Source organism: Pseudoalteromonas sp. S16_S37 (assembly GCF_014694405.1).
Lineage (GTDB): Bacteria > Pseudomonadota > Gammaproteobacteria > Enterobacterales > Alteromonadaceae > Pseudoalteromonas.
The window spans coordinates 1-57,671 of sequence record NZ_JAAUWV010000015.1 but is presented as its reverse complement, the minus strand read 5'-3'; the positions used below and the strand labels follow the sequence as shown (position 1 = coordinate 57,671).

General features: G+C 42.4%; 53 protein-coding genes and 8 tRNA genes (1 of these 61 running past the window's edge). 16 read left to right on the top strand and 45 right to left on the bottom strand.

The window, feature by feature from the left end; translation table 11 throughout:
• From HC733_RS09385 to HC733_RS09340, 10 genes are all read right to left on the bottom strand, one after another.
• Positions 1-73, bottom strand: partial view of a hypothetical protein gene (locus tag HC733_RS09385; RefSeq protein WP_190364782.1) — the 5' portion only. Its footprint begins 806 nt before the window's first position; the window shows 73 of its 879 coding nt (coding positions 1-73); the start codon lies at positions 71-73; the stop codon falls past the left edge of the window.
• A gap of 82 nt (positions 74-155) precedes the next feature.
• Positions 156-467 carry a hypothetical protein gene (locus tag HC733_RS09380; RefSeq protein ID WP_190364781.1) on the bottom strand — a complete coding sequence of 104 codons (312 nt, stop codon included), beginning with the start codon at positions 465-467 and terminating at the stop codon, positions 156-158.
• 35 nt (positions 468-502) lie between these two features.
• Complete coding sequence (locus HC733_RS09375) at positions 503-1,027, bottom strand: phage tail-collar fiber domain-containing protein (protein WP_190364780.1); 525 nt, start codon at positions 1,025-1,027, stop codon at positions 503-505.
• 126 nt (positions 1,028-1,153) lie between these two features.
• A complete protein-coding gene (locus HC733_RS09370; protein WP_190364779.1) occupies positions 1,154-2,053 on the bottom strand; it encodes a phage tail protein I in 900 nt (299 codons plus the stop codon).
• Positions 2,054-2,062: 9 nt separating this feature from the next.
• Positions 2,063-2,887, bottom strand: coding sequence for a baseplate J/gp47 family protein (locus tag HC733_RS09365; RefSeq protein WP_190364778.1), 825 nt, complete (start codon positions 2,885-2,887; stop codon positions 2,063-2,065).
• Between the two features lie 100 nt (positions 2,888-2,987).
• A complete protein-coding gene (locus tag HC733_RS09360) occupies positions 2,988-3,236 on the bottom strand; it encodes a hypothetical protein (protein WP_171624602.1) in 249 nt (82 codons plus the stop codon).
• Complete coding sequence (locus HC733_RS09355) at positions 3,233-3,631, bottom strand: 3TM-type holin (protein WP_171624906.1); 399 nt, start codon at positions 3,629-3,631, stop codon at positions 3,233-3,235. The genes HC733_RS09360 and HC733_RS09355 overlap by 4 nt, the downstream gene beginning before the upstream one ends.
• Entirely contained in the window at positions 3,631-4,047 is a 417-nt protein-coding gene (locus HC733_RS09350) for a glycoside hydrolase family protein (RefSeq protein WP_190364777.1), read from the bottom strand. The genes HC733_RS09355 and HC733_RS09350 overlap by 1 nt, the downstream gene beginning before the upstream one ends.
• A gap of 9 nt (positions 4,048-4,056) precedes the next feature.
• Positions 4,057-4,428, bottom strand: a complete 372-nt coding sequence (locus HC733_RS09345; protein WP_190364776.1) for a hypothetical protein — start codon at positions 4,426-4,428, stop codon at positions 4,057-4,059.
• A complete protein-coding gene (locus HC733_RS09340; RefSeq protein ID WP_238937505.1) occupies positions 4,406-4,681 on the bottom strand; it encodes a helix-turn-helix domain-containing protein in 276 nt (91 codons plus the stop codon). The genes HC733_RS09345 and HC733_RS09340 overlap by 23 nt, the downstream gene beginning before the upstream one ends.
• A 537-nt stretch (positions 4,682-5,218) precedes the next feature.
• On the opposite strand from HC733_RS09340, the gene ettA reads away from it, so the two are divergent.
• From ettA to HC733_RS09320, 4 genes are all read left to right on the top strand, one after another.
• Positions 5,219-6,883: an energy-dependent translational throttle protein EttA gene (ettA, locus tag HC733_RS09335; RefSeq protein ID WP_190364775.1), complete on the top strand. Its 1,665-nt coding sequence runs from the start codon at positions 5,219-5,221 to the stop codon at positions 6,881-6,883.
• Positions 6,884-6,986: 103 nt separating this feature from the next.
• Positions 6,987-7,355 (top strand): PilZ domain-containing protein, encoded by a 369-nt coding sequence (locus HC733_RS09330; RefSeq protein WP_190364774.1) that lies wholly within the window; start codon positions 6,987-6,989, stop codon positions 7,353-7,355.
• A 166-nt stretch (positions 7,356-7,521) separates the two neighbouring features.
• Positions 7,522-7,935: a hypothetical protein gene (locus tag HC733_RS09325; protein WP_190364773.1), complete on the top strand. Its 414-nt coding sequence runs from the start codon at positions 7,522-7,524 to the stop codon at positions 7,933-7,935.
• 59 nt (positions 7,936-7,994) lie between these two features.
• Positions 7,995-8,909, top strand: a complete 915-nt coding sequence (locus HC733_RS09320) for a M14 family metallopeptidase (RefSeq protein WP_190364772.1) — start codon at positions 7,995-7,997, stop codon at positions 8,907-8,909.
• 86 nt (positions 8,910-8,995) lie between these two features.
• Here HC733_RS09320 and HC733_RS09315 read toward each other — a convergent pair whose 3' ends face one another.
• Positions 8,996-9,586, bottom strand: a complete 591-nt coding sequence (locus tag HC733_RS09315; RefSeq protein ID WP_190364771.1) for a CBS domain-containing protein — start codon at positions 9,584-9,586, stop codon at positions 8,996-8,998.
• 352 nt (positions 9,587-9,938) lie between these two features.
• Between HC733_RS09315 and HC733_RS09310 the strand changes: the two genes are divergently transcribed.
• Positions 9,939-10,895: an FHA domain-containing protein gene (locus tag HC733_RS09310; protein ID WP_190364770.1), complete on the top strand. Its 957-nt coding sequence runs from the start codon at positions 9,939-9,941 to the stop codon at positions 10,893-10,895.
• Between the two features lie 34 nt (positions 10,896-10,929).
• On the opposite strand, the gene HC733_RS09305 is transcribed toward HC733_RS09310, so the two are convergent.
• On the bottom strand, positions 10,930-11,445 hold the full coding sequence (locus tag HC733_RS09305) for an Mpo1 family 2-hydroxy fatty acid dioxygenase (protein ID WP_190364769.1): 516 nt from the start codon (positions 11,443-11,445) through the stop codon (positions 10,930-10,932).
• A gap of 188 nt (positions 11,446-11,633) precedes the next feature.
• Here HC733_RS09305 and HC733_RS09300 point away from each other — a divergent pair, with 188 nt between their 5' ends.
• Positions 11,634-12,881, top strand: a complete 1,248-nt coding sequence (locus HC733_RS09300; RefSeq protein WP_238937509.1) for an amidohydrolase — start codon at positions 11,634-11,636, stop codon at positions 12,879-12,881.
• A gap of 161 nt (positions 12,882-13,042) precedes the next feature.
• Here the strand turns inward: HC733_RS09300 and recD are convergent, their stop codons facing one another.
• From recD to HC733_RS09275, 5 genes are all read right to left on the bottom strand, one after another.
• Positions 13,043-14,938 (bottom strand): exodeoxyribonuclease V subunit alpha, encoded by a 1,896-nt coding sequence (recD, locus tag HC733_RS09295; RefSeq protein ID WP_190364767.1) that lies wholly within the window; start codon positions 14,936-14,938, stop codon positions 13,043-13,045.
• Positions 14,935-18,486, bottom strand: a complete 3,552-nt coding sequence (gene recB, locus HC733_RS09290) for an exodeoxyribonuclease V subunit beta (RefSeq protein WP_190364766.1) — start codon at positions 18,484-18,486, stop codon at positions 14,935-14,937. Before recB ends, recD begins: the two co-directional genes overlap by 4 nt.
• Positions 18,473-21,796, bottom strand: a complete 3,324-nt coding sequence (gene recC, locus HC733_RS09285; protein WP_190364765.1) for an exodeoxyribonuclease V subunit gamma — start codon at positions 21,794-21,796, stop codon at positions 18,473-18,475. The genes recB and recC overlap by 14 nt, the downstream gene beginning before the upstream one ends.
• A 107-nt stretch (positions 21,797-21,903) precedes the next feature.
• Positions 21,904-22,926: a GGDEF domain-containing protein gene (locus tag HC733_RS09280; RefSeq protein ID WP_190364764.1), complete on the bottom strand. Its 1,023-nt coding sequence runs from the start codon at positions 22,924-22,926 to the stop codon at positions 21,904-21,906.
• Positions 22,927-23,161: 235 nt separating this feature from the next.
• A complete protein-coding gene (locus HC733_RS09275) occupies positions 23,162-24,205 on the bottom strand; it encodes an alkene reductase (protein ID WP_190364763.1) in 1,044 nt (347 codons plus the stop codon).
• A gap of 144 nt (positions 24,206-24,349) precedes the next feature.
• Here HC733_RS09275 and HC733_RS09270 point away from each other — a divergent pair, with 144 nt between their 5' ends.
• The gene (locus HC733_RS09270) at positions 24,350-24,931 is read left to right on the top strand and encodes a TetR/AcrR family transcriptional regulator (protein WP_190364762.1); all 582 of its coding nucleotides are present in this window, start codon (positions 24,350-24,352) and stop codon (positions 24,929-24,931) included.
• 85 nt (positions 24,932-25,016) lie between these two features.
• Here the strand turns inward: HC733_RS09270 and HC733_RS09265 are convergent.
• The 21 genes from HC733_RS09265 to aspS all read right to left on the bottom strand — a co-directional run bounded on the left by HC733_RS09265 (position 25,017) and on the right by aspS (position 38,147).
• Positions 25,017-25,106 (bottom strand) — tRNA-Ser (locus tag HC733_RS09265).
• 95 nt (positions 25,107-25,201) lie between these two features.
• Positions 25,202-26,242, bottom strand: coding sequence for a quinolinate synthase NadA (gene nadA, locus HC733_RS09260; protein WP_190364761.1), 1,041 nt, complete (start codon positions 26,240-26,242; stop codon positions 25,202-25,204).
• Between the two features lie 134 nt (positions 26,243-26,376).
• A tRNA-Lys gene (locus tag HC733_RS09255) sits at positions 26,377-26,452 on the bottom strand.
• 25 nt (positions 26,453-26,477) lie between these two features.
• Positions 26,478-26,553 (bottom strand) — tRNA-Lys (locus HC733_RS09250).
• Between the two features lie 27 nt (positions 26,554-26,580).
• Positions 26,581-26,656, bottom strand: a tRNA-Lys gene (locus HC733_RS09245).
• 165 nt (positions 26,657-26,821) lie between these two features.
• Positions 26,822-26,897: transfer RNA gene (locus HC733_RS09240), tRNA-Lys, on the bottom strand.
• A gap of 28 nt (positions 26,898-26,925) precedes the next feature.
• Positions 26,926-27,001 (bottom strand) — tRNA-Lys (locus HC733_RS09235).
• Between the two features lie 20 nt (positions 27,002-27,021).
• Positions 27,022-27,097 (bottom strand) — tRNA-Lys (locus HC733_RS09230).
• A 25-nt stretch (positions 27,098-27,122) separates the two neighbouring features.
• A tRNA-Lys gene (locus HC733_RS09225) sits at positions 27,123-27,198 on the bottom strand.
• Between the two features lie 152 nt (positions 27,199-27,350).
• The gene (gene ybgF / locus HC733_RS09220; RefSeq protein WP_190364760.1) at positions 27,351-28,109 is read right to left on the bottom strand and encodes a tol-pal system protein YbgF; all 759 of its coding nucleotides are present in this window, start codon (positions 28,107-28,109) and stop codon (positions 27,351-27,353) included.
• 17 nt (positions 28,110-28,126) lie between these two features.
• Complete coding sequence (gene pal / locus HC733_RS09215) at positions 28,127-28,663, bottom strand: peptidoglycan-associated lipoprotein Pal (RefSeq protein ID WP_190364759.1); 537 nt, start codon at positions 28,661-28,663, stop codon at positions 28,127-28,129.
• A gap of 41 nt (positions 28,664-28,704) precedes the next feature.
• A complete protein-coding gene (gene tolB, locus HC733_RS09210) occupies positions 28,705-30,060 on the bottom strand; it encodes a Tol-Pal system beta propeller repeat protein TolB (RefSeq protein WP_190364758.1) in 1,356 nt (451 codons plus the stop codon).
• A gap of 9 nt (positions 30,061-30,069) precedes the next feature.
• Entirely contained in the window at positions 30,070-31,008 is a 939-nt protein-coding gene (gene tolA, locus HC733_RS09205) for a cell envelope integrity protein TolA (protein WP_190364757.1), read from the bottom strand.
• Positions 31,009-31,010: 2 nt separating this feature from the next.
• A complete protein-coding gene (tolR, locus tag HC733_RS09200; RefSeq protein ID WP_190364756.1) occupies positions 31,011-31,436 on the bottom strand; it encodes a protein TolR in 426 nt (141 codons plus the stop codon).
• A gap of 1 nt (position 31,437) precedes the next feature.
• Positions 31,438-32,127, bottom strand: a complete 690-nt coding sequence (gene tolQ / locus HC733_RS09195) for a protein TolQ (RefSeq protein ID WP_190364755.1) — start codon at positions 32,125-32,127, stop codon at positions 31,438-31,440.
• A 785-nt stretch (positions 32,128-32,912) separates the two neighbouring features.
• A complete protein-coding gene (ruvB, locus tag HC733_RS09190; protein WP_190364754.1) occupies positions 32,913-33,920 on the bottom strand; it encodes a Holliday junction branch migration DNA helicase RuvB in 1,008 nt (335 codons plus the stop codon).
• 4 nt (positions 33,921-33,924) lie between these two features.
• Positions 33,925-34,542, bottom strand: coding sequence for a Holliday junction branch migration protein RuvA (ruvA, locus tag HC733_RS09185; protein WP_190364753.1), 618 nt, complete (start codon positions 34,540-34,542; stop codon positions 33,925-33,927).
• 8 nt (positions 34,543-34,550) lie between these two features.
• Entirely contained in the window at positions 34,551-35,072 is a 522-nt protein-coding gene (ruvC, locus tag HC733_RS09180; RefSeq protein WP_190364802.1) for a crossover junction endodeoxyribonuclease RuvC, read from the bottom strand.
• Positions 35,073-35,194: 122 nt separating this feature from the next.
• Positions 35,195-35,476, bottom strand: coding sequence for a TfoX/Sxy family protein (locus tag HC733_RS09175; protein WP_190364752.1), 282 nt, complete (start codon positions 35,474-35,476; stop codon positions 35,195-35,197).
• Between the two features lie 42 nt (positions 35,477-35,518).
• The gene (locus HC733_RS09170) at positions 35,519-36,238 is read right to left on the bottom strand and encodes a carbon-nitrogen hydrolase family protein (RefSeq protein WP_190364751.1); all 720 of its coding nucleotides are present in this window, start codon (positions 36,236-36,238) and stop codon (positions 35,519-35,521) included.
• A 133-nt stretch (positions 36,239-36,371) separates the two neighbouring features.
• Positions 36,372-38,147, bottom strand: coding sequence for an aspartate--tRNA ligase (aspS, locus tag HC733_RS09165; RefSeq protein WP_190364750.1), 1,776 nt, complete (start codon positions 38,145-38,147; stop codon positions 36,372-36,374).
• A gap of 169 nt (positions 38,148-38,316) precedes the next feature.
• Between aspS and HC733_RS09160 the strand changes: the two genes are divergently transcribed.
• Entirely contained in the window at positions 38,317-39,165 is an 849-nt protein-coding gene (locus HC733_RS09160) for a DUF72 domain-containing protein (protein ID WP_190364749.1), read from the top strand.
• A 384-nt stretch (positions 39,166-39,549) separates the two neighbouring features.
• Here the strand turns inward: HC733_RS09160 and HC733_RS09155 are convergent, their stop codons facing one another.
• Positions 39,550-39,960, bottom strand: coding sequence for a GFA family protein (locus tag HC733_RS09155; RefSeq protein WP_190364748.1), 411 nt, complete (start codon positions 39,958-39,960; stop codon positions 39,550-39,552).
• A gap of 79 nt (positions 39,961-40,039) precedes the next feature.
• Between HC733_RS09155 and HC733_RS09150 the strand changes: the two genes are divergently transcribed.
• Positions 40,040-40,543 carry a M48 metallopeptidase family protein gene (locus HC733_RS09150; protein ID WP_190364747.1) on the top strand — a complete coding sequence of 168 codons (504 nt, stop codon included), beginning with the start codon at positions 40,040-40,042 and terminating at the stop codon, positions 40,541-40,543.
• Here HC733_RS09150 and HC733_RS09145 read toward each other — a convergent pair.
• On the bottom strand, positions 40,523-41,794 hold the full coding sequence (locus tag HC733_RS09145; RefSeq protein WP_190364746.1) for an oligosaccharide flippase family protein: 1,272 nt from the start codon (positions 41,792-41,794) through the stop codon (positions 40,523-40,525). The two genes, HC733_RS09150 and HC733_RS09145, sit on opposite strands and share 21 nt — an antisense overlap.
• A gap of 13 nt (positions 41,795-41,807) precedes the next feature.
• Positions 41,808-42,497 (bottom strand): DUF3334 family protein, encoded by a 690-nt coding sequence (locus HC733_RS09140; protein ID WP_190364745.1) that lies wholly within the window; start codon positions 42,495-42,497, stop codon positions 41,808-41,810.
• 117 nt (positions 42,498-42,614) lie between these two features.
• On the opposite strand from HC733_RS09140, the gene cmoA reads away from it, so the two are divergent.
• The 5 genes from cmoA to HC733_RS09115 all read left to right on the top strand — a co-directional run bounded on the left by cmoA (position 42,615) and on the right by HC733_RS09115 (position 46,887).
• On the top strand, positions 42,615-43,340 hold the full coding sequence (gene cmoA, locus HC733_RS09135; RefSeq protein WP_190364744.1) for a carboxy-S-adenosyl-L-methionine synthase CmoA: 726 nt from the start codon (positions 42,615-42,617) through the stop codon (positions 43,338-43,340).
• Between the two features lie 10 nt (positions 43,341-43,350).
• Positions 43,351-44,319, top strand: coding sequence for a tRNA 5-methoxyuridine(34)/uridine 5-oxyacetic acid(34) synthase CmoB (gene cmoB, locus HC733_RS09130; RefSeq protein WP_190364743.1), 969 nt, complete (start codon positions 43,351-43,353; stop codon positions 44,317-44,319).
• A gap of 159 nt (positions 44,320-44,478) precedes the next feature.
• Positions 44,479-45,531, top strand: a complete 1,053-nt coding sequence (purM, locus tag HC733_RS09125) for a phosphoribosylformylglycinamidine cyclo-ligase (protein WP_190364742.1) — start codon at positions 44,479-44,481, stop codon at positions 45,529-45,531.
• Complete coding sequence (gene purN / locus HC733_RS09120) at positions 45,531-46,175, top strand: phosphoribosylglycinamide formyltransferase (RefSeq protein ID WP_190364741.1); 645 nt, start codon at positions 45,531-45,533, stop codon at positions 46,173-46,175. Before purM ends, purN begins: the two co-directional genes overlap by 1 nt.
• Entirely contained in the window at positions 46,123-46,887 is a 765-nt protein-coding gene (locus HC733_RS09115; RefSeq protein ID WP_190364740.1) for a DUF3108 domain-containing protein, read from the top strand. The genes purN and HC733_RS09115 overlap by 53 nt, the downstream gene beginning before the upstream one ends.
• 51 nt (positions 46,888-46,938) lie before the next feature.
• Here the strand turns inward: HC733_RS09115 and HC733_RS09110 are convergent, their stop codons facing one another.
• Together HC733_RS09110 and HC733_RS09105 are read right to left on the bottom strand one after the other, a co-directional pair.
• Positions 46,939-47,703, bottom strand: a complete 765-nt coding sequence (locus HC733_RS09110) for a class II glutamine amidotransferase (protein WP_190364739.1) — start codon at positions 47,701-47,703, stop codon at positions 46,939-46,941.
• A gap of 261 nt (positions 47,704-47,964) precedes the next feature.
• Positions 47,965-49,347, bottom strand: a complete 1,383-nt coding sequence (locus HC733_RS09105; RefSeq protein WP_190364738.1) for a Na+/H+ antiporter NhaC family protein — start codon at positions 49,345-49,347, stop codon at positions 47,965-47,967.
• 419 nt (positions 49,348-49,766) lie between these two features.
• Here HC733_RS09105 and HC733_RS09100 point away from each other — a divergent pair, with 419 nt between their 5' ends.
• The gene (locus tag HC733_RS09100) at positions 49,767-50,003 is read left to right on the top strand and encodes a hypothetical protein (protein ID WP_190364737.1); all 237 of its coding nucleotides are present in this window, start codon (positions 49,767-49,769) and stop codon (positions 50,001-50,003) included.
• Positions 50,004-50,064: 61 nt separating this feature from the next.
• On the opposite strand, the gene topA is transcribed toward HC733_RS09100, so the two are convergent.
• Complete coding sequence (gene topA / locus HC733_RS09095) at positions 50,065-52,707, bottom strand: type I DNA topoisomerase (protein ID WP_190364736.1); 2,643 nt, start codon at positions 52,705-52,707, stop codon at positions 50,065-50,067.
• Between the two features lie 246 nt (positions 52,708-52,953).
• Complete coding sequence (locus HC733_RS09090) at positions 52,954-56,010, bottom strand: hypothetical protein (RefSeq protein WP_190364735.1); 3,057 nt, start codon at positions 56,008-56,010, stop codon at positions 52,954-52,956.
• Between the two features lie 167 nt (positions 56,011-56,177).
• Between HC733_RS09090 and HC733_RS09085 the strand changes: the two genes are divergently transcribed.
• Positions 56,178-57,503 (top strand): dicarboxylate/amino acid:cation symporter, encoded by a 1,326-nt coding sequence (locus HC733_RS09085; protein ID WP_190364734.1) that lies wholly within the window; start codon positions 56,178-56,180, stop codon positions 57,501-57,503.
• The last annotated feature ends 168 nt before the right edge of the window (positions 57,504-57,671 follow it).

Below are 57,671 nucleotides of genomic sequence, written 5' to 3'. Positions count from 1 at the left end.
TCTTGCTATCCACTGTTTCGGTCAACTTATCCGTTGATTCTATCAACCGACCTATATCTTGTTCTAATGCCATGATATTTCCTTTAATTTATGAAAAACAAAAACCGCTCAATGGCGGTTTGTGATATTCAGTTGCATGTGTTTTGTATCAATAGTTAGCTTTTGGGATACCTTGCTTGAATTGCCTCTCGTGCGCTTAACCAACGCGTTTTGGCACTAACTGTATACTCATGGCATTCACCATATTGCGCCTGTGCTGCTAAATACTTAAGCGCAAGACCATCAGTTTCTGCTTGATAAGCATGACTTCGTGCTGCGCTCAGCGCCGCCTCATGTTGAATTAGCTTCGCTTGTTTAAGTATCGCTTCTGAAGTTAGCGGTATACACTGTGCACAAAGTTGCACAACATCTTGCTCTTCTAGCCCTTTAGTACAATTATCTGCCATATTTTTTTGAGTATTCTGCATCTTTTCCTTCCTCTAACTTACTGATACAAATCTATCTAAAGTATTCCCGCATCCATCAACGCAAATTTTTGCTTGAGGTGGCGGACCATATTGCCGATTTGTGCTGCGCCTAGTTTGGCAAGCTCGGGGGCAATTAAAATGTTGAGATTAACGCCTTGGTCAATCACCGTGATTGAGTCAGCGGGTACACCGGTTAGCACCAAGTCAAACGCCAGTAACAAATCGACTTCGGCTGATTTATAAGCAATGGGCTTGTCTGGATTGGAATAAACCGCAAATAAGGTGCCGTCTTCGAGATAAAAGCCCACTTCGTTGACCCAAAAGTTATGGTCCGTGTCGTCAATCACACTCATATGAATTTGTGCGTTACCTTTGTCTTCACCGCTGGCAACTGAAATTCGATGTACTTCTGCTTGTAATGCACTGCGGCTTTGATCAGGCGTGTAGTTACCTGTACCTAAGCCGATTTTGTTAATTTTGGCTTGAAAGCCATTTTTGTCTGAATTAAACACCGCTTCTAAACCAGCGGTGGTAATAGTTGGCCGTAAAATTGTGCTCACTGCACTTACTCCTTGTTTCAATAGAAATAAAAGCAGTTACACGGCATGCACTGTGGTAACTTACACCTAATTTGAAAGCCGCTGGGCAATGTGTGGGTAGACCAAAAAGCGATTGCCGAGAGGTAACTACTTGTTTGGATATAGATAAAATCGCCCGACCGTAAAACGACGGTTATTTAAATGCAGCCCCGCTGATAGCTCAGACTGCAAGTAATAACAGCCTGCAGGCAGCTTTTGCTCACTTAGCATATAAAATCGTCCAACTGTGTGGCGCTGATTATGAAGGTGCAAACCAAATGCAACGCTGTCTTGCAGTCTTGCTTCTACCGCTTTAGTCGAGCCTCGCTGGCGATTTACAGAAAGCCTATCAAGACTGCTAACCGTTAAACCTGCCGTTATTTCGCTGGGGGCAGCCTTAACAGGCAAGGTATCGTAGTTAATTCGCCTTACCTGCAAGCCACTACTGGTGGTTGCAACCGTGATACCTAAATCTAGCTTAGCGCCAACTAAAAAGTTAAAGTGCGCGCGCTGTGGCTTAGTCTGATTAGTCACTCGGTTGATGGCTTTATAAAGCGCGTCAGATAGCGCGACTTGCTGACTGGTGTATACCTGCTCATTAGCCCAAGTCATAAAGGTAAAGGTATTTGGCTCTTTGCTATGTACTGGTATCAAAGCAGTGTTATCTACATCCTCAAACCATTCGAAAAACTCAATCACAACACCCAACGACTTCAGCGCGCGTTTAACCGCCCCCACCGTGCCTTTGTGCTTATGAATGGCCACTGAGTTTTTGATCAGCGCGCGTTTTGCCTCTACTGGCCAGTGCTCATCCCAGTCATCAACGGATAGACTCCATGCTAACCAAGGCAATAATTTTTCAGGACAAGTATCAGGGTGCCAGAGCTTTGCAACATAATCAGGTATCTGTTTTACATCATCAAAGTAGGTAGCCCGCTCATGCGCCTGTTCAAGTTTGCTGGCATTTGGCGCTAATAAAGACTTAAAACCTTGTTCGGTGTTAGACATGCGCTGCTCCTACAAGTATTGAATGTTGATTGCATCAGCCACTGCCGCTTCATCCATATCGCAATAGATATCATCCACGGGCTCTATTAGCTTTATTTTGCGAACGCCTGGCTGATGCAGCATGTCAATAATTCCGGAGTGTGGGACCTCTTGCCCTAGTTTGTAATGCTCACTGATAAAGGTCTTTAACTTGCCATCGATTTGCTCACTGACCTGCGCTTTATCGGCTATTTCGTTTAAATAAACCTGCGCTTTGATCTGATAGGTCTTTGGCTCAACGTGATGCACTTTTACTAAGTCTGTTAATGGCCTAATGTCGTCATTATTTAAATGCGCTCTAACTTGGCTTATCACCTCAATTGGGTCAACACCTTGTTGTGGTAACACTTTTACATCCACAACTCCTGGCCTCGATGAATACACATAAACATCTTTTACATCTTGGCTTGCCGCCATCGTTTGGTATTCATAAGCGCCCATGGTGCCCGCCATACTATAACTCTCTAAAGACAATGGAATACGCTGGCGGTATCGCTCGTCATCTTCATTTTGTGAGCGCTCAACCCCAAATAAGCGACCTAAATGCTCAAGATCTTTACCTTTTGCGTAAGCTACCATCACTGAACGAGTCGCATCATTGATACGTTGACGAAGTAATAATTCTCTCATCGCCGCTATTTCTAACAATTTAACGGCAGGGTCAGACACCAACGGCGTATAATCCGGTAGTTCATCTAGCAATGAATCGTACATTTGCTGATAAATTGCTTGGTAATCTAAATTTTCAATCACATCTGGCACCGCCAAGCGTGATAGCTCAATTGCATTGTTCACAAGTAACTCCTTTTGGGCATAACTAGGTGCCGCGTGTTCGTTGACGTACACACAATATGATTAATAAAATGATGTTTAGTGGTGGTGTTTGGTGTGTTGTTTATTCGCTGCGAAGATTGCTACCAAGCAAAGTATCAAGCTTTTTATCGATAGAATCTAAGCGTTTTTCAATGCGTTTTTGGTCTTCATTGCGGATTTGCTTTAGATGGTTTAATTCTTGCGAATTGGTTGTGATCCGTTTATCTAAATCCCCTAAATAGAGGATCCCTGATACCAGCAATGTCACCGTTGTAATAATATGGGCTAAATTGAGTTCCTTCTTCATTTGCCAATGCTCTGGTTGACTCATTTAGCGACCCCTTTGATTTTTTCAACCGTTCGTAACCCCGCGAGCCCTAACATGCCTAAAGTAAGTTCAAGCATAACTTCTAGTGGTAGCTCTGGTGCGCCAACTTCTGGCCACAACCATTGCAAAATCGGATTCACCACAAAAGAGAACAAAAAGCCAAACCCACAAACCCACAGCAGAAATGGCCGAGCACCGGCAACAAACACACTGCGATGAGAGGCACTTAACGCATTTATTTGTGCTTGCACTTGTGCCGATTTGGCTACGAGTCTTGCTTTGAGTAAATCTTGTTTTAGGACTTCTTCTTCACTTGTAAAGAGTTCATCTAAAATATTGCCCACTGTTTGGATAGGATCTTGGCTGGTGGTACTAAATAACTTGGCCAGCAACCCCATCATTGCCATTCCCCGCTTAGCATCTGCTTAGCAAGCTCATTCGCTCGATTTGGCACTTGGTTTGCCCAGCGGCTGTTTAGCATCTCTAACGCGGCTTGCTCATAATTGCCATTTTCAATGTGCTTAATCATTTTCTTAAAGCCCATTAAGCCATTAATGCCAAGATTAAACGCCATATTAATAAGCACCGCAAGGCGTGCTTCATTGCACTTGCTGACATCTATACGACGCTTTACACCCGCTTTTGCTTCTTGTACATCATGAGCAAGCAACTGCTCTGCTTCTTCCTCATCAACGCCGTTATCATCTAGGTTTCGCCCATAGCCAATGGTAAGCTTACCTCCCGTACAATAATAAGGGTACTGTTTGTACCCTTCGTGCTTTTTGATCTGTTCGACCGTGATCATCAGCGACATAGTTACCCCTTATACACTATTAAGATTGGCCGAAAACTCAGCCAACAAACTGCGCTCAGCTTTAACGAGCCAAAACTCTGCTGAACGTTTTGAGTCAAACCCAACCAATTTTGCCGCATCAGCCAAAGTGCCAGTCATCAAATAACGAGCACGAATTGCCCTTATACACTCTGGTCTAAGTGCCGCAATGAGTTGGGTGATTAACTCGATTTCGGTTGGCACAGACATAGACTCTGCACCAGCAGTTCCCCCGGTAGGTCGACCAAACGATTCGCAAATAGAAGTGCTTTTATATCCTTTACCAAACTCTCTTGCTTTCCAAAAGTTGCCCCAGCGTTTAAGTGCGCCGCGAACCTGCTTAATCGTTATGTGAGTCGTCATGATTAATTTTTCCAATAACATCCAAAATATCGAGTAAATATACGTCTTCAACAAGGCTGATAACGTCATTCCAACGGGGGTCAAACTCTCTGTTTTCCCAACGTCTGAGCGTGCGCTCTTCAATCCCGTAACTAGCTGCCGATTCAGCCTGTGTAAACCCCCTTAGGCGACGTGCAAAACGCAGTATTTCTCCACCTCTTGGAGTTTTTCTTATGGTAAAAATTCGCGTGGAGTTAGCTGGTGATTGAGTCATTGCATTTCCTTTTAATTTCTTAATTGATATATGACTGCCGAATACTCTTGAGAGTTTTAATGGAGTGTCCAAAAACAAGTACATACGGCAAAACTGTACAATTGAGTGATGGCCAAACTTCAACATCTTGATCGAATATAAATAAGCTCTATTCCGTAAAGCTCATCCAATCAATCAGGTGCTATTGGCAAAATCCCTAAGCGCCCAAAAAGCAATCAAATCAACTCGTTTGACTTGATTTGGGATTATTTACAATTTATCTAAACAACTGTTCTCAATGTAGGCTAATCTTACCGTTTTCTGGCCCCCGAAACAGGTCAAAAATGACCTACAATTATAAAGTTATGAATTTTCACAGGGTTAGAGCTAAAGCGAACAATAAACAAACAAGCAATACACATTTGTTAAATAATAAGGTTGTATTATAAAGTCTTTAGTAAGCTAATACGTTAGTAACAGTAATTGCGCTAAAACATTGCCCCATCGCTGCGCTTTCACTAAAATAACGCCAAACTAAATAATTAGAATTGGAACCTCATGGCTCAATATATTTATACAATGTCGCGGGTGAGCAAAGTTGTGCCACCTAAAAGAACTATCCTAAAAGATATCTCTCTGTGTTTCTTCCCTGGTGCCAAAATCGGTGTTCTAGGCTTAAATGGTGCGGGTAAATCTACTTTGTTACGTATCATGGCGGGTATTGATAAAGAATTTGAAGGTGAAGCGCGCCCACAGCCTGGTACAAAAATTGGTTATCTTCCACAAGAACCTGTTTTGGACGAAAGTAAAACAGTTCGTGAAACAGTTGAAGAAGCCGTTAGCGAAGTTAAAAACGCTTTAGCGCGTCTTGATGAAGTATATGCAGAGTATGCGATGGAAGACGCTGACTTTGATGCGCTTGCAAAAGAACAAGGTCAACTTGAAGCTATTATTCAAGCACATGACGGCCATAACATTGATAACGTATTAGAGCGTGCTGCAGATGCACTTCGTCTGCCTGAGTGGGATGCTAAAATTGAACACCTATCAGGTGGTGAGCGCCGTCGTGTAGCAATTTGTCGCTTGTTGCTTGAAAAGCCAGATATGTTACTACTGGACGAGCCTACCAACCACTTAGATGCTGAGTCAGTTGCTTGGCTTGAGCGCTTCTTACATGACTATGAAGGCACTGTTGTGGCGATTACCCACGACCGTTACTTCTTAGATAACGTAGCAGGTTGGATTTTAGAGCTTGACCGTGGCCATGGTATTCCTTGGGAAGGTAACTACTCTTCTTGGCTTGAGCAAAAAGATGCACGCTTGAAGCAAGAAGAAAAATCTGAAAAAGCACGTCAAAAGTCAATTGAAAAAGAACTTGAATGGGTTCGTTCAAATCCAAAAGGCCGTCAGGCTAAATCAAAAGCGCGTATGGCTCAGTTTACTGAAATGCAGCAGTCAGATTATCAAAAGCGTAACGAGACAAACGAGTTATTTATTCCACCCGGTCCACGCTTGGGTGATAAAGTTATTGAAGTTAACAACTTGACCAAGAGCTTTGGCGATCGCGTACTTATCGATAACCTAAGTTTTACTGTGCCTAAAGGCGCGATTGTAGGGATCATCGGTGCTAACGGTGCAGGTAAATCAACCCTATTTAAGATGCTAAGCGGTCAAGAGCAGCCTAGCGGTGGTGATATTGTTATTGGTGAAACGGTTGAGCTTGCCACCGTTGAGCAGTTCCGTGACGATATGGACGAAAACAACACGGTATTCCAAGAGATTTCAGATGGCCAAGATATCTTGAAGATAGGTAACTTTGAGTTCCCAAGCCGTGCTTATGTTGGCCGTTTTAACTTTAAAGGTAACGACCAGCAGAAGTTTGTAAAAGAACTCTCAGGTGGTGAGCGTAACCGCTTACACCTTGCAAAACTATTAAAAGCGGGTGGTAACGTGATCCTACTGGATGAGCCAACTAACGATTTAGACATAGAAACGCTGCGTGCCCTAGAAAACGCGATTTTAGAGTTCCCTGGTTGTGTAATGTGTATTTCCCACGACCGCTGGTTCTTAGACCGTATCGCAACCCATATTCTAGATTATCGTGACGAAGGCCAAGTAAACTTCTTCGACGGTAACTACACCGAATATGAAGAATGGTTGAAAAAGACTTACGGTGCAGAAGCTGCTGAGCCTAAACGTATCAAATACAAGAAAATAGGTTAATTTATACAACCATCAAGCCCCGTTAATTCGGGGCTTTTTTATAGTTGGTAATGACTAAGATAAGCAACTATGCTTAACAAATATCAGCTACAGAGGAACAATGATGGAAGAGCGTCGAAAATTTACCCGTGTATTATTTTCAACCCCTGCATTATTAATGACTGCAAGTGGCGACTATCATTGTCAATTGCTTGATTTATCACTTAAGGGCGCACTTGTTACCTTGCCCAAAGGCTATGTTCCTTTGAAAGACGAGCTAGCAAGCATTAAGGTTTTACTACCTGATAGTGATGTTACTATCTCTATGGAAGTAGAAGTAAGGCATATTGAACATGATCACCTAGGCTTACACTGCAGCCAAATTGATTTAGACAGCGTTACCCACTTAAAAAGGTTGATTGAGCTTAATATAGGCGACGATAACGTGCTTCATAGAGAATTAGCTCAGTTAATACACAGCTCAGAGGCTTAATTTCTAAAAGCCTCTCTATCCTCTTTGAACAAATCAAAGCTCTGTTCATTGGTATTACATAATCAAAAAGGATGATAAATTTACGTCCCTCCACATTTCATCCACTTTGTTTCATTATTCTAAACGGACTAAACAGTTATCCTATTGAGAAATGGAACACATTAACATGAAAGAGCTTAGACTACAGATTAACATAACCTTCTATACCATTGTTGCATCAATAGTTTTATGCCTACTTACCGTATCATTGTTTGTTACCAATGGCCATGATAACGCCTTGTTGAAAAGCGCCATGGTGTTATCTTTTATACTCATTGGTGCAATTAATATTAATTTATTGATGACACTATCAGGAAAACGAAAAGCCAGTTTATGTAATAACGGTCTTCATTACGTATCAGCGATTGGCCGAAAGGTATACATTCCAGCTGAGAGCATTACTCATATTAAAGTTAAAAAATGCTGCGGTATAAAAATAACCAAAGTGTCTACCCCTGAACGAAATATCTACTTTGTTAGCTTTCAGTTTTCAACACTACAAGAGCTGAAACTAAAAGAGTTTGGTTATTTAGCTCAGTAAGTTGCACCAGTTCACTAAAGCAAATAGGATTGAGTTTTGCTCTATTATCTGAGGCTTTTATGTCACAACCGTATCCTATTGGCGAAGCAAATACCCCTTGGCAAGCTCATCACAAAAAGCAGTGGCTCGAACATCAACAGTTAAAACGTAGTTATACCGAAGAAGTCGAGTCGCAAATAAAAGCGTTGTCTGAGCATCTAGTTGTTGAACAATATGGGACGTTAGAATACAGCCCCCATCAATATTCACTTTATGCGCTTAAAAGCAAACAGTGGCAAGACTCTAGACCTACCGTGCTCGTAACAGGCGGCGTGCATGGCTATGAGACCAGTGGTGTACACGGTGCACTTGCCTTTGCTAAACATCACATGCAGCATTACCAGCGTTTTTTTAACGTCATCGTACTACCTTGTATCAGCCCTTGGGGCTATGAGACTATCAACAGGTGGAACCCCAACGCTATAGACCCTAATCGGTCATTTTATCAAGATTCCCCTGCTGATGAGTCACGACTTGCGATGGCGTATATCAACGCCCTCGGCTGCGATATTGTCTGCCATGTTGATTTACATGAAACCACGGATACTGATAACAGTGAGTTTAGACCTGCTCTTGCAGCAAGAGACGGTAAAGAAAACCACAACTGGAATATTCCGGATGGATTTTACCTCGTTGGCCATACCCAAAAACCTCAACCCGCTTTTCAAAAAGCGATTATCGACAAAGTTGCAACCGTCACACCTATAGCCCCTGCAGATGAGTCTAATCAACTGATTGGCGTGCCTATCGAGCAATTTGGCGTAATTAATTACGATGGAACAGCGTTGGGCTTATGTATGGGGATGACTGCAGCACCTTACGTCACGACCACAGAAGTTTACCCTGATGGTGCATCCGCAACACCTCAAAATTGCATCGATGGTCAGGTCGCCGCAATTATTGTCGCATTAGAACATATTTTAAACATTAACTAATTTTGGTTTGGATGCGCTTATCCAAACCTGATGTTAACTACGTGGCACAGAGCAGTTAATTTGCACTGTGCCAAGTGCATCCTACATTATGCAAGCATTTCCTCATGTCCGTGGATAATGGCAAATATCTCTTTGAAAGAATGGGCTTTTTGAATGATGTTGACCGGAATATGTAGCGCTCTGGCAATATCACTGGCCGAGATCATACCGCGCAAGCCACCGTTTTTACTCACCAGCAGTACATGTTGTTGACCAATCTCTTTAAGGGTTTCCAATACATCCCCTATTTTGGCTTCTCTAATAACACTATATGGAAGTGCATGTAAGTCATTTTTACTCGTCATCACGTCTTCTACCGTGAGATCGCTGCGCGCTTGATTACGTTTTTGCGCAGTACTTAAGACTTTTCTCCCGGTTAAATCTCTCGAGTTAACAACCCCTAAGAACGTATCATCATGGTCGATAACCAGTTTAGAGCGTACATGACCATTCACCATCATGAACAGTGCATGATCTATATCTACATCTTTGAGGATCATCTGTGGAGCACGACGAGTAAAGTCTGTGACAACCTTTAACGCACTTGAGTTTAACGTCAGCGGCTGGGAATCGTAATGATCACATAAAGAGTATACGTTTTCTAACTTAACCGTATTCATTTTTTTAAATTCACTCATCGAATCCTCTGTAACTACGCAAATAAGCAGTTTTCAAAATATGGTTCATTCTGCAATAATGCGCAAGATGGGATTACGAGATAGTTGTAATCTTGTGTAATTGGCTAATGCCTTAAAAATCTCTAGACTATTGTTGTAAAATATAGTTTTGTTAAATCACCCACTGATTTGGGTTTGCAGGTAAAAGCTGACATTACGCCTCTCTCTATAAAGGCTACAAAACAAAGGCTTATATAGCAATGAATAAACACTATTGGCACCTTAGAAGAAGCACTAAGCTGCAAGTAAATGGAATAATCGTCTGAGCAATGACGCTTGATGACAACACTAAAGGTAATGTAAGGACATATATATGGCTTATCTTATTGATGAACACAAACTCAGCAAAGTATATCTAAAAAGCTATCATACGATTGGCCGTTATAAGTTCAATGTTGACACTTTGATAGACCAACCGGGAGTATCTCGTCATCACGCAATTATCGAACTTGCGCAGGGCAAGTGGCTCATCCGTGATGTCAGTACCAATGGTATTTGGATCAATGATAAAAAAATTGATAAGAATCTCCCCTATCAACTGTGTGAAAACGACAAACTCGACTTTGCCGCCCCAGGGCAGAATTCTTTTGTCGTTGCTAACTTAAATGCGCAGTGCCAATATTTAGTTTCACAAAGCGATAACCAGCAAGTAATTGAAATATCAGACCAATTATTACTTCCTGATAGCGACAATCCGACCCATATTATTTATTTTGATCAAATGCTCAATTATTGGTTCCTTGAAGATCTAAACACCAGCGATCGTCAAGCACTCATTGATGGCGGACTCGTTAATGCCTTTAACAGTCAATGGATTTTTTATTCTGCAAGCACTGCAGCAATGACCAAACACCTTGAGCGTTTACCTAACGTGAAACCTTGCGGACTTTCATTCTCTGTTAGCCAAGATGAAGAGACGACTCAATTATCTGTAAATCTTGATGGTAACACCATTGATTTAGGTGTTCGCAGTCATCACTACTTATTGTTGTTGCTTGCTCGTTTGCGCATTCAAGATAAAGATGATGGTTTAGAGCAAGAACAGCAAGGCTGGATTTACCGAGAAGATTTGATAAAAGCATTGGGCGTGCAAATGAATCATATGAATATCATGGTTCATAGGGCGCGAAAACAACTCACTGAAGCAGGTGGAGAAAACTACCCAGAGCTTAGTTATTTAATCGAAACTTCAAATGGTAAACTGCGCCTTAACAGCCAAGATATCACTATTATCAAAGGACATAAGTTAGAGACGCGTATGTCAATTTAAGCTGTTCTCGTAAGGCTGAGTATTGATTGCAAACTCAGCCTTTTCGATATTCGCCGGCTACAGATATTATCTTTTGTTCAAGCTCCTTCATTAATCCGAACATAAAGAGTACCTCTACAACTACGAATAACGGCCCTATAATTAAGCCAATTAAATCATCCACAAAAGCTGGCTTTTTCCCTTCAAAATAGTGCCCAATAAACTGCAAAACCCACCCTACAACAAAAAGCAAAACACCTAATAAATAAAACCAACTTTTATCGTCTGGCCAGCCAATGTAGAGCTGTTTAGCCGCTGCATATACGAGAGCGAATAATAACGACATGAGCGCCCCTAATCGAAAATCTAAGCGTAAATAGTAACCACTGCAAAGTAGCACCACAACGAGGGCCGGCGTTAGCATCACAGTATTAAACTGCAACACAGGAATATAAAGCATTATACCCAACGCAACGACGATTAATGGAATGCCCGCAAAGTGCGTTGCAATGTTACGCCTATCTCGGTGGTACTTTGCATAGTTTATTAGTTTTTGTTCTAACTGACTCATCGATATTCACCCAATTAAAGTAATTACTTTAGTCTGTTAAAACATATTGCTTAATTTTTGTCAATTTGGGACTTCATCTGAAAGCATTAGCATCAGCGCTTGCAGTGAGTTAGGCTAGCAGCAAAATAATAATCAGGATAACGCTCATGCGCTTTTTTCTTTTATGGCTGATCAGTGGCCATCTATTAATGTGTAACTTGGCTTTGGCCACCCCCCCTCAAAATGTAAACTTAGATTCTATTAATCAAGATGTTATAAAGTGGCGTCGTCATTTGCATCAATATCCAGAACTGAGCAATAGAGAGTATAAAACCGCTGAGTATATTGCAGCACACCTGCGTAATCTGGGCCTTGAAGTACAAACAGGTATTGCCCATACCGGCGTGGTGGCTAAGTTGGTTGGTGCCAAGCCAGGTCCGTTAATTGCTCTACGCGCTGATATGGATGCACTGCCTGTAACAGAGCAAGTAGACCTCCCCTTTGCATCAAAGCAAGTGACTGAATATCAAGGTAAAAAAGTAGGTGTTATGCATGCATGTGGTCATGATACTCACGTTGCTATTTTGATGGGCGTTGCGACATTGTTAAAACAACAGCAGGCGCAACTATCCGGCTCCGTGATGTTTATTTTCCAGCCAGCAGAAGAAGGCGCGCCCGAAGGAGAAGAAGGTGGCGCACAATTGATGCTAAAAGAAGGCATCTTCGCCTCACAAAAGCCTGAAGCCGTTTTTGGCTTGCACGCCACCAGCCGTTTAACCGTCGGTCAAATTGGTTATCGAAGTGGCCCAATGATGGCCAGTGAAGACTCGTTTTCAATCACAGTTCAAGGTAAACAAACGCATGGCTCTCGCCCTTGGCGCGGCGTTGACCCTATCGTAACTGCTGCACAGATTATTATGTCAGCGCAAACTATCGCATCACGACAAGTGGATGTGACCAAAGCCCCATCGGTGTTGTCGTTTGGTGCAATTAACGGCGGTGTGCGCTCGAATATTATCCCTGATCAAGTTGAGTTAATCGGCACTATCAGAACCTTTGATCAAACCATGCGTGCAGACATTAAACAGCGTTTAGAAAAAACCACCTCGCTTGTTGCGCAATCAGCAGGCGCAACCGCAATTACCAAAATTAATTCAGGCTATCCAGTTACTATCAACAACCCGCAACTCACTGAAAAGATGCTGCCGACATTACAATCACTTGTCGGAAACGACAATTTAATCGAGCTTGACCTTATTACCGGTGCTGAAGATTTTTCATACTATGCATTAGAAACACCTGGACTGTTCCTAATGTTGGGGGTTACGCCGCAGGATAAACCACTTAGCGAAGCCGCCAGTAATCATTCACCATTATTTTATGTTGATGAAGACGCGCTAGCAATTGGTGTATCTGCACTGAGTAATCTGGCATTAACTTACTTAAATAACCAATAAGCGATAAAAAGCCGCCATAATCATTTGACTATGGCGGCATATTTGAACCACTGGGCAGTGGGTATTCTAAGGGAATGTAAGCTTTAGGTTAACACTTCTAGCTAAAGCCGACATAAAAACTATAGAGCAGTTCGTAAGAAACACAAACCATTATCCACTTGTTAATTTTTCATTAACCTTCTGCGTAACCCAGAACATCTCGCTACGGATCGATTCATGGCATTGAGTAAGACTTGTTCTTGAGCCACCAGCTCAAAGTGCTGTTTGGCTCGCGTGATCCCTGTATACAAGAGCTGCCGATTAATGCCCACAGATGCCCTTTGAATAGGAGGTAATATCATCGCAGTGTGTGCAAATTCAGAGCCTTGCGATTTATGAATAGTCATTGCGTATACATTCTCATGGCGAGGTAAGCGCGCTGGATAAAACGCTCGGAAACTGCCCTGCTCATCAATAAAAGTGGCTTTCAATTGCCCTTGTTCATCGCTCAACAATATACCAATATCACCATTAAACAGTTTTAATTGGTAATCGTTCTCTACCACCATAATTGGTTGACCTGCATAGTGGCGCGTGAGCGGATTTATCAATTGCTTTGCATAAAGCGCTTGTTCAATGCGTTTATTAAGCTGCTCAACACCATAAGGTCCTTCTCTGAGTGCTGCGAGCAATTGATACCGAGAAAAGGCATGATGGATATCTTGCGCATCGGCCCCCTCATGCATTAGCGTTAAATAGTGACTGTAATGTAGCGCAGCACGCTCTACTAATGCGATGTACTGCTCATTATTTAGCCCCAGCACAGTGATATCACTAAATCCTTTTGCCAGCGTTTGAGTAAGCAGTTTTGTGTCATTGTTGTTTACTGCTAAAGCGAGCTGTCCAATGCCACTTTGGCTGTCAAAACGGTGGCTCTTTTGTAAAAATGCGATACTGTCGCTAAGCAAAAAGTCGCTCTGTTGTGCCTTAAGCAAAGGCTTTTTAGCAAAGCACAGTGTGTTGAGTTTATCGCACAAACTTTGACTATAGTTGGGTTGCTGATTGAGCACCAAGTCTTGGCACAAATCACTCATTACACTGCCAGTGTCAACCGAAGCAAGTTGATCCTTATCACCCAATAAAATTAGCCTTGCATGTGCAGGTAGAGCTTGCACGAGCTTAGCAAGTAAAGATAAATCAACCATTGACGCTTCATCGATAATTAACAAATCTAAGTGCAGCGGATTAAATTGATTGTGCCGATACTGATTACTTTGAGGGATCACGCCCAATAGGCGGTGAATTGTTTGCGCATGATCAACAATTAAGTCATTAAGCTTCGGCTCTAACCCAAGCTTTGCTTTTGCTCCCAAAATTGACTCACTTAATCGAGCGGCTGCTTTTCCTGTGGGCGCGACAAGTTTAACTGTCAGTGGCGCCTCAATGTACAGAGATTGCAAGATTGCCAGCAACTTAGTCACTGTGGTGGTTTTGCCTGTACCTGGCCCCCCGGTGATCACACAAAATCCACTGCTGGCCGCCATAGCACACGCTACTTTTTGCCAGTCGATATCATCAGCTTCTGCGTCTGGAAAGTAGCTGTCTAGCAGTTTTACAAGCTTGTCTTCATCGAGCTTTAAAGGCTGCTGTTGCATTTGTAAGAAACGCTCTGCTAACGAGGCTTCGTAGCACGCTAAACGGGATAAATACAGCTTATCAGCAAACAATACTAGAGGCTTACCCTCTCCTATCGCTGGGTGTTGTGATAATTGTTGCCATATTAAGTTACCATCTTGGGGCTGCCAAGGCGCTAAAGGCATGTCTAACTGGTAAATGCTCAGCGAGAAAGGGTCTGCCCACTGAACTTCCTCATAAGACAAACAACTATGTTGTTGCTGCTCAGCTCGAAGCAAAAGCAATATCACATAAAAATTGTCATCAATTATTTGATTATTCAATAGCTTTGCTAAAGCGAGATCACTGTGACGAACGCGCATATTTGCCAACAAGGTAGCTATGTATTCATCGTGATCAAACTTGAGCTGTGGCGTATCAGCAAATAAATCTAATTGGCTCATAGCAAACTACCTTGGCTAAACAATGCATCCAACTTTAACAGCTGCTCAGTGCTTAACTTATTAAAATACACGCCAGCGTCATCGGGTAGCGCTCTTAAAAACAAGTAATAAGCTCCCCCAAAATGTGTGTCTGGATGGTAATCGGCGATACGTTGTGTCAGTAAGCGGTGCAGCGCGACCGAATAAATCATGTATTGCAAATGATATTGATGGGCATCCATAGCAAGTTTTAAGTTATCAGCTTGATAATCGCTTGGACTATCTCCAAGATAGTTAGACTTATAGTCCAAAATGTAATATTTCCCCTGATAGACAAAAATCAAATCGATAAACCCTTTTAATAGTCCTTTAACATTATCAAAGCTTAATTGGCTATGCTGACCGGTTATATCACTCACCAAACGGTTTAGCTCCGTGGCGCTTAGGGGCTCTAAAGGCAGGTAAAACTCCATCTCCACCAAGCAATCACTTGGGCTTAGCTTGGCTAGCTGTAAGCCATTTTCAACGTCGAGCTGACATTGCAAACACCCATGTATCCAATCTTGAACTGGTAATTGCCATTGCTCATCAATGTGGTATTTGCTTAGACTTTTTTCAATCGCCTCACTTAGAGGAAGGTGTGTTTTCGCGGTTGGTAAGTGAGGCGATGTGAAATCAATAAGCTCAAAAATTTCATGCAAACAACTACCAGGTTTGGCACCTTTTGGGAAAGTATACGAGCTGTGCAAAATGTTTGCTGATTGAGCGCCTTGATCTGGTAAATCTAACTGATGGTTCTCATCTAACGCGCCAAGCGGCCTTTCATCCGCGTGACTTTGATAACTTAATTGGCTAAAGCTGGTGGCTCGCCAATTTCTTTCAATACTTGCAGTTACTGGCTTAACAGACAACGATTGTGAGGCCGACATAATATCAGACACGGTAACGTGCTGCTCAACCTCAGCTGATAACCAACACAGCGCAATGTCATTGTGCTTATCACAAAATGATTGCAATGCTTCATGCCACTGTGTTTGAGTTTGAAAGCTCTGAGTCCCAAACAATACATAACCAATAGCGGTTTGGGTTATACCCGGTTTTTTGCTGCGCCCGGCAGCAACATTAAACAAGCCAATATCACAAAAGTGGATGGCCCTTGTGAGTGCAACATACAACAGCCTGATATCTTCGGCTAAACGTTCCTGCTCAGCAAGTGCAAGCTCATCATCATCGGCATCCAGTGAGTACACTAATTGCCCATCACGATGATACAGCACATCACTTGCCTCACGATAACTATTGGCAAATGGCATGTAAACAATTGGGTATTCAAGCCCTTTAGATGCATGCATAGTGACAATTTTAACCAAGTCAGCATCACTTTCGAGTCGAACTTGTGCGCTATCTTGCGCTGCATGCTGGGTTTGCGTTGCCAACCAACGCAGAACACGTAACGTGCCATCCAGCTCAATTTGCTTTTGTTGTAACAGCTCGGCTAAATGGCGATAATCAGTAAGCCATCGCTCTACATTGTAGCCCTGCGCTTGCCAAAGTGCGGGCAGCTTATTTTGTGTGAGCAACTGCTCTAGCATGGCCATTGCACCTTGTTTGTACCAAAGCTTTTGCAACATGCTGAATTGCTCAAGGTAGCCTTGCCACTGTTGCTCGTTAGTGCGAAGTGCAAAGATTTGCTGATAATCCAGTGCAAATAAGGGGCTCACCAGCACACCTCGCAGCGCCGCTTCATCATATTTACCGTGCAGTACTTCTAAAAAGCTTAATATTGCATGACTGATTGGCTGACTAAAAATACTATCTCTAGCTAAATACACACTGGGAACAGATACCTGAGCAAGCGCCGATTTAATCACACTCGCCTCGCCTCTATCGCGCACTAATACGCAGATATCACCCGCTTGCACGGCTTTTTCACCTATCAACGCCCTACCTTCGTGCGCTTCAATCAGTAACTGCGCGATTTTATGCGCATAGTTTTTTGCTAAAACGGGCAATGCTTGCGACTTACTGGTCACAACTGCATCATCTTTGTAAACACTAAACTGTAATGCGGTATTGCCCAATGCTTTTGAAATAAAGCGACTATCTTCAGACTTGCCATTGGCTGTAACAGAAATAAATGGAATAGCCTTGTTGAAGATAAAGCTATGCTCATGGTTAGAAAATATCGCATTCACCGCCGCAACTACGCCTGTGGCTGAGCGAAAATTGGTTGCTAAGGTATATTGGTTACTTTCTTCAACTTGCTGTTTGGCATAGATATACGTAAAAATATCAGCACCACGGAAGCCATAAATGGCTTGCTTTGGGTCGCCAATCATAGTCAGCGCACTAGCGCCTTCGCGGCCATAAATTGTATTGAAGATGCCATACTGTACCGGGTCAGTGTCTTGAAACTCATCTATCATGGCAATCGGATACAGCTGGGCAATTTTAGCGACTAGTATCTCGCCTTGCTCGGACTGTAACGCCTCATAAAGTTGGCGCAATAAATCGTCAGGACTGATTAAGCCATGTTGCTGCTTATGAGCGCGTAATAGTCTGCGCACCTCTTGCATGCTGTGCTGCAATATTGCAATTTTCAGCCCTGTACTTACTTGTTTGTGCAACTGGGCCATGATATCGAATTCGCTTATCATCGGGTGCTCAATAAGCGCCGCGCCCTTTTTATAGTTGCTAGGGTTTGATAGTGAGGCTTCCCCCCAAATAGCGAAGGAATGTTGCGCGCTGCCAAACTCAAAATACCACTCGTCACTTTGACAATACGCAATCAAAGCATCGATATTACCCGCTCTACCCGGAGTTTTGTTTTTCGCTAAACCAGAATTGGCAAGCACACTAAAAAAGTCGCTACTCAGCAATGACTGCTTAAACTTTTGCGCCTGCTGCTGATATTGCTTTCTCGCTTCAAGCACCGTTTGTAAATCTAACTGGGGGGTGATCGTTGCCTGTTCTTTATTTAGGATACTAATGACTTCTTTTGCCAGTGATTGAGGGCTCTTATAATGCTCAATAACCGCTTGTGTGGTATCCCTGTCTAACGGATAAACAAAGCTGCGCCAATGATCTTTAATCGCCTCTAATACAAGCTCCGATTCATCTAAAACAAACTCAAGATTGAATGCCACATTAGACTCAAAAGCGTGTTGCTTTAGCATTCTTTGACAAAAACCGTGGATGGTAAAAATTGCTGCTTCATCGATTGATTTAGCTGCGGCATCGAGCAATGCAAACGCATTGTGAGGGTCATCTACTTGAGCAAGTACACTGTTAACCAACTCATCTTTACACGGCTGACCAAGTAAGGCATCGCGCGCGAGCAAAATACGCGCTCTTACCCGCTCTTTGATCTCTTGTGTGGCCGCTTCAGTAAAAGTAACCACTAAGATTTGCTCAACACTCAACGGGGTGTTTTGTTGCTCTGGTATTTGTAAACCAAGTAAACAGCGCAAATACAACCCTGTAATGGTATAAGTCTTACCGGTACCAGCACTGGCTTCAATCAAGTTGCTACCTTTGATTGGCATCGCGTGCGGGCTAAGCATCTGCATATCGCTGCTCCTGAGCTAATGTCACAATATCCGCCAGTAAGTCCTGACTTATGGCTTGTAGCGGTTCAATAACCTGCTCAAGCGTTGTAAAGTTCAACGCAACATACGCATCTTCACTTTCTCCGTAGCCAATGTATTGTCCGCTATTAAACTTAGCGGCGGCTTTGTTTACATCACCCGTTGCCACTAACTCATAAGCAGTACTGACAAAAAACGGCATGGGTTGGCATAAACATGCACGGTAAAAGCCCAACCACTTTTCTAAATAACTATATGCTTGAGACTTTGCTATGGGTTCAAAACTCACTTGCTCGTCGAGCCCATAAATATGGGTGTGTACAGGTTCGTCCATACACTGTGCAATACAATGCATTAAAAACCCTTTTACCCTGTCTTTTGCCTTAATACTGGCACTGCGATAAAAAATTTGTTTGTTGTCATAGAGCTTATCTAACCAGCCCAACAAGGTGTGCTCAGCAATATCTAAACGCACTTCTAATGGGGCTCTTGGTTGGCGCACCAGAGGCCTCAACAGCTCTGCCATAGGTTGTACACGTTGTTGCAAACGGGCCAGCTGTATTTCCCCCACCGCCGCTTGTGGTAAGTTACCGCGTTGAATAATTTGCGCTAAGTTTATCGGCTCTCCTCTGAGCTCATGCTCTAGCAATTCATCGAGGTAAAAGTAGCGCTCAAGGGTGTCGAGAATAAAGGGCTCTTCGTCTTTATTAAGCTCCGTTTGTTCATTCAATCTCAAGCCCAAGGTTTGTGTATAAAACGCCTTTTGAGGGGCGAGCACGGTAAATAAAAACTGCGCAATATCGAGCTGTTTATCATACTCAACATCTAGGGGGGCAGGTGTTTGACGCTCAAGCTGCGTATTTTCCACAAACCAAACCGGATTAAAGCTTTGCAACTTATTGTTAGAGCTGTAATTAGCTGGATTAAAAGGTTGTAAAGTTGCCCTTTCAAGTAAATGCTCTGACGGCTTTGATTCGATGTCTTCATATTTAAAGCTGCGGTCAACATACTCTAATAGTTCGCTTACCAATACAGACGGCATCTGTGGCTCATTGTTGTAACAAGAGCGACCAATATAACTGATGTAAAAATGCTCTCGCGCACTGAGCAGCGCTTCAAGAAACAAGTAACGGTCATCAAATTTTCGTGACCGGTCACCTTTTTGCCGTTTAGCGTGTGGCACTAAGTCAAAACCAATTGGTTGCACGGTACGGGGATAATCCGCATCATTAAGGCCCAACAAACATACAACTTTAAACGGCACGGCACGCATAGGCATTAATGTACAAAAGTTTACAGGTCCAACTAAAAAGCGCTGGCCTACTCCCTTTTCTTGCACTCCCTGCTTAACAAAATAACTTAAGACTCGCGCCGATATCGGCGATTGCATGTCCAAGTTGTCATCGTGTTTTTGCAAGTCATCAATGACCTTCTCAAGCGTTAGCAAATCCCAGCTTTGCTCTGTCTGTGCATCATAAAACTGTGCAACCATTTCCCGAAGAAGCTGAGCTTTATCACTTAATCGTGCATTGTTATTCAACTTCAGCTTATAGCTTGCTAGTGTGTTGATAAAGTGCAGTAGTTTACTCAAACTATTAACCGCCATGCCCTCCACAAGATCAGCAGGATAAATATCAGCAAACGCAACATGCTCATTACTGGAAGCAATACCCAATAGCAAACGATTCAAGCCATGTTGCCAAGTGTTGAGCGAGAGTGCTGGCAAGTCATGTTCGGTTTTATGCTTGGCATCAAGACCCCATTTTACCCCCACCTGCTCAAGCCAATACTTAAGTTGCGAAAACTCATGTTCCTCAACATTGAACTGACTCGCTATTGGATTCACGGCAAGTAGGTCTAATATGTCCGATACACCAAATCGGCTAAAGGGTAAGTTAACTAAACTGACAAACGAGCTTAAAATTGGCTTTTCTTGTTCAATGGATAAATCGGCCAATGCATATGGGATAAATCGCTCGCCGCTAGCCGCCCCAAACACCGCCTCAATATACGGACTATAGGTACCAACATCTGGCATCATCACAATAATATCTTTAGGGGTTAAGCTAGGGTTGTCGTGGAAAAGGCGCAACAAATGGTCGTGCAAGCACTCAACTTCTCGCAAAGGCGTATGACAATCAACTAACTGGATAGATTTATCCTCAGAGCTTATTGTCAACTTACCTTCTTCACTGATAAACCAGCTTTTGTCCGGGGTTAGTGACTTTCCTTTAAATGCTAATTGGTATATTTCGCTTTGTACTTGAGCCAATAAACTGTCATCAAAATCACTAACAAAGCCATCAATCCACTGCGCGTCTAATTGCACTAACTGTTCGAAGTAGTCGCGACCAAGCTTACCCCATGATGACAACAGCGGATTACCAATAAAGTAATAATCTTCTTGGTTTTTTTGCGCTTCCAACTCAGGCATTTTAACGTACTTAGCAGCAATTTTAGCCTGTGTTTTTTCATCAACTAAATCCCCCCAGTAGTGCTCACTGGGATTGCAAAAAAACAATAACACATCTGTTTTTTTGGCTAACGCTTGAAAAACTTCCAATTGACTTGGCGCCATTGCAGATAAACCGAATATGGTGAGCCGCTCCGGTAGGAGCCGCTCTGGTAAGAGCCGCTCTGATAAGATTCCCCCATGTCCTGACTTCTCCGAAGGCTGTGCATCAGGAATATTTTCGAGCGCACTGAGCAATTGTTGGTGCATATTGGCTCGGTGATAATCGCTTTGCCCTAAAGATTGAGTATGGGCAACCAAGCGCCGCCACAAATCGGGTTGCCAAGCGGCAATTGATACATCAACATCGTCAAGCTCATCATCTCCCGCATCCCACTGGCTTATCCAGTGTGGGCGGTACATAAGATATTGGTCGTACACATCGGCTATTTTTTCACACAGGGAAAATAGCTTTAAGCCATCGCTGTCTTCACTTAAGTACTGATTTAGTTGAGCATATTTATCATCATCTAAACATTGAGGAAGTATTGATACTAACTTCCACGTCATATTTTGTTTGTTATAGGGAGATTCGCTGGGCACGTCAGGCAAAAATTGTTGGTACAACTGCCAAATAAAACTAGAAGGAAGTGGAAAATCTACCTGAGCGGCAACACCGAGCGCCTCACTCAGGCCAATTTTTAGCCATTGCGACATACCTGGAGATTGCACCAATACAACTTCTTTACTAAATGGGGAGCTGAGTGGTGCCGTTTTTAACAAAGTATGAAACTGCGCCTGTAATACTTCCATTCTATTAGATTGAATTATGTGCAACATGGTGGTTTCCCGAGCTATTAACAACCAGAATAACCTGAGAATCTAGCTGATTTTTAAGTTTTATATGCTGTGGGCAGTGTAAAATATTTGCGTATCATAAGATAGATTCAAAACAGATCAATACCACCATCATCATCTCGTAATGGTTTATCTGAGGGTGCCATTTGATCGTAAAAGCACAGCTGATCTCGGCCATTTTCTTTAGCGAAATACAGCGCCTTGTCGGCGTTTTCTAAAACATGGATAGGAAAATCATAAGGTCCTACCTTTGCTACACCGATACTAACGGTTAATTTGTTCACAAAAGGAAACTTTGTACTACGAACAAGTTCCATAAACTTATTTAACAACGACTCGATTTCTTCACGGGTAGCAGGTTCAAACACTAAAACAAATTCTTCTCCGCCAAAGCGAAATAGCAAGTCAGTTGCTCTAAAAAAGCCATCCATCAGCTGAGATAAAATAAGCAACACCTCATCGCCACAAACATGACCATAGTTGTCATTGACTTGTTTAAAATGATCAATATCCATCATAGCCAGCCACGATATCGTTTCTTTGTGTTGCTCTCGATCTTGATTTAACTTAGTCGCTTTGTAATGTTTAATAACCTGTTTTTCGATTAGTTGTTTTAGCTTTTTATCAAACGTTTGCCGATTTAAAAGCCCTGTAAGCTTGTCTCGTTCATTTTCATGCAAAATGGTCAGGTAATTCTCGTAGATACAACAAAATGCATTAAGCAGCACTTGCTCGGAGCTGCCAAGTCCTTTACTAACGATTGAAATAGCGCCGATGGGCTTATCAGTGAGTGTAATTGGAATCCATCGCTTTTCTATACCGTCGTTGCTTTGAATGGCGATAATACATGCCGAGTGTAAACAAGATAATAATTCCGAGCTTGGGCTTTTTATCTTCTCCGATTGAGTCCATCGATAACGTTTACCATCTATCACTTCTAAGCTTAAACAACATTCAACATACATCGCATCTTTTGATGAAACAGATTTATAGATTGATACTTCCTGACATCCGATAAATTCATGAATTGTGGATAGTAAGCTTGATTCAAGTGAGTCAACATCTCGCGTTCGCGTGAGTTTTACAACAGAGTGAAGTAGCTCTTCTTGCATGTTCTGCCCTAGAAAAAACCTAAAGTGTTAAAACAACACTTAAATTGAGTTGTGCGTTTTTAACCAAAGCCCAGGTTATTTAGCTTTAGAAACAACATTATTTAATCAGTATAGACAGGATTTTTAAGCTTGCTGAAGATTGTAAATGAGTGGGTGAAGCCTTTGAAATAGATGTGGAGGACGAGCCTCCACTGTGATGCAACACTGCGCTACAAAAATAGCGCAGTGCAGTGAGCTATACTAGCTGGGCCAGCATCTCTTCACTATATGCAGTTAACGGCTGCTGGTTTTTAACCTTACTCACATAGTCTGGATTAGCGATAAAAGGTCTGCCAATCGCAACTAAGTCAAATCGCTTATCGTCTAGCGCTTGTGATGCCGTTTTCGGCGTAAAGCCACCAACGCCAACCAAAGTACCATTGTAACGCGCACGCATATAATCTGATACACGTCCACCTAAGTGCTCAAATTGCATGTTATCGTCAAAAATACCCACATGGACAAACGCCAGTTCGCGCAAATTCAACTTAGCAAGTAAGTAATCAAACACCGCTTTATCTCTGTGGTCGGGCTCCATGTTAAAGTATGCGCCAGGCGATAAACGCAAGCCTACCCTTTGTGCACCAACGGCATCTGAAACCGCTTCAACAACTTCAAGCGCAAAGCGCGACATGTTTTCAGGAGTTTCGCCATACTCGTCCGTACGTTGATTAGAAGAGTAATGTAAAAATTGGTCAATTAAGTAACCATTTGCACCGTGGATCTCAACCCCATCAAAGCCAGCTTCCATGGCATTTTTTGCTGCCTGTGCATAATCGGCTACTAACTGCTTTATTTCAGATATCGTTGCTGCTTTAGGCGTTTGGTAGCTTAAGTCACGCATTCTTGGCACCGTACCTTCAACACCGATTGCCGATGGTGCTAACACATCCCCTTCGCCAAAAAAATGTGGATGCGCTACGCGGCCCACGTGCCATAACTGCGCGAAAATCTTACCTCCAGCATTATGCACTGCGCGAGTAACATGCTTCCAACCTTCGATCTGCACTTGAGTAAATAACCCTGGTGTATTTGGATAACCCTGAGCATCTGGACGAATAATGGTTGCTTCACTGATGATCAAACCCGAATCGGCTCTGCGTGCGTAGTAAGCTGCCATCGCTTCTGTTGGGACTAAGTTATCGTCTGCCATACAACGCGTCAGAGGAGCCATTAAAATGCGGTTATTTAAAGTAAGTGTATCGTTGAGTTTAAATTGCTCGAACAATGTTGAAGTCATAATTCCTCGCTAAGATAATTTTATTCTGTTAATTTTGAATGTACGTTCAAGATACACATACTTGAATAAACGTTCAAGAACTATTTTTGAATAAACAATCAAATTAGGGTAAAATTTTTTCAACTAATCTAGATAACTCCCTATATGAGAAGCGCAGAATTCGATAAAGAACATGTTTTACGCCAAGCTATGCGCACTTTTATGCAATATGGCTACAGTAAAACCAGTATGCAAAAATTAACGGAAGCCACAGGTTTGCACCCAGGCTCGATTTATTGCGCATTCAAAAATAAAAAAGGCTTGCTGTTAGCATCTGTAGAGCAGTATCAAAAGGATAAGAACGAGCAGTTCGAGCAACTGTTTGCACAACACCAAAACGTTCGTTCTGCGCTGGAAATATTTTTGCAGGATATTGTGCAGCCATATGCCAGTAATGAAGCGACTAAAGTATGCCTACTTACTCGCACGCTGTCAGAAATTGACGGCCAAGACGATGAGGTGACTCAAGTTCTCTCCAATAACCTATGCGCATTTGAACAAGCACTACAAAATGTCTTAAGCAAAGCTCATCACTGTGGAGAAATTGGTTCTACGCCAAGTGCGAAAGAAAGAGCACAGTTTTTAGTTATGGGCATTTATGGTCTAAGAACTTATGCCAGCACCAGTAACGATCAGCAAGCGCTTGTAAGGCTTAGCAAACAACTACTTGAACACGTTTTGCAATAGCAAAATCGTTGCTTTTACTCAATTTTAGACACAAAAAAAGCGCCGTATAAGCGCTTTTTTTGTTTTGCCAATTTATAAGGCAACATGGCGGAGAGGGAGGGATTCGAACCCTCGATAGGGGTTAGCCTATACACGAGTTCCAGTCGTGCGCCTTCAGCCACTCAGCCACCTCTCCGTTGCACCTAAAGTGCGGGGCTAATACTATGAAAAGCAATTCACTTTAGCAAGCAGTTTTTCGGATATATCAATCAGTTGCTCAACTATCGAGCATTACTTTTGCAGACTTGCCGAAAAATCCAGCATACGATTTAACGAGCGCAATGCTCCTTCACGTAAATCCATATCAACAAACACTTCTTTACCTTGGGGGTCAAGCAGTGCCTCTTCAATCGCTTTTAAGCCATTCATTGCCATCCACGGGCAATGAGCACAACTTTTACAGGTAGCGCCTTCACCTGCTGTTGGAGCCTCAAAAAACTCTTTCTCAGGACACAACTGTTGCATCTTATAAAAAATGCCTCTGTCCGTTGCAACAATGAACTTTTTGTTATCCATCGTTTGTGCCGCTTTTATTAGTTGGCTAGTTGAGCCAACCGCATCAGCCAAATCAACTATTTCCGCAGGTGACTCTGGGTGTACTAAAACGGCAGCATCCGGATGAAGCGCCTTCATATCTTTCAATGCTTTGGTTTTAAATTCATCATGAACGATACAAGCGCCGTTCCACATGATCATATCCGCACCTGTTTTCTTTTGGATGTAAGCGCCTAGATGCTTGTCTGGACCCCAAATGATCTTATCGCCTTGCTCATCAAGATGCTCAACTATCTCTAGTGCACATGATGAGGTGACTATCCAATCCGCACGCGCTTTTACCGCAGTCGACGTATTGGCATACACCACTACTTTTCTATCTGGGTGTTGATCACAAAATGCGGAAAACTCGTCAATTGGGCAACCAACATCCAGTGAACATGTTGCCGCTAACGTTGGCATAACCACAGTTTTGTTAGGAGTAAGAATTTTTGCCGTCTCCCCCATAAAACGTACGCCAGCAACCACGATAACATCTGCATCATGCTTAGCACCAAAACGTGCCATTTCTAGAGAATCAGCAACACACCCACCCGTATCTTCAGCCAAGGCTTGAATTTCAGGATCTGTGTAGTAGTGCGCGACTAATACCGCGTTTTTCTCTTTTAACAATGATTTGATACGCGCTTTGTACTGTGATTTTTCATCATCCGATAAAGGCGCAGGCTTAGGAGGAAAAATATAATCCTCTGGCATGATTTGTTCAGCTAAACTCATTTCTCGACCACTGTAGTCACATTGCATAATTAGGGCGAATTATACGTAAATGAGCGCAATAATCCTAGTCAAAGACTGATTAAATGACACGTTGAAGAAATTAAAGTGAAAGATAAAAGAAACTACTTGAGAAATGGTGGGTCATGATGGACTTGAACCATCGACCAATGGATTAAAAGTCCACTGCTCTACCAACTGAGCTAATGACCCGCTCGGATTATTGATATTAGGGGAATGGTGGGTCATGATGGACTTGAACCATCGACCAATGGATTAAAAGTCCACTGCTCTACCAACTGAGCTAATGACCCGCTCTATATCAATAGGGGTGTTTTGAATGGTGGGTCATGATGGACTTGAACCATCGACCAATGGATTAAAAGTCCACTGCTCTACCAACTGAGCTAATGACCCGCTCACGAGTTTTCGTGCCACTAATTCATCCTGAAGCTTTGGGCCGGTAACCAGGTTACCTGTCGTCGTCCTGACTCGCGTTCTCAACACTGCGAAACTACGTTTCGGTTGTTGCTCACCCAACTGAGCTAATGACCCGCTCGATATTCAAAACAGATTTGTAAATGGTGGGTCATGATGGACTTGAACCATCGACCAATGGATTAAAAGTCCACTGCTCTACCAACTGAGCTAATGACCCGCTCACGTTATCCTGTATTTTGCATTGCTGGTGGGTCATGATGGACTTGAACCATCGACCAATGGATTAAAAGTCCACTGCTCTACCAACTGAGCTAATGACCCGCTCAATGCAAGTTTGTAAATGGTGGGTCATGATGGACTTGAACCATCGACCAATGGATTAAAAGTCCACTGCTCTACCAACTGAGCTAATGACCCGCTAGGATAACATTTACAAATTAAGTGGTGGGTCATGATGGACTTGAACCATCGACCAATGGATTAAAAGTCCACTGCTCTACCAACTGAGCTAATGACCCACTTAGTGCAGCATTTTGATTTGAACCAATCGCCTGCTGCGGGCGCTTATAATACTTATTTAAAAAATGAGTGCAACTGAAATACGTAGTTTTTTTCAGTTTTTGTGTCTAAACGCCTAATTTTAAACCATTGTGGTAAAAAATCATGCCATTTATATCTTTGCAAGACGTTCTGTGGCTAATTTTGCAGCAGTCGTACTTGGGTATTCAGATATCAAAGTATTTAAAATTTGCTTAGCAAGATCCGTTTTTTCCAGCTTTTCATACAAAGCGCCTAACTTTAACATTGCATCTGGGCGCTTATTAGAATCAGGAAACTGCTCAACGACCTTTTTAAAATGCACTAATGCATTGTTATCGTCATTTTTGATAGACAATAACTGCCCTAACCAATAATGCGCATTAGGAATGTACACCGAATTAGGAAATGTTGTTAAAAAGCTCTGAAACTCAGGGATCGCTGCATCATAGCGTTTGTCTTGCATGATCAGGGCGACAGCACGGTCGTAGGCTTCATTCTCTGATAAGTCGTTGCTTAGTGCTTGCGACGCATCAACAGGGCTAACTGCCGCAGGCGCTGTATTGCTCTGTTCGTATACTTTTGAAACTCGATTTTCAATCTCTTGATACAACTCTCGCTGGCGTTGTAACACTTTTTCAAGCTTATAACTTTGCTCTTCTGTAACACCACGCACTTGACTCACTTCATCTTGAAGCAAATTAAGCTGCTGTTGAAGCTCAATTTGCAATAGATTGCGAGTTTTCATCATACGTTCTAGTTGCTCAATACGTTGCTCAATAGAACCTGGACTTGGGTTATTTGCAGCCTCAGAAACAGGAGCGGGAGCAGCCCAGACTTGGGTGCTCCCGCTTAGTAACATTAGAGCTGCCAAAATAGTATTCGGCTTCATAATCTCTCTTTACTAAATTAGTATACAAGCACCGCGCGACGGTTTTTAGCAAAGGCTTCTTCTGTGCGTGATTTTACCATTGGTTTTTCTTCACCATAGCTCACAACAGAAATCTGGCTTTGCGACACACCTAAGCTTTGTAGGTACTTAGATACAGCCTTACCACGGCTCTCACCTAGTGCGATGTTGTACTCAGGCGTACCACGCTCATCAGCATGGCCCTCAATTAGTACTTTAACACTTGGGTTTTTAACTAAGAAGTCAGCGTGTGCTTGCAGTAGCTCAGCATATTGGCTTTGAATCGTTGATTTATCAAAGTCAAAGTACACGACCTGCTCTTGACGCAATGCTTCGTATTTTTCGCGCAACTTTTCTTCTGCTGATTTTTCACGAGAAATAGTGTTAACGTCTACTTGATTGTTTGCATCGTTATTAGCAGCTTGATTGCTTTCATTTGCTGCACCTTCGTCAACACTTGAAGAAGAGCTACATGCCGCTAGCGTCATTACTGGTAGAGCCACCAATAGCGCTTTTAAAGTTTTGTTAAGTTGCATCGAGTATATTCCTATTTGTAAAATTCAAACCAGCAAAGTTGTTATAAAAATGGCGACCAGGCCGGAGCCTTCACTTGCCCATCCGAAACGGGAAGCCGCGCTTTAAATCGACCATCCATAGACACTAAAGCCAAAACCTGCTTATTATTGTGTAGCGTACTATAAATAATCATAGAGCCATTTGGCGCAATACTGGGAGATTCGTCTAAACGTGTTCTCGTCAGTACTTGAAACAGCCCTGATCCTAATTCTTTTTTAGCGATGTGATACTTACCTAGCGTTCTATTTACCATAACCAGCTGTTGCCCATCTGGTGTAACTGACCCTGCCAGATTCATATCACCGTCAAAAGTTATACGTTTCGACCTGCCTGTTTCTAAATTTAACTTATATATCTGGGCATTACCACCCCTTTCAGACGTATAGACAATTTCTTTCCCATTTGGGTGCCATGATGGCTCAGTATCTATGCTACGGTGCTTGGTTAAACGCTTTGTTTGTTTGGTTTTAAGGTCCAACAAGTAGACTTCCGTTGCACCACCAGCATCCTTTGAAAGTACTATTAATAGCTGTTTACCATCTGGCGAAAATTGTGGCGCACCATTAATTCCCGGAAAGCTAGTTAATATTTCTCGCTTACCTGTGTATAAATCTTGAAGAATGATCTGTGATTGGCGGTTTTCAAAAGTCACATAGGCAAGCTTATTGCCATCAGGTGACCAAGCTGGCGACATCAAAGGTTCTTTTGAGCGCAGTAACACTTGCTCGTTGTAACCATCATAGTCAGCAACAACTAATTGGTACGGTTTTTCTTCGCCGTCACGCACAATCACATAGGCAATCTTGGTGCGAAAGGCACCGCGCTCACCAGTCAGTGCTTCATACACTACGTCACTGATTTGATGTGCATAGCGTCTAAAACCATCACTGGTAATAATGCTTTGTCTTGCTTCTTTAATATGGTCCTGACTTTTCATAAGTTGACCATTGCTCATCATACGGGTTTCACCACCCGTTATTTGCGCACGGATCACATCAATCAACTCATATTTTACTAAATAGCGACCACCAGGCTGTTGTTCGATAGAGCCAACCACAATTGCCTCAACGCCTTTATTTACCCACGCATTGTAATCAACATCTTCATCGTTGGTGGGCATTTGCGGCATCTCTGCTAAATCAAGTGGTTTAAATTTACCGCTGCGCATCAAATCAGCGGCAATCACTTCACTTAACTGCGACGGCACTTGGCCAACACCATTATATTTAAATGGCACAATGGCGATTGGACGAGCGCTATCTATACCCTCAGTAATGACAATTTCAAGCGCCGCATTTGCAACACCCTGCAAGCCAAAAGCAACGATGATTAACAAGGTTTTCAATCGGTTAAACATGAGCTTCCTTTATAAATTTGGTTTAATTGTTAGATTAATGTTTTTAAGCTGTTCAAACACGTCTTTTTCTTTTGAAACCGGCAAAGTATCAGCCATTCTTACCGCTCTAAGCGCCGCATCACAGACAATCTTGTCGCCCCCTAAAGAAGTGACGCTGGTAACTAAACCGTTAAATGCTAAACGAATATTTACACGGCACTCTTTACCACGCATTTTCTCGTCAGTTAACAAGTTTTGTTGGATACGTTGTGTGATCAAAGCTTGATACTTTTCTACTTCCGTTAACACTTGCTGCTGGCGAATTCTAGCTCTCGCTGCCTGTTCTTTTGCAAGTTGTTCTTGTAGCATTTTCTCTTCTAATGCCTTTTGACGCGCTTGTTCTGCTTCTTCAGCCTTACGCTTTTCTTCAGCCTCTCTAAGCTTTCTTGCCTCTTCCGCTTTGCGTAGTGCATCTTCTTCAGCTTTGCGCTTTTGCGCTGCTGCCTTCGCAGCCTTTTCCGCTGCTAATGTTTCTTGTTGCGCCTTTTGCGCTTGCTCGCGCTGCTTTTTCTCTATTTCACGGGCTTTTTTAGCTTGTGCTTCTGCTTTACGTTTTTCTTCTTCTTTAGCCAAACGCTGCTGCTCAAGTTGCTTAATCCTGCGCGCTTCAGTTTCTCGCTCCTTTCTCGCTTGCACCGCACGACGCTCTAAATCGCGTATACGCTTTTCTTCTGCCTTTTTTTGCGCATCTTCTTTTTGCTTCAGCTCTGCAATTTTCTTTTCAACTGCATTTTGGTCTACTGAAATCGCTGAAACTATTTTCTCAGATGGCTCGCTTTGTGGCGCATTGAGTGTCACCTCCATCACGGTAGGTGTTGGCGTTTCAAATGTCGCGCTAGCAAACAAAAAACCAGCAATGGCTAAGTGCAAGAGAAAAGATTTCAATAATCCACTTTGTAACGAGTCCATGGCTATTCCTCAAACGATTTCGTCATTAAGCCAACCGATGGCACACCCGCATTTTTCAAAAAGTCCATAAGCAGCAATACTTCTTGATACGACACTCTCCCTGAGCCTTTAATCATGACAGGCGTGTCAGGGTTTTGTTGTAATTTCAGTTTTATGATTGCCGCCACTTCAACTGCGTCCATGGGTGCTTCAGGATCTGTCCCTACACTCACATAGTAACGACCTTCAGCGTCAATACTGGCAATAATCGGCGGGGCATCTTTGGTTTCAACCAAGTCAGACTCTTGCATTTGTGGCAAGTCTACTTTTACGCCATGGGTGATCAACGGTGCTGTAGCCATAAAAATAATCAGCAGCACCAACATAACATCTATGTATGGTACAACGTTTATTTCCGCAACTTGGCGACGTTTTTTCCGCACATACATGTTACTTTGCCTCAACTGAATTTGTAGCTTGGCGATGAAGGATGTTAGAGAACTCTTCCATAAAGTTAACGTACTGAGTCTCTGCAACTTCAACATTTTTTGCGAAGCGGTTATAGGCAATAACGGCTGGGATCGCAGCGAATAGACCCATCGCGGTTGCAATCAACGCTTCTGCAATACCGGGCGCTACCATTTGCAAAGTGGCCTGTTTCACTTCGCCTAGCGCGATAAATGCGTTCATGATCCCCCAAACGGTACCAAATAGTCCGATATAAGGGCTAATTGAGCCAACCGTTGCTAAGAAAGATAAGCCAGACTCTAGTTTTTCTACTTCTCTTGATAAGGCGACCCGCATTGAACGGTGAGTGCCCTCGATAACCATGCCAGCAGAAGGTGAGTTACTCTTTTTATGACGTGCAAACTCTTTGAATCCAGCGGTAAATAAAGCTTCTAAGCCAGTTGCTGGCGCAACTTTACTGGTTACTTCGCTATATAGCTTACTCAGGTCTATTCCCGACCAAAACCTTTTCTCAAATTCCTTTGCTTCATTAACAGCTTTACTAATAATTCCTTTACGTTGAAAGATAATAGCCCAAGAGGCAATCGACATCCCAACTAGCGTTAGCATTACAAGTTGCACCAACAAACTTGCTTTTAAAATAAGATCAATAAAATTGAGTCCCGATTCCACTTTATTCTACTCCTAACGATTGTATCTTGGCTTTTAAACCACAAAATCACTTTATTGACTGTAAGCGGCTCTAAAGATTCAGTTAGTTTACTCACACATGCCAGTGCTTACAATCTCATTACCATGAAATACAGCTATTTGGCGACAAAGTACGCAAAAATATAACAAACCACTAAAGCAGCACCTATTTTTAATCCAAAAGGATGAGTCCATATATTTTCCTCGCTTTTTTGATGCGTATTTATTATTAGTAATTGCATAAATGCATAGCTTTATGCATAAATCACGAATAAACCCGCATAAATTCATTGGTAAGACCAATTAACAACAAATAAACTAATACTCACAAGAAGAACAAAAATAAAACAACACAAATAAAACCAACAACTTATAAAGGAACCTAGTTCGTAATTTCGACAACCAAGAAACAGCCACACGACCTTGCTATTAGTTTTTTTTATTTGAAAATTAAATTTTTCTAGTTTGATAGAATATCTAAACACATTTAATATACACCCTGTACTGAGCAAGCAGCATGATTCATGTAAAAGCACAGTTATTAGTAATATGATTTCTGATTTGTCGTATTACTGTTGATAAATGGATTTGGGATAAAACCTGAAGTCATTTATCAGTTCCCTGGATTACTTCCTTCAACTTGTTGTTTTGCCCGCTTTATTAGCGGGCTTTTTTTTGCCTAAAATTCGCTGCAAGTTTACAGAGATAGGATTAACGCTAACTGAAGTGCATTAGTTGGGGGAATATATGTAGAAAAAAGCCCAATATTATTGGGCTTGGGGCATCAAATTAAAGTGCAAGTAGGCCGCATTTGATGCGATACGACCTCTGGGTGTTCGTTGAATAAAGCCCTGTTGGATCAAAAATGGTTCTATGACATCTTCTATCGTTTCTCGCTCTTCACCAATCGCCGCAGCTAAGTTATCTAAGCCAACAGGGCCACCAGTGAACTTTTCAATAATTGCAAGTAAGTACTTTCTGTCCATGTAGTCAAAACCACATTTATCAACATCAACCATATCTAGTGCCTGTTGCGCTATCTCAACCGACACTTTGCCATCTCCTTTAACCTGAGCAAAATCACGCACCCGTCTTAGCAAACGATTTGCGATACGAGGCGTGCCCCGCGAACGCTTTGCTACTTCATCGGCCCCTTCTGGGCTAATTGTAAGATCTAAATAATATGCTGAGCGTGAAATGATCTTCGATAAATCTGCAACTGAGTAAAACTCCAAACGCTGTACAATACCAAATCGGTCCCTTAACGGTGATGTTAATGACCCAGCGCGAGTAGTTGCACCTATCAGAGTAAATGGCGGTAAATCTAGTTTGATTGAGCGTGCAGCTGGTCCCTCTCCTATCATTATATCTAACTGATAGTCTTCCATTGCAGGATATAAAATTTCTTCTACTTGTGGACTGAGTCTGTGGATCTCGTCGATAAATAATACGTCACCTTCTTCGAGGTTAGTTAGCAATGCCGCTAAATCCCCCGCTTTTTCAAGCACAGGTCCTGAGGTTGTTTTAATGTTTACTCCAAGTTCATTGGCCACTATATTTGCCAAGGTCGTTTTACCCAGCCCAGGGGGACCAAAAATAAGTAAATGATCTAACGCTTCTTCCCTTGTGCGCGCAGCTTCGATGAAGATTTCCATCTGCTTTTTAACATGAGGCTGGCCAGTATAATCACTCAGTAACTTTGGTCGTATCGCTCTGTCAACGACATCTTCATTACCCTGTGCTGCTGGTTCTATTAATCTATCGGCTTCTATCATAAGGTTACATCATTGATTTGAGCGCTTCTTTTATCAACGCTTCAGTACTCATATTTGGTTGTGACACATTCTTCACTGCTTTTTGTGCTTGTGCGAGCTTATAGCCCAAAGCAACTAACGCAGCAATCGCGTCATCTGCAGGGGTATCCTCAACCGTTGGGTTTTGCATTGGCTCAAGTATAGCTGAATCACTAAATGGCGTAAGCAAGTCGTGAGCAAAGTTCTTCAGTCTGTCTTTCATCTCAAGCACTAAACGCTCAGCGGTTTTTTTACCCACACCAGGGATTTTAACTAGCGTGGTTGCATCTTCATTATTTACGCATTGAATAAACTGCTCAGCCGACATGCCTGATAAAATGGCCAAACCTAACTTAGGGCCAACCCCATTGGCTTTTATTAGCTCTCTAAATAACGCTCTTTCTTTTTTATGATTAAAACCAAAGAGTAATTGTGCATCTTCACGAACTACAAAATGCGTGTAAATTGCGGCTTGTTCACCCACTTTGGGCAATTCATAAAAACAGGTCATCGGCATTTGCACTTCGTAACCAATACCTGATACATCAAGCAATATCTCTGGAGGTTGTTTTTCTAATAAAATGCCGCTGAGTCTTCCGATCATGATAAGTCCTACCTTAGTCTTCGTCGCACTGTTTTCGTCGCACTACCCGCTAGACGAATTAAGCTTTGTTCTGAGTGTGCATGGCATATTGCGATGGCGAGCGCATCAGCGGCATCGGCTTGCGGTGTACCGGGCAATTTTAAAATACGTTTAACCATTTCTTGAACTTGCGCTTTTTGCGCTGCGCCCGTACCAACCACCGCCTGTTTAACTTGCCTTGCAGAGTACTCACTAACAACCACATCTTGCATAGTGGCAGCAACTATCGCGGCACCACGAGCTTGCCCAAGCTTTAAAGCCGAGTCAGGGTTGTGTGCCATAAACACTTGCTCAATGGCAAAACCGGTTGGGGAGAACTGCTCGATGAGCTGACTTACGCCTTGGTAAATCATTTTTAAGCGGGTTGGAAAATCATGATCACCGAGTTTAATACAGCCACTACCAAGATACTGAAACTTAGCACCATGATGGTTAATCACTCCGTAACCTGTAAAACGAGAGCCAGGGTCTATGCCTAAAATAACAGCCAATGCATCTACTCTTTTTTTATTTAACGGCATAATGCCAAAATACTGTATGAATTACCAGTTATATATCAAGGATAACCCACGCCCCAACAATTTCAAAAACCAATTCATTTAAACGCATCCCCTTATTTTTCGAAAATGCGCTTCTCTACATCTTGGTGCTCTTCTAATGCCATAATGAGTACCGCTTTTTGACTGCTTGCAATATCTAGCCAGTGCCTTCCCTGAAGCGCGCCTTCAAGCGCATAGAGCAAATTTAAGCTTACTGAGCCGCGACAACTTTTAACTCTTAAATAGGCTCTAACTGAGCCAATCTCTTTGAGGGTTTCAAATGAGTCTATACCTGCATCTATGAGCATCTGCTCAGATTTTGGGCCTAAACCGGGTAAGTCAGCAAGTTTTACCATAGAATATTTCCAACGCTTTTTTTTATACACCCAACCGTACAGCTATTTATCCTCAATTGTATATAAGAAGCAACCCACTTCGTTGCTGCCGCTGCTCATGTCGCATTCACCATTTGCGTTCCAAACACTGTTATTACCGGCTGCTAACCAGCCTCCTGTTTTTGAAATGTGATTGCTTAAAAATACGGGCAGTTGATGGTCTTTGGCAATACTTGCCAATATCTTTGAGTCTTGCGCAAAGCCGCTTTGTGAAATTAATGCACTAACTACATAAGCATCTGCGCCGAGAGCCGCCGCATTGGCAGCGTGGTTCGGGTTTGTAAAATCAGCACATATCGCCAGCCCAACTTTATAACCACATATCTCAAATACATAGTCATTAGCCCCAGCAGTGCAGTACGCTTCTTCGCCCGAATGTAAAAACTGTTTATGGTAAAACTCAACTTGGCCATCCGCAAAGCAAACTACCGCACCAATGGTGGGCTTTCCATTATCTAGCAACGGGCATCCTGCAATAATTGTTACACCCTGCTCAACCGCCTCTTTTGATAACGCTTGAAAGTTATCACTGCTTGCGTCAACGGCCAGTTCTTGTATTAAGTCTAACTCGTAACCAATCAACGACAACTCTGGAAACACAACTAGATGCGCGCCCAGTTTGCCTGCTTGCTGAACCAATTCTATATGCGCTTTGAGATTTGCAGCAAAGTTGCCTCTTTGCACTTCAACCTGTGCTAAACAAACCGACATCTTTCTTTTCATTTCACACTCTTCTTTAGCGTTATTTCTTTGTATTTGCTAAAACAAGGCTAAGTCAGTGTTTCACACTGTATATTTAGTTTCAGCGAGAACAAAAAAGGCGACCGAAGCCGCCTATTTATTAAGAGTTTGACAATTACTCACTAGCAAGTTGTGCTTGTTCAACACTAATAGCAAGCTCTTTAAGCGCATCTGCGTTGGCAACACTCGGTGCATTAGTCATTAAACATGATGCTTGTGTCGTTTTCGGGAATGCGATTACGTCACGAATGTTATCTGTGCCACAAAGTAACATCACTAAGCGGTCAAGACCAAATGCCAAACCGGCATGTGGTGGCGTACCGTATTTTAGTGCATCTAACAGGAAGCCAAACTTATCTTGCTGTTCTTGCTCATTAATACCCAAAATTCTAAATGCCGTTTGTTGCATTTCATTATTATGAATACGCACAGAACCGCCACCAACTTCGTAGCCATTTAGAACCATATCGTATGCATCGGAAATAGCGCCGGCAGGGTTTGCTTCAAGCTCCGCCGCACTAATGTCTTTTGGTGCTGTGAATGGGTGGTGTACAGCATGCAGCGTGCCTTCGTCATCTTCTTCAAACATTGGGAAGTCAACAACCCAAAGCGGTGCCCATTTGTTTAAGTCTGTCAGTTCAAGGTCAAGACCAACTTTCAAACGTAACGCGCCCATCGCTTCGTTAACCACATTGCGTTTGTCAGCACCAAATAGAATGATGTCGCCTGTTTGCGCGTTGGTACGCTCAAGAAGTGCAGCGATCACTTCCTCATTTAAGAATTTAGCAATTGGTGACTGTACCCCTTCAATGCCCGCATCACGGTCGTTTACCTTCATCCATGCAAGACCTTTGGCACCATAAATACCAACAAACTTAGTGTAATCGTCAATTTGCTTACGAGAAAGCTGCGCACCGCCTGGCACTGTTAACACTGCAACACGGCCTTTTGCATCGTTTGCAGGCGCAGATAACACCTTAAACTCTACATCTTTTACAAGGTCGGCAACATCTACAAGTTCCATTGGGTTACGTAAATCAGGTTTGTCAGAGCCAAAACGACGCATCGCTTCGCTGTATGGCATGACTGGGAACTGACCCAAATCTACGTTCAGTAGCTCTTGCCACATTTGACGGATCATTTGCTCCGTCACCGCTCTTACTTGACCTGAACTCATAAACGAGGTTTCAATATCGATTTGCGTGAATTCAGGCTGGCGATCAGCACGTAGGTCTTCATCACGGAAACATTTTACGATTTGATAGTAACGGTCAAAACCCGACATCATCAGCAATTGTTTAAATAGCTGTGGTGACTGCGGAAGCGCGTAAAAGCTACCTTTGTGAACACGACTTGGCACCAAATAGTCACGCGCCCCTTCTGGCGTTGCTTTTGTTAGTACTGGTGTTTCAATGTCTAAAAAGTCATTGCTATCTAAGAAGCGACGCACAAAGCTACTTGCTTTTGCGCGTAGCTTAATGCGGTCACTCATTTCTAAACGACGTAGGTCTAGGTAACGATACTTAAGACGACGCTCTTCCGAGTTTTGCTGGTTAAAATCAAGTGGTAACGGCTCTGAGCGGTTAATGATAGTTAAGCCAGTACCTAAGATTTCAACTTCGCCAGTTGCCATATCTTTGTTAATTTGGCTATCAGGACGAGCACGAACCGTACCTTTTACTTGCACACAAAATTCTTGGCGCAACGTATTAGCTACATCCATTAACCCGTCTACTTCTGGGTCAAAAACAACTTGCACTAACCCTTCACGGTCGCGCAAATCGATAAAAATTAGGCCACCTAAATCACGGCGTTTGTTGATCCAACCGCATAGTTCTACTTCTTGTCTTACGTGACTTTTGTTTAAGTTTCCGCAATATATTGAGCGCATAGTCTTCCTGTCTCTCAGTTACACTAAGTGGTAACTGGCATTAATATGAAAAATTACCTGCGATTATATAAAAATACCCGTCTCAATGTCATCCTTCATTCTATTTAGTTTCTAAATTTCGCTAACTTTATTACACTAGCGCCATCAATTAGACTGCCCAAATACAGTTATGTTATATCTTGGCTGCCCACAATGGAGCTCAACGCACTGGAAAGGACGCTTTTTTACCAGTCATTGTCCGAATAATAAAATGCTCAGTGAATATGCGCATATTTTTAACTCGGTGGAGGGTAATACCAGCTTCTATGCAGATCCTAAACCCAGTACGATTGAAAAATGGCGTACGGACGTACCTGATAGCTTTCGTTTTACGTTTAAGATCCCCAAACGTTTTTCACATGAAATGGCACTACAAAACTGCCATCAAGGGCTCACCGCTTGGCTTACTTTGTTTGAGCCAATTTTTGATAAACTCGGCATGATAATGCTGCAATTGCCTAAATCCTGTGGACCAGAGTATTTATCAAGAATCGTTGAATTTAGTCAGTTACTGCCAAAAGAACTTTCTCTTGGTATCGAGGTACGCCATTTGGGCTTTTTTGACAAAGCGGATAATGAGCGGCGATTTAATCAATTTTTGATGGCCTACAGTTACAACCGTATTATGATGGATACCCGACCACTGTTTAGTGAGCCTGCGACAACCTCCGCAATCATTGATGCACAGCAAAAAAAACCTAAAGTCCCCTTACATGTCATAGCAACAGGTAACTCACCTGTCATACGCTATGTTGGCTGTTCTAATTTACAAGCAAACCGTGAGTTTTACGGCCCTTGGCTGAAAAAAATTAACCTATGGCTTAATGAAGGGAAAACGCCTTACGTGTTTTTTCATACTGCTGATAATTATGATGCCCCACTGCTTGCACAACAGTTTATCAATGATTTAAGTCGAGAAGACATCCAGCTAGGTGCTTTTCCAGCTCAAAAACAACCTCAGCAAACTAGCTTCCTTTAGCAGAATAGCCAACTGTTAAAAATAACAGGTTTCCAGTTAGATTAAGGGTGTGACAATGCAAGCGCTTATTAACGATAAAAGGAAATTAATATTTTGAAACTAAACAAAAAAAATATGAAGACACTATCACATGACAAACAAGTGTTACCACAAATGGTAACTCAAAAAGTTGCTGGTGGAGCTCCTGAAAAGGATACAAGATCAGACTTGCATACCTCAATAAGAGCTGCATGAAAGGGTTCTGGGGGGAACTCACGCGCGTCAGATTGTTGTATTGCTGCTATGTAATAACGACGTTTAGTAGAAGCCTTTGTAAACAGGCTTCTACTACCATCCCCCTAATGTATTTCAAACCTTTTGCTAATAGTATGGTGTTAGCTTGGGTTACTTCATTCGACTCGGTTCAAACTCTTCATATCGGGGTAGTTTTGCATCTAAATCTTCCCAGTTGGCTTTACTAGTTACAAAGTTATGAGACATAGGTCGCTCGCTAATATCTGAGTCTAAAATCCCCAAGCGCAAGCGAAGCTTTTCGGGTAAATCACTATTGGAGCTAAATAATGGCGATGCGCAGTGAACACAAAAATGGCGTCTTCTACCGGGTTTAAACTCGAAGTACTTAATATGTTCATTGCCTTTAACAATCTTTAAGTCACTCGTGTTAACAAATCCGTTAGTTGCATAAGCTGTGCCTGTGGATTTTCGACATAACGAACAGTGGCAATGAATAATATCGCTAATTTTCCCTGCTATTTGCAGTTCAACTTGTCCACATAAACAGCTTGCCTGATACATCCTGTACTCCTTGAAGTAATTCGTGTTTAGTTTTTTATGCATTATACTGCTCGCATTTATTTGTACCAGAGCTACACACATGGACTTTACACGTTATTTTGTTCACTACCCTGAAACGATTCAATCACAGATTGAACAGCTCATTACCTCAGGGCGCCTTAAACAGTATTTTGAACATAAGTACCCAAGTGCACATCAACTGCAAAACGAAAAAGCATTGTATGAGTTCACCAATGTGCTTAAGCAACGCTATTTAAAAAATGCACCAAAACTCAGTAGTGTAAAATATAAGAAGCAAGCGGATTTAGTTAAGAATGCATTGGGAACCCACACATTTAAAAGTCATCAGCATGGTGGAAAACTCAAGGCAAAACATGAAATTGCTATAGCATCACAATTAAAACAAGCGCCAGAAGCGCTATTGAAGGTACTTGTTGTTCACGAATTAGCGCACTTTAAAGAAAAAGATCACAACAAAGCATTTTATCAACTGTGCTGTCATATGGAGCCTGATTATCATCAGCTGGAGTTAGACTTGCGACTATTTCTTGTTCTGCAGGAGTTAGAGTTGAGCTTTTACTGAAGCAGGCATAAAACCCAACATACAACTAACACTCAAATAGCCACAGCGATAAACTAACCAAGCGCGTAAACAGGCACCAAAAATAAACCCAAAGGCAAACGCACTCACCAAACCAATCAAGCCAAATTGCGCTTGTAAATACCAGGCAAGTAACACTGTAACTGTGGTAGCAAACAATAACACCCATAGATTATAAAGCGGGTTGCCAATAAGCTTGATAACACTTACGGTGCTCATTCTAAGTGGTGTCACTAATTGAGCTGTGAGCAATATAACCAGCATGGTATGGCCTGACTCTAGCTCAGGCTCTTGATACAAGGCCAATAATGGGTATGCAATTAAAATCAATACACCCACAAACACCATATTACATAGCCAAAATAAACGCATTAATTGACTTATTTTTGCCTCATCTAACCGCTTTTCAAGCAACATAGGTTTTAACAGTACTGCAAATGCATTGGACAAAATAGCCATAAGTCCAGCTATTACTACTGCAGGATAAAACACACTCACCGCTTTTGGACCAAGCCAATGATGCACCAACAACACGTCAAGCTTCGCCACCAAAGCAGCCCCTGCACCGCTGGCTAATAAAGTAAGAGATGAAGTGCACCAATGTCTGGTTTTAAATTGTGGTTTATGCTGTTGTAGCAAAGGAAAAATTAAAATAAATTGCAGTATTACAACGATGCTAATGCTAAAAACCAGCGCTTTACACACCGTCGCCAAATGAAGTTGTCCGTGCTGCCAATATAAATAGGCGCAGGTTAGAGCGGTGAATATTTCAAATAAACATTGCTGGGTAAGCAAACCACGACGTTTTTTATCCAATGCCAGTAAAAGTGCAGCCTGACATTGCATGAGTGCACCAAGCGGCACAATTAAGAGTAAGTATTCCAAGTGTTCGGTGGTCAATTGATGAGGCGAAAAATAAGCATATCCAGTTATTATTGAAGCTGAAAAGATCACACCGAATATCAGCGCAACAGCTAAGTACACGCGTTTAAGCCCTTGCAGCAAAGCATAGTCTTGGCTTTTGTATAACGGGTGCGCTAAGCGCATTAAAGACGAGGAAAACCCCAAACTGGCTGGCAACAACAGTACTTCACACAGTGCCAACAACGCCGCAAAAGTGCCGAAATGTTCGGCACCCATAAACTTTGCTAACATCAGAGTCATCACCACACGACTTATATGATTGAGTCCGGTGAATGTGCTTAATGATAAGACTTGTTTGAAAACATCCATTTATTGAAAAAAACTACAGACCTAACTCCGACATAAAATCATCGTCTGCCGTATCATCGACGTTGTCTTTGGCTTTTTTATCTTCCTTTTTGGCATCTTTAGCAGCCTGACTGGCAATAATGGTGTCAGGGTCTACCGATTCAGCAATATCAAAATCATGTAATTTGATGAACTCCGTTTTATCCATCGCAAGTTCTAGATAGAAGATATTTTGATTTTGAGTTGTAAAGGTAACGCGCCTTGCTTGTGGGCGATCCATAGTGGTATCTACTGATATTTGCACTTGCTTGTTAATCGCCATCATCTTAGGTTGATTTTGGGTGATTGAGGTATGCAACTGTTCGCGCACTTTGCTTGTAAAATCGCCCACGATTTGGTTCATTAACTCTCCCATCACATTTGATACATCATCTGATAGGTGGCTGCTAGCAATTTCGTCCTCTGGCATGCCCATGTTACGCATATAATCTTGGTAAATTTCCATCGCCGCTTGCGCAGTAAAGTTAGTTACAACGAGTCCGGTAAAACCACCATCGAACAAAACAAAACAGCCAATATCTGGGCGCATACAAGTTCGGGTGATTTTTTGTACCATCGCTGAATACGCGATTTGATTTCCACTTGCTGATGACAGTACCTCAGTCACTGAACGACATAAGGTTGATAATATGTCTTCTGTACTAACCACTTTATTTTTCGTCATTATTTGTCTCTTTGCTTACTTCTTTTTATTAATAGTAGCCAAGCTACTCAATTTATCACTGACTATCCAGTATAAAATGTTAAAATAGCATGATTATTTGGCAAGAGAGATAAAATTGTGACTGGCAAAGACAGTATTTATGCCACTGAGCAACAAGTAAAAGACTTCAGCTTTGATGCCAACGTCGTTGAAGTGTTTCCTGATATGATCCAGCGCTCGGTACCGGGTTATGCAACCATTGTAAGTACCATGGGTAAACTCGCAGGGCAATATGCGCAAAGTAACTCAAACCTGTACGATTTAGGCTGTTCGCTTGGGGCGGTTACACTGAGTATGCGTCGCAACATTGCAAAAGAAAACTGTGAAATTGTCGCGGTGGATAATTCAAAGGCCATGGTTGAGCGCTGCAAAATGCACTTAAGCGGCTTTAAATCAGATGTACCGGTTAACGTGCAACTGGGTGACATTACTGAACTTGACATCGAAAATGCCAGTGTGGTTGCGATGAACTTTACTTTACAGTTTATTCCCAAAGACCAACGCGAAGCTGTTTTAACAAGCATTTATAGAGGCTTAAAGCCGGGTGGCGTTTTGCTTTTAAGCGAAAAAATTAAAGGCGAAACCGACCAACAAGATAATTTGCTTATCGACCTACATCATGATTTTAAACGTCATAATGGTTATTCTGAGCTAGAGATAAGTCAAAAACGAACAGCGATTGAAAACGTCATGCGCCCTGATCGCTTAAGTACTCACATGTCTCGATTAGAAAAGATTGGGTTTAAACAAACCCAAGTATGGTATCAATGTTTTAACTTTTGCTCACTGGTAGCAATTAAATAACGGAGCAAAAATGCATTCTTGGTTTACAGATTTTTATGCTGCCATCGCGAAAAGTCCTTTAAGTCATTGGCTGGATACACTGCCTGCGCAGCTAACGCATTGGCAAAATGAAGCCCAGCACGGTGATTGGCCGCAATGGGAAAAAGTGCTTAAAAACTTACCTGACTCAAATACAAGTCATGTGAATATTCAAGACAGGGTCGAGTTTGGTTTACCTGAAGAGCTATCTGATGGCCATAAAAAGCAGCTCACGCATTTGCTTAAACGCATGATGCCATGGCGTAAAGGTCCGTTTAATATTCACGGTATTCATATTGATACAGAGTGGCGCAGCGATTGGAAGTGGGAGCGACTTTTACCACATATCAGTGACTTACATGGCCGCACAGTGCTAGATATTGGCTGTGGTTCTGGCTATCACTTATGGCGCATGCGCGGCGCTGGTGCAAACTTTGTGGTGGGGATTGACCCTTCAGATTTATTCTTGTCTCAGTTTCAAGCGATAAAGCATTTCAACCCCGACCCAAATGTACATTTGTTACCTCTGGGGGTTGAACAACTGCCACAACTCAAAGCATTTGATACGGTATTTTCGATGGGGGTGCTTTATCATCGTCGCTCACCAATCGATTTCTTAGCCCAGCTTAAAGCACAATTGCGCGCTGGCGGTGAGTTGGTGTTAGAAACTTTGGTTATTGAAGGTGATGTAAACACCGTACTGGTACCAACGGACCGCTATGCGAAAATGCGTAACGTTTGGTTTATTCCAAGCACCGATGCACTTACGCTTTGGTTAGAACGTGTTGGCTTTAAAGACATTAAGGTAGTGAACAAAGACATTACCTCGTTAGATGAGCAGCGCCGCACCTCGTGGATGGAAACAGAGTCTTTGGCTGACTTTTTAGACCCCAATGACTCAAGCAAAACTATCGAAGGCTACCCTGCCCCTTTGCGTGCGATTCTAACCGCCACCGCATAATCACTTTTAACTTGGAGGGCACTATATCCGCCCTCCCGTATTTCCCCTAATATACTTCCACTCCCAATTTGTCATATTTCAGCTAGCCCCAAATTGCCAATTGTTGTAAAATACGCGCGTTTCTAAGCAACCCATAAATAGCAATTTTGAGGAAAACCTGTGAGCGAACAAAAACAGTCTCTTAGCTACAAAGACGCAGGCGTAGACATCGATGCGGGTAACGCATTGGTAGAGCGCATAAAAGGCGTAGTGAAAAAAACTCGCCGTCCAGAAGTAATGGGCGGAATTGGTGGTTTTGGCGCACTATGCGAACTTCCAACTGGTTACAAAGAGCCTGTATTAGTTGCTGGCACTGATGGCGTAGGCACAAAACTTCGCCTTGCTATTGATTTGAAAAAACACGATACAGTTGGTATCGACTTAGTTGCAATGTGTGTAAATGACTTAATCGTCCAAGGTGCTGAACCCCTATTTTTCTTGGACTATTACGCAACAGGTAAACTTGATGTAGATGTTGCAGCAGACGTTGTAACAGGCATTGGTAAAGGCTGTGAGTTGGCGGGTTGTGCACTTATCGGTGGTGAAACCGCTGAAATGCCTGGCATGTACGAAGGCGACGATTACGACATTGCAGGCTTTTGTACTGGTGTAGTTGAAAAATCTAAGATCATCGATGGTACTAAAGTTGCCTCAGGCGATCAGTTGATTGCTTTAGCATCAAGTGGCCCACACTCAAACGGCTATTCACTTATCCGTAAAGTACTAGAAGTATCAGGTGCTGACACAAGTTCCGCTTTTGAGGGCAAAACACTTGGCGAGCATCTACTTGAGCCAACGCGCATTTATATAAAATCTATTCTTGAACTTCTAAAAGATGTTGATGTGCACGCTCTTTCTCACATCACAGGTGGTGGTTTTTGGGAAAACATCCCTCGTGTGCTACCTGAGTCAGCAAAAGCAGTTGTAAAAGGCGATAGCTGGCAATGGCCGGCAATTTTCAACTGGCTGCAAGAAAACGGCAATATTAGCACTCACGAAATGTACCGTACATTCAACTGTGGTGTTGGCATGATCTTAGTAGTACCAGCAGATAAACTTGAGCAAAGCCTAGAAATCTTAACTGCTCAGGGTGAAAACGCATGGCATATTGGCGAAATCCAAAATGCAAATGCTGGTGAAGAGCAAGTTGAGATCATAGGTGGAAGAGCCTAATGTCTAACACTCGCTTAGTTGTATTGATCTCTGGTAGTGGTTCAAACCTACAAGCCATCATAGATGCTTGCCAGAGTAATCAAATTAAGGGCGAGATAGTTGCTGTTATTAGTAACAAAGACAAAGCATATGGCTTAACTCGCGCAGCCAACGCAGGCATACAAACGCGCGTTTTGAGCCATAAGGCATTTGCTACACGTGAAGATTATGACATTGAATTAGCATCTTTAATTGAATCTTTTGATCCAGATTTGGTTGTATTAGCTGGATTTATGCGTATTCTAACCCCAAGCTTAGTGCAAAAATTTAAGGGAAAAATGTTGAACATTCACCCTTCTTTGTTGCCTAAGTACCAAGGGCTGAACACCCATCAAAGAGCAATAGATGCAAAAGACGATGTACACGGTGTAAGCGTACACTTTGTGACTGAAGAGCTAGACGGTGGTCCGGTTGTACTGCAAGCTAAGGTGCCTATCTTAGCCGATGATACTGCCGAGACGCTGGCACAGCGGGTTCATGAACAAGAGCATATAATCTATCCTTTGGTGGTCCAGTGGTTCAGCGAACACAGACTAACTATGGAAGCAGATTATGCCGTTTTTGATAACCAACCCCTTCCAGCTCAAGGCGCAACTTACCCATAATAAAAAAATATGCGCTTGGCTACTTGGCTTAAGCGCTATTTTCTCCTGTTCACTTTTTGCCAATCCGCTTGTTCCTTACAGTGCTGAATATGAAGTTTCTCGCAAAGGTTCTGTTCAAGGTTCTGCATACCGTGAGCTAAAACAAGTTGATAATGATACCTATCAACTAAAATACCGAAGCGAAATCGAATGGATGATTTTTTCTGATGAGAGAGAAGAGACATCAACATTTAAAATGCAAGGTACACAGCCTATCCCTATGGAATATTCTATGGTTCGCACAGGTACAGGCCCTGACAAAGACTACAAAATTACTTTTGACCACAAAAACCAGGCTATCTTATCAAACCAAGAAAAGTATCCTCTAGATGTAAAATGGCTTAATGCTCAGCAAGACTTGTTGACCTATCAAGTTCAGCTTCGCAATGATCTCAAAGCAGGCAAACAAACATTTAGTTACCCTATCATCGATAAAAATGGTGATCAGCGCACCTATGACTTTACTGTCGATGGCGAAGAAACCATCACCCTACCCGTTGGTAACGTGAAGACGATTCGTATTAAACGCCTTTATGATAACGACAAGCGTCAAGCAACCGTTTGGTTAGCGCCAGAGTACGATTACATGGTGGTAAAAATGTATAAAGGAAAAGAAGGCATTGAGCAGTTTCAAGTACAGTTAACCAAGTATGAAAAGCACAACGCCCTGTAACTAAATAAATCGGTAGTTGAAGGAATTCAACTACCTTATCAAACCTAGGTGTTAAATCTTTTCGCCCATTTTAAATAGCACAAATTCACCTTCAGTCATTTTCTGCCATTGTTCATCGTTGGTCAGTGGGCGGGTAGCTATCACAGTAACCACGTCGTTGGGCGTTGTTTCCTTTTGAAAATCAACCACCATATCTGCATCTATCAGTGTTGCTTTACCAAATGGCGCTCTTCGGGTGATCCAATGCAAATTATTAGTACAATAAGCTAATACATACACGCCATCGGTCAAAAGCATATTAAATACGCCTTTTTCTCTTAGCGTATCGGCAAGCTTTGCAGCATATCTAAACACAGACGCCATATTGCTAGGACGTTTTGGATACTTTTCACGTATTTTGTCAAGTAGCCAGCAAAACGCCAATTCACTGTCGGTATTACCCACTGGCCGATAAAACTCAGGCTTTAGATCGCTATAGTTAGACAATTGACCATTGTGGGCATAAGTTATCTCCCTGCCCCACAGCTCTCGTGTGAATGGGTGAGTGTTCTCAAGGCAAACCCTGCCTCGATTACCTTGGCGAATATGGCTTATCACCGATACGCTTTTTATCGGGTATGCCTTAACCAGTTTAGCAATTTCAGATTGGCAGCTAGGCTCTGGGTCTTTAAACGTTCTGCACCCTTTACCTTCATAAAAAGTGATACCCCAGCCATCTTTATGCGGCCCAGTGTTACCACCACGCTCTAAAAGCCCTGAAAAACTAAAACAAATATCTGTTGGGACATTCGCCGACATGCCCAATAGCTCACACATTAAATAAAACCCCTTTAAAAACGAAAGAAAACACCAACCATTAGACTTTACTTGGGACATATTTGGCAGGCGTTGGTTACATTGCGCTTATTATTATGCGTAACACAAAAGCATTATCGCTCACTCGACTGATGTCGTAAATATAACAGTCTATTAAAAATAAGGTTTAACCGAGGTTAGCATAGGGAAGAAGCTATTGGCATGAGCAAATCAAATATACTCACTTGTAAAAAAGGGCATGTAAACATGCCCTTTCATCGCTTACGCCATTATCAAGAAGCCGATAAATGCGATTACGGCGGCTATTAATGCATAAGGAAGCTGTGTCACTGCGTGGCTAATTAGATTACACCCAGAGCCTTGCGCGGCTAGTACTGTTGAATCTGAATAGAAACACGCTTGGCTACCAAATGACGAGGCTGATAGTAACGCACCAATCACCAGTGGGATATCAGCATTAACTGCGACAGCCAGCGGCATCACAATCGGTATTGTCACCGCAAAGATGCCCCAGCTAGAGCCAGTTGCAAAGGCTAATATTGCCATTGAGAGAAATACCATTGCAGGTAGCAACTGAGCCGTCATGTAAGGACTAAGAGAGTCAATTACAAAGCGCGGTAGCATAAGCTGATCACAGACATCTTTAAAGATAAATGCAGCTATCACCGTACCTATCGCTGGCAACATACACTTAAAGCCATCAATCATTTGCTCTAGCATCTGAGCAAGGGTCATTAGTCTTTGTACTAAATAAAATGGCACAGTCACAGCTAGAGTAGCGAGTAGCCCCTTCCAAACATCAATGTCAAAGTAAACGGTAAAGGCAACTAACAAGGTGATAGGCACAAGAAAGTTGTACAACTTACCTTGCTCATCGGCATGTTCAAACTCATGCTCAATGGCTTTTGCGGCGTAATCATCGGGTGTATGTACTTGCTCAAAATCCACTTGCTCTAACGCAGGTTGTCCCTTCTCAACTGCAGCTTCTGCTTTTTTCATAGCACCAACAAGGGGGATAACGCCTAATACAACCAGTGGCACCATCAACACCGCAACCCATGCATACAACATATAAGGTATTGCTTGAATATAAGTACTGATCCCCTGTCCTTGCTCTGCGACCCCATTGTCGACCAATAAGCCACCAAAGAATACCGCCCAAGTAGAGAGTGGCACCAACACACAAATAGGCGCTGCAGTTGAGTCGACCACATAGGCAAGCATCTCGCGTGATACTTTAAACTTGTCTGTTACCCTGCGCATCGTTTCACCAACCGTTAGCGCATTAAGGTAATCATCAATAAAAATGACTACGCCTAAAAAGTAAGTCATCAGTAATGACGATTTGCGCCCTTTTGCAAGCTTTAAAGCGTTTTGACCAAATGCAAGTGCCCCGCCGGTGCGCACTAATAAAGCGATCAGCGCACCAAAGCTACCACACACAAGTATTAACCAGCCGATGGTCTCATCTGCCATGACTTTCAAAGAGGTTTCGGAAAACTTTGCGAGTATCTCTGATGGGTTAATTAACGCTAAGCCAACCAATGCACCAATTACAAGTGCAAGTATTGGCCGACGAAGCAGCACAGCAAGTGTGAGTACAACAATAGGTGGAATAACACTGATAACACTAGGCTCTAACATTAGACACTTTCCCAATATTACGATTTATATAGTTGAGAGTTAAAAGCGCTATCTATAAGTGCTATAGGCGCGCAAGTCTGCTTAATTGGGTTAACCGACGCTTAGTATGGCCCTTATTGAAACATCAGCGAGAAAATAAACAGGAAAGTCGCCGAGGTCAATTTCTTTTTAATCAAAAATAACTTTTTTTACTTATCGCTATGAGGAGGTACCTCTTAGCAACGTTTTATCAGCTTATTATAAAAGCTACTAACTACATAAAATCGCTACTTTTCTATTTCTCAACATAGAGTTAAATGCAAAAAAACGATACCAAGCAATAATCATAATTCTAACTCTTTACGAGCAAATAATTTCGTTTTTCAAGTTGTTTTTTTTAGTTTAAAAAGTGCTTGTCCAATTAACTTAAGGCAAAAAAAATGAAAAACACATTACTCGGTATGGTTGCAGCTTTAACTTTCGTTGCAACAAGTAGCCTAGCTGATGAAAATGCTGTTGCACCTCAAGAGTTAGTACAAGAGTTCACACAAATGTGCTTAGAGTGGGCAAATGACGATGGCGTGGAAGCAAAAGATCTTAAAAAATATGTTTTAGACTGTGTGAACGATGAGCTTACAAGCAGCAATTACCAGACAGTATCAAGCGTTGAGTTTTAATAAAACGACAAGTAAAACCTCATTCATACTTCAATAAAAAGCCGGGTTTCCCCGGCTTTTTTTATTCCTTTTTCTTTTTCGACGCTTTGCTTTCTTCGACCCATTTGCCCTTTTCATAGGTAGCCTTCCAGCCAGTCGCTTTACCATCTACCTCAGTCATCACATACTGACTTTTGGTTTTGCGCGAATAGCGAACAACGGCCAAATTTCCATCTTCGTCTTTTTCTGGCGCATCGGCTAGATAATAGAATTTTGGAGATAGTCTATCTCTGAAACGCTTCAGTTCAGCTACCTTTGGCGCACGGGTTTCTCGAGATTTCGGGAAGGTGTGTGCCGCCAAGAAAATACCAGACGCACCATCACGTAGTACAAAGTACGCGTCTGATTTTTCACACTCTAGCTCAGGTAAGTGCACCGGATCTTCTTTTGGTGGCGCAGGTTCCCCATTTTTAAGCAGTTTACGTGTGTTTTTACACTCATCGTTACTGCATCCAAAGTATTTACCAAAGCGTCCTGACTTAAGCTCCATATCTGAGCCGCACTTATCACACTCGATAATGGGTCCATCATAACCTTTAATCTTAAAAGTGCCCGTTTCAACAACATAGCCCTTACATGCAGGGTTATTACCACACACATGCAACTTGCGCGTTTCATCTATTAGATAGGAGTCCATCGCGGTTTCACACAACGGACAACGCTTCATTTGCATTAAAGTTTCGGTTTCAACATCTTCAACGTCAGCTGCAATCGCCTCATCACCTGAGACTAAGTTCATGGTGGTTGTGCAACGCTCTTTTGGTGGCAAGTTATAACCTGTACACCCTAAGAACACACCTGTCGATGCTGTACGAATACCCATTTTACGATTACAAGTCGGGCAGTCAATGTCTGTTTCAACCATGACATTTTGGCGCATACCGCCATGTTCTTCATCAGAGGATGCAACCTCTAACTGCTTAGAGAAGTTATCGTAAAACTTGTCTAGAACCTGAGTCCAAACACGTTCACCAGCTGCGATGTCATCCAGTCGATTTTCCATTTTTGCAGTAAAGTCGAAGTTCATTAAATCATTAAAGTTTTCGACTAATCGATCGGTAACGATTTCACCCATTTTTTCAGCAAAAAAGCGACGATTTTCAACGCGAACATAGCCTCTATCTTGAATCGTTGAAATGATTGAAGCGTACGTTGATGGACGACCGATACCACGCTTTTCAAGCTCTTTTACTAAGCTCGCCTCGCTAAAACGTGCCGGTGGCTTAGTAAAGTGTTGTTTAGGGTCAAGTGCAACTAAATCAATGACATCACCCACGGCAACAGCAGGTAAAGATTGATCTTCTTCGTTTTTCTTACGAATAGAAGGCTGAACCTTAGTCCAACCATCAAAGCGCATCACGCGACCTTTCGCTTTTAGCGTATAGTCTTGGGCACCTACAGTTAGCGTCGTTAAGTCGTACTCTGCAGGTGTCATTTGACACGCAACAAACTGACGCCAGATTAGCTCATAGAGCTTTTTAGCATCTGCATCTACACCTTCAACATGGCCTGATAATACTTTTACATCAGATGGACGGATCGCTTCGTGCGCCTCTTGGGCGTTTTCTTTTGCACTGTATTTAATCGGATTAGCTGGTAAATACTTATCGCCAAATTGCTCGGTGATATAGTCTCGACACATCGCAAGCGCATCGTTCGACAAGTTAGTCGAGTCAGTACGCATATAAGTAATGTAACCCGCTTCATACAAACGCTGTGCAAGCATCATGGTTTTTTTAACGCCATAGCCTAAACGGGTACTTGCTGCCTGCTGCATTGTTGACGTAATAAATGGTGCACTTGGCTTACTCTTGCTCGGCTTTTCTTCAACCTTAACAACTTTATAGTCACAGTGTTCAAGCGCCTTGACCGCAGTCATGGCTTGTTCTTCAGTGACAGGCTTAAATGCATTGCCTTGATACTTCGTCACTTCTAAACGAATTGGTTGTTTTTTAGCGGTTACATCAGCATGAATATCCCAAAATTCTTCAGGGATAAAAGCTTTGATCTCTCTTTCGCGTTCAACAAGCAAGCGTACAGCCACGGACTGAACTCGCCCAGCAGATAAGCCTCTGGCGACTTTTTGCCAAAGTAGCGGGGATACCATAAAACCAACAACACGGTCTAAGAAACGACGTGCCTGTTGCGCATACACCATGTCTGTATTCAGTTGCCCTGGTGTTTCAAATGCTTGTTGGATAGCGTTTTTAGTGATTTCGTTAAAGACTACGCGCTTATACTTTTGCGGCTCTCCGCCAATGATCTGCTCAAGGTGCCATGCAATGGCCTCCCCCTCTCTATCCAAATCGGTTGCGAGATAGATATGGTCGGCGTTTTCAGCAAGTTTTTTAAGCTCTTGTACTACCTTTTCTTTACCTGGTAGTACCTCGTAATGAGGTTCCCAGCCTTTCTCTGGGTCAATCCCCATACGCGCGACTAAGTTAGCGTAGTCTTTCTTCTTTTTGTATATGGCTTTTTCTTCAGGCGACATTTTTCTGACTTCAGCAGGACTTTTTGTTGCCAAGCCTTTTGTCTTTCCTGCACCTGAAGTAGGTAAGTCACGCACATGTCCAACACTGGACTTGACGATATAATCCTTACCTAAATATTTATTAATTGTTTTTGCCTTAGCGGGAGACTCTACAATTACTAGCGATTTGCCCATAGCTGCCTATTTTGACCCATCTTGTCTGAGTTTTTGCCCGTCTTGGGCGACTAATATTTATAGGTATATCTACAAACACCTATTGTTACAAGCTTTAAATACAATCTTTTAGCTGTTTAATGATTAATTACACAATTGTTGTTGCTATTTTAAGCAAAAAGTACAAAGCCAAATTTAAGCAGCGCAATATAATGGAAACAATACAAAAATGCCAACCCAGAGGTTGGCATTTTTATGTTTCATTTATTAGCCTGCATCTTTTATCGGTAGTGTAACTGCCGTTACAACCCCCTTCGGCGTATTGAATATAAAGGATACAGCGCCTTCTTCTTTTTGGTTAGCTTCCAACTCTCGTGAAATAGTAAACTTGATACTTGATGCACTTTTGATATTTAGATTGGGTATTACAACATCAGAAACACCTGTGTATAAGCCATTATCTGCGCTAATTGCTATTTCAGTACCTTGTGGTAATGGGTTGTTATTTACATCACTATAAAATAATTCAATGTCGGCTTTTGTGATTGTTTGTACCGTGCTTGTGCCAAAGTTAACTTCAGTTACATCACAGTATAAATCTGACCCTGACGCCTCTATATCAAGCGCTACGATCCCACCTATAACTACGTCACTGCAAGAGCTAGATACAACCGCGTTATTACCAAGCTGTGCTCCCTTTTTAATCGCAAAACGATAAACAGGTACACTGCCTGACATAATAATTTCTGCACTGTCAAATACATCAATTATTGACTTGGTACACTGCCCAGAACTTTGTTGTGCAACTGTACAACTTAGTCCGTTATATTTACCGTCTCTGTCGGTAAAAGCACCATCGCCATTACCATCCCACAGCTTTTCAAAATGACCTGCATTGGTATTAAGCGGTGAGCACGGATTAGCTGTGCTGCTCGGTAAACAGTTAATACCTTCATAATTACCGTTCTCGTTGTCATCTCTAAACGCTTCTGGCACATCATAAACAAGGCTAAATTCATTACTATCGAACAGGCCATTACCGTTAACATCATTGAAGTTTTCTTCACCATCAGTAATAGCGATTAATGTTGCCCGACCTGCCAGAGGCACACCTTCAGGATCGTTGGCCGCATTCAAAATACCACCAATACAAGGTGCGGCTTTGGGCTCAGAAGGTGCCGAGGTGTTTGCTGAGTACAAATCACAATTACGAGTACTTTCTAAAACCGAAGCATTTATTTGATTATTACCCACGTTTAAAATTTGTTGGTGTGAAGGGTTAGAGTTGCCCTGCCCGATAAGGAATGACTTTTTCGCCGCATACAATTTTTTAGGGTTATATGAATCAACCCTGTTGCCCCAATAATTTGTTGAACACTCCACCTGATTTGGCTTATTACAATCAATTGGACTGCGCGGATCGCTTGACGGTTTATTGGTCACAAATGGAATGATATTTTGGCTGACCCAAGTTGCACTGCAACGACCATCCGTTGTTTCACACTCAAGCTCGGCATTAAATTGCGTACCATCAACCGTACCCACAGCTCCACCTTCGGCGCTGATGTAAACTTTGGTGCCATCGTGCACAAAGTTGCCGTATCTGTCGGCAACATTAACTGTTATTGGCACTTCTTGATTGCTAAAGCTGAGCGTTTCCGTATTAAGTGTTCCAACCGATAAAGACATGGTTGAGTTAACAGGTAAGCCACTGGTCACACTTAAGCGGCTTGAAACAGACATAATTGCTTCATCTTGAGGTACTAGACTGATAGACCCCGTTTGACAACCCGCAGGCTTATCCTCCACATTACAGGCGTCATAGCGCTCCTGCCAACACGTAACCTCATCGCTGTTATTAGCTGGGATCAACTCTGCAGGAATAAAACAAGCTTGCACAACAAAGCTCGATGAAACATTACCAGCGCTCACGATTACTTTCGCTTCACCTTGAGAATCAGTACGTACACTACTTGGAACAAGCGTTGCGTCACTGTGCTTCGCTCTTAATCTGAAATCGATTCTCTGATTTGCAGCACCACCACTTAAGCTGTTAATGAGCTTAAAGGTAAGCTCTGAAGACTCTTTACGCTGCGGGCCACCTGTGCCTTTTAGCGCTAACAAGCTCTCGGTAGCGTCAACAAATTCAATTGACTGCGGTTTTGCGGGAGACACAGGAATGATTACCTGCTCAGTGACCGAGTTGCCCCCTTTAGAGATAGTAACCGATACGGTATCTCCCGTTGCGATATCACACCCTAGATTCTTATAGGTCGAATAAGCAATACCACCTACGCTGGTTGCGTTGGCATCAACCTGTGCTTTGTTGCCCTCTGCGCACCCTGACGAAAATGCCACATCTAACGGGGTTGTAACATAAGCGCCATTTTGATCGCGAATTTCTACCGTTAACAACGTAGTTTCTCCGGCACCAAGCGCTATATCATTACCTTGTGAATCTTTATTCAAACCGTTATCAACGCTGAGCGATAAATCTTCTGCGCCACTGGTAAACGCAAAAGTGGCTGAAACTTCATTAAACGTTGCGGTTAACTGACCAGCTCCGCCTTGCAGCGGGGGACGAAATTTAAATAATGCAAAACCAAAGTTGTCTGTTACGCTCTTTTCGCCAGATAATATTGTTCCTATATCTGCCGATAAATTAACTAGCGCACCAGAAATACCTTGACCTGACTTAGTGCTTGATGCACCAACTAATACATCAACTTCTGCAATCGCATCGATCTTATTCGTCTGAGTACAGCGTGAAGCAAGCGCATCTAACGACACGGTATCACGCTCACTTTCCCAACCTGCTGGGCAGTTAGCCAGCACTTTAATGTTTAATTTGGTACTGTCATCTTCTATATCCGCTTCATCTCCTGATGAGTAAAATACAGTTTTGCTAGTGACAATATCACCTTCGCTTGGAGTATAAGTTGCGATAACCTCACCCCAGCCGCGACTTTCGCCACTTTCGATGGTAATAGTTGCAATACCGTCAGAGTTAGTTGCACCGGTGCCAGCCTCAGGGCTTAGACGTCCTGAGTGGTTTAATTGAAATTCTATTAGTTTGCCGCTTAAAGGCTGATTGCCCTGAGTAAGCTTTGCCGTTACAACACCAGCTCGACCTTGCGCTATTGGGTAATTTTCATCAAAAGCTGTACCTTGACCGTCAGCAACTGAAATAGTGAAGGTAATATCGCCATTAGTACCGGAAGAAGTACCATCACCGTTATTCGTTTTTTCAATTGTTCCACCGCCACCACAGGCAGTAAGTACCACACTTAGCAAGATTGTGCTAAACCAACGTATCAAAGGCATCAACCTCTCTCCCTAGCATATTTAAAGCTGAATTTTCTCTCATACTACCTTAGAAAGTGCCAAAAAATCACAGTTTTTTCTTATTTCTCACCGATTTTTTTTGCCAAAATTAACCATCCTGTTAGGCTATGCAGATCGATTGACGCAAATCAGTTAAAACTTTAAATATGCAAAAAAATAATAAGATGAGTTTAACAACTCGGATCATGCTTGGCATGGTGCTTGGGATTGTACTTGGTTTATCATTACAAGCCCTTTTTTCAGGTCAAGCTGAATTCCTTATTCCATTAGGTCTTTTCGACTTTCCAGTTAAGAGCTTTTTAGTTGATGGCTTATTTCATGTCGGCGGGCAAATATTCATCGCCAGCTTAAAGATGCTTGTTGTTCCTTTGGTTTTTATCTCTTTAGTGTGTGGTACATGTAGTTTAAGCGACCCTAAAAAATTAGGCCGTTTGGGTGGTAAGTCTATTGGCCTATATCTATTGACCACGGCAATTGCAATTACCGTCGCGATTACGCTTGCTTTGATCGTTGCTCCTGGAGAAGGTCAAGTCATCCCAACAGATGCAAACTTTGAAGCACAACAAGCACCAACGCTTGCTCAAGTCATTATCAATATGTTCCCAACCAACCCGATCAATGCGATGGCTGCAGGCAATATGCTACAGGTTATTGTGTTTGCTTTGCTGTTTGGTATTGCTATGGCGTTATCTGGAGAGCGAGGCAAGCGCGTTGCAAATATGTTTGATGATTTGAATGTAGTTGTACTGAAGTTAGTCACCCTTTTAATGAATTTAGCGCCATATGGCGTATTTTGCTTAATGGCAAAATTATTTACCACCATTGAAATGGGTCTGATTGTTAGCCTAGGTAAATACTTCTGTGTGGTATTGGCCGCGCTATTTATTCATGCATTCATCAATTACTCAATTATTCTCAAAGTACTCACAGGCTTAAGTCCGATTACTTTCTTACTAAAAATGAAAGATGCCTGTATGTTTGCATTTAGCACCTCAAGCTCAAGTGCCACCATGCCGGTAACCCTTGAAACTGCAACTAAAAAGCTAGGTGCACACAACTCTGTCGCCTCTTTCACGGTGCCTTTGGGAGCAACCATTAATATGGACGGCACGGCTATTATGCAAGGTGTCGCGACGGTGTTTATCGCTCAAGTATTTGCCGTTGATTTAAGCATTACTGATTATTTGATGGTGATTTTAACTGCAACGTTAGCTTCTGTGGGAACCGCTGGTGTACCGGGTGTAGGACTCATCATGCTTGCCATGGTACTTAATCAAGTAGGCCTGCCTGTTGAAGGAATCGCAATCATAATCGGCGTAGACAGATTACTCGATATGACGCGCACGGCCGTGAATGTAACGGGCGACTGTATGGTTACCTGTATTGTGGCTAAATCTGAAAAAGAGTTCGACTTAGACGTGTTCAACGACCCTGATGCTGCTAAAGAGTTAGAAGAAAAGACCTCATTATAATTTCAAAATATGAAAAAGCCCGCATTTATAGCGGGCTTTTTTGTGACTATTGTCTCGTCCTGAAATGTGTTTACACATTTAGGACTTATTATGACAAGTACAGATAAACAAAGAATTAAACGAACACAAAGAGATTATACCCTAGGCTTTAAATTAGCCGTGGTTGAG

Bases quoted from the DNA above. Each gene is read 5' to 3' on its own strand.
- HC733_RS09310 (WP_190364770.1), top strand. From the start codon at position 9,939: ATGGCTTATCTTATTGATGAACACAAACTCAGCAAAGTATATCTAAAA.
- ettA (WP_190364775.1), top strand. From the start codon at position 5,219: ATGGCTCAATATATTTATACAATGTCGCGGGTGAGCAAAGTTGTGCCA.
- HC733_RS09355 (WP_171624906.1), bottom strand. From the start codon at position 3,631: ATGGGGTTGCTGGCCAAGTTATTTAGTACCACCAGCCAAGATCCTATC.
- HC733_RS09170 (WP_190364751.1), bottom strand. From the start codon at position 36,238: ATGAAAAGAAAGATGTCGGTTTGTTTAGCACAGGTTGAAGTGCAAAGA.
- topA (WP_190364736.1), bottom strand. From the start codon at position 52,707: ATGGGCAAATCGCTAGTAATTGTAGAGTCTCCCGCTAAGGCAAAAACA.
- HC733_RS09090 (WP_190364735.1), bottom strand. From the start codon at position 56,010: ATGCCTTTGATACGTTGGTTTAGCACAATCTTGCTAAGTGTGGTACTT.
- HC733_RS09320 (WP_190364772.1), top strand. From the start codon at position 7,995: ATGTCACAACCGTATCCTATTGGCGAAGCAAATACCCCTTGGCAAGCT.
- HC733_RS09330 (WP_190364774.1), top strand. From the start codon at position 6,987: ATGGAAGAGCGTCGAAAATTTACCCGTGTATTATTTTCAACCCCTGCA.
- pal (WP_190364759.1), bottom strand. From the start codon at position 28,663: ATGCAACTTAACAAAACTTTAAAAGCGCTATTGGTGGCTCTACCAGTA.
- recB (WP_190364766.1), bottom strand. From the start codon at position 18,486: ATGCAGATGCTTAGCCCGCACGCGATGCCAATCAAAGGTAGCAACTTG.
- HC733_RS09175 (WP_190364752.1), bottom strand. From the start codon at position 35,476: ATGGTAAAACTTGCTGACTTACCCGGTTTAGGCCCAAAATCTGAGCAG.
- tolR (WP_190364756.1), bottom strand. From the start codon at position 31,436: ATGTATGTGCGGAAAAAACGTCGCCAAGTTGCGGAAATAAACGTTGTA.
- HC733_RS09140 (WP_190364745.1), bottom strand. From the start codon at position 42,497: ATGACGAAAAATAAAGTGGTTAGTACAGAAGACATATTATCAACCTTA.
- aspS (WP_190364750.1), bottom strand. From the start codon at position 38,147: ATGCGCTCAATATATTGCGGAAACTTAAACAAAAGTCACGTAAGACAA.
- ybgF (WP_190364760.1), bottom strand. From the start codon at position 28,109: ATGAAGCCGAATACTATTTTGGCAGCTCTAATGTTACTAAGCGGGAGC.
- HC733_RS09105 (WP_190364738.1), bottom strand. From the start codon at position 49,347: ATGTTAGAGCCTAGTGTTATCAGTGTTATTCCACCTATTGTTGTACTC.
- HC733_RS09155 (WP_190364748.1), bottom strand. From the start codon at position 39,960: ATGTATCAGGCAAGCTGTTTATGTGGACAAGTTGAACTGCAAATAGCA.
- HC733_RS09085 (WP_190364734.1), top strand. From the start codon at position 56,178: ATGCAAAAAAATAATAAGATGAGTTTAACAACTCGGATCATGCTTGGC.
- purN (WP_190364741.1), top strand. From the start codon at position 45,531: ATGTCTAACACTCGCTTAGTTGTATTGATCTCTGGTAGTGGTTCAAAC.
- nadA (WP_190364761.1), bottom strand. From the start codon at position 26,242: ATGAGTTTAGCTGAACAAATCATGCCAGAGGATTATATTTTTCCTCCT.
- HC733_RS09110 (WP_190364739.1), bottom strand. From the start codon at position 47,703: ATGTGTGAGCTATTGGGCATGTCGGCGAATGTCCCAACAGATATTTGT.
- ruvA (WP_190364753.1), bottom strand. From the start codon at position 34,542: ATGATCGGAAGACTCAGCGGCATTTTATTAGAAAAACAACCTCCAGAG.
- HC733_RS09370 (WP_190364779.1), bottom strand. From the start codon at position 2,053: ATGTCTAACACCGAACAAGGTTTTAAGTCTTTATTAGCGCCAAATGCC.
- HC733_RS09325 (WP_190364773.1), top strand. From the start codon at position 7,522: ATGAAAGAGCTTAGACTACAGATTAACATAACCTTCTATACCATTGTT.
- HC733_RS09315 (WP_190364771.1), bottom strand. From the start codon at position 9,586: ATGAGTGAATTTAAAAAAATGAATACGGTTAAGTTAGAAAACGTATAC.
- HC733_RS09345 (WP_190364776.1), bottom strand. From the start codon at position 4,428: ATGACGACTCACATAACGATTAAGCAGGTTCGCGGCGCACTTAAACGC.
- cmoB (WP_190364743.1), top strand. From the start codon at position 43,351: ATGCATTCTTGGTTTACAGATTTTTATGCTGCCATCGCGAAAAGTCCT.
- HC733_RS09150 (WP_190364747.1), top strand. From the start codon at position 40,040: ATGGACTTTACACGTTATTTTGTTCACTACCCTGAAACGATTCAATCA.
- HC733_RS09145 (WP_190364746.1), bottom strand. From the start codon at position 41,794: ATGGATGTTTTCAAACAAGTCTTATCATTAAGCACATTCACCGGACTC.
- HC733_RS09350 (WP_190364777.1), bottom strand. From the start codon at position 4,047: ATGTCGCTGATGATCACGGTCGAACAGATCAAAAAGCACGAAGGGTAC.
- tolB (WP_190364758.1), bottom strand. From the start codon at position 30,060: ATGTTTAACCGATTGAAAACCTTGTTAATCATCGTTGCTTTTGGCTTG.
- HC733_RS09115 (WP_190364740.1), top strand. From the start codon at position 46,123: ATGCCGTTTTTGATAACCAACCCCTTCCAGCTCAAGGCGCAACTTACC.
- HC733_RS09305 (WP_190364769.1), bottom strand. From the start codon at position 11,445: ATGAGTCAGTTAGAACAAAAACTAATAAACTATGCAAAGTACCACCGA.
- HC733_RS09270 (WP_190364762.1), top strand. From the start codon at position 24,350: ATGAGAAGCGCAGAATTCGATAAAGAACATGTTTTACGCCAAGCTATG.
- HC733_RS09300 (WP_238937509.1), top strand. From the start codon at position 11,634: ATGTGTAACTTGGCTTTGGCCACCCCCCCTCAAAATGTAAACTTAGAT.
- HC733_RS09360 (WP_171624602.1), bottom strand. From the start codon at position 3,236: ATGAGTCAACCAGAGCATTGGCAAATGAAGAAGGAACTCAATTTAGCC.
- HC733_RS09280 (WP_190364764.1), bottom strand. From the start codon at position 22,926: ATGCAAGAAGAGCTACTTCACTCTGTTGTAAAACTCACGCGAACGCGA.
- HC733_RS09160 (WP_190364749.1), top strand. From the start codon at position 38,317: ATGTTATATCTTGGCTGCCCACAATGGAGCTCAACGCACTGGAAAGGA.
- recC (WP_190364765.1), bottom strand. From the start codon at position 21,796: ATGTTGCACATAATTCAATCTAATAGAATGGAAGTATTACAGGCGCAG.
- HC733_RS09100 (WP_190364737.1), top strand. From the start codon at position 49,767: ATGAAAAACACATTACTCGGTATGGTTGCAGCTTTAACTTTCGTTGCA.
- tolA (WP_190364757.1), bottom strand. From the start codon at position 31,008: ATGGACTCGTTACAAAGTGGATTATTGAAATCTTTTCTCTTGCACTTA.
- HC733_RS09380 (WP_190364781.1), bottom strand. From the start codon at position 467: ATGCAGAATACTCAAAAAAATATGGCAGATAATTGTACTAAAGGGCTA.
- HC733_RS09275 (WP_190364763.1), bottom strand. From the start codon at position 24,205: ATGACTTCAACATTGTTCGAGCAATTTAAACTCAACGATACACTTACT.
- HC733_RS09340 (WP_238937505.1), bottom strand. From the start codon at position 4,681: ATGACTCAATCACCAGCTAACTCCACGCGAATTTTTACCATAAGAAAA.
- ruvB (WP_190364754.1), bottom strand. From the start codon at position 33,920: ATGATAGAAGCCGATAGATTAATAGAACCAGCAGCACAGGGTAATGAA.
- recD (WP_190364767.1), bottom strand. From the start codon at position 14,938: ATGAGCCAATTAGATTTATTTGCTGATACGCCACAGCTCAAGTTTGAT.